We start from the raw sequence: 44,997 nt of genomic DNA, 5'->3' as shown, positions 1-44,997 counted from the left end.
TCCGCTTCCAGCTGTCCACCAACATCGGCGCCATCCTCACCCTGCTCGCCACCGTCCTGGCCGGACTGCCCGCCCCCATGTCCGCGGTACAGCTGCTCTGGGTCAACATCATCATGGACGGACCACCCGCCATGGCCCTGGGCATCGACCCCCCACGGGACGACGTGATGCGCCGCCCGCCCCGCTCTCCCGGCGAGCGCATCCTGAACGCCCGCCGTCTGGCGGCCATCACCCGGTCCGGCGCCGTCATGGCCGCGGGCACCCTGGCCGTCTTCGCCGGCGCCCGCAACCTGACCGACACCGAGACCGCGGCCACCATGGCCTTCACCACCTTCGTCCTCTTCCAGCTGTTCAACGCCCTGGCCGCACGCAGCGAGGACGGCCCCGTCCTCGGCCGCCACCAGCTGCACAACCGCATCCTGTGGAGCTGCCTGGCCGCCGTCCTCACCCTCCAGGTCATCGCCGTACAGGTGCCCTTCGCCCAGGGAGTCTTCGACACCGTCCCCCTGAGCCCCGCCCAGTGGGCGGTCTGCCTCGCCACCGCCTCCACCGTGCTGCTGACGGAACACGCCTGGCGCGCCGGGCGGGCACGGCTGGGCACGCGGCCGGTGTGAGCCGCAGGGGCTGATCGTCCACGGCGCCACCAGGCGCCCATACGCAGGACCGCACGGCCCGGGGACGACACCGTGGCCCCATGGACGGCTACCGGTCGGCCCTCGCGCTCGTCGCCGTGTCGACCGTGCTCAACACGCTGTTCGCCGGCGGCGAGATCGCGCTGGTCCCGCCGCGCGAGAGCCGCCTGCGCCGCCTGCGACGCGGGCCAGGAACCTCCGCGACCCGGCTGGTGCGTCTCTTTCAGGCCAGGACCACGTGTTCCCGGGGGTGCCGGGTGGCTCCGCGAACGCCGGGGCGCCGTCGGTCTGTTCGGGCCTGTGGCGGCGGGTATGAGCCGTCCAGGTTCAGGGATTCGTACCCCCCTGTCCAGCACGTCCGCATCGAGACTTCTGAATGGCTGGGCGGCCGCAGAGCCGCAGAAGGGGGAGCCCGCCGGCGGCCGGTGTGCCGTCCGTGCCGTCTTTGCCGGTATCACTCCTGGGCGCAACGGCAATCGGCCGTCGGCGGCCTCCCCCACTCGATCATTGCATAATGCAAAATTAGATCGCCAGTCATTCCGGCCGCTTTCCGGGAAGTTCTCCCGACGGGTCCGGCCAGGGTCGGACGAACTGATGGTGGCAGCCTGTGGACGGTATGACAGGGGGGCAGACCTTACGAGAATCTGACGTGGTGGTGAAACCCCTCGTGGCCCGTTCGTCCCGTAGGCAACTCTGGTGCTGCACACCGCCGTTCCGTGGTGGCGACGGAGGTCCGAGGAGCAACGCATGAGCAGGCACACCAGGCGCAGGCCGTCGCTGCAGGTCCGGCTGACTGCCGGCGGGGCAGGGATCCTCGCCCCGGTGGCGGCCGTCACCACGGTGAACTTCGCCTCCGCCGGGGAAGCCCAGCGTTCCGGGCGCACGGTCAGGGCCGGTCACGCGGTCTTCGTACAGGGCAACGAACTCGCCGGCAACACCATCCACGCCTTCGTGCGCGGTGACGACGGCGTGCTGAGTGCCGCGGGCCGCTACTCGACCGGTGGCAGAGGAGGGGACCAGGTCGACGCGCCCACCGATTCGCTCGCGTCCCGGGGCTCCCTCGTCGACGACGACCGGTCGGGCTTACTGCAGGCGGTCAACAAGTCGGCCGGCGACGTGCCGTTCGCGGTCACCTTCGACAGGGGCGGCCGGATGCTGGTGGCCGAGGCCGGGAAGCCGACGGTCGGTACGTACAGGGTGAGCGCCGACGGAACCCTGAAGGTCGTCCAGCAGCCCTTGCCCAACGGCCAGAACACGCTGTGCCGGCTGGAACACGCCGGCGATTTCTTCCACGGCGGCAACACCGGCAACTCCACCGTCACCGGTTGTCGCACCGACCGGCACGGAAAGCTCGCGCTCACCAACGAGGTCGGCGTCGCCACCCCGCCGTCGGCCATGTCGCAGGGCGTGATCGACGTGGCGGTGACCGGCGACGACAGGTTCCTGTACGTGCAGAACGCCGTCTCCGGCACGGTCGACGGCTTCCGTGCCGGCGGGAACGGCTCGCTCGCCAAGGTCACCACCGTCACTGGACTGCCCGCCTTCGCCGAGTCCGGCATGGAGGGCATCGTCGCGGTGTAAGAGAAAGCGGCCACCGCGGCCCGACGCCCCGGACATCCTTGTCCGGGGCGTCACGCGGGTGAGCATCCGTGCCGACGGTGTCCGGCGGCGGCGTCGAGGCGGACGAAGGGGACGCCTCGCCCCGCCTCGCGGTACGACGCCTCGCCGCCGTCGACGGGAAGTCCCATGTACCCGCACAGGCGACGGGCCGTCCGGGGATGCCGCCGGGCGTAGTCGGCCATGACCTCGGCGCCCTCGTCGGGTGTGAGGAAACGGGCGGTGACGGCGTAGGGACGGGTGCCGAACTGGAGGAGCGTCTTCGGCTGCTCGCGCAGGTTCACGTACCAGTCGGCCTTCGGTCCGAATCCGGAGGCGACGGTCCAGCTCGCGTCGGCCGGGGAGTGGGACACCACTTCCAGGACCACCATGCGGTCAAGGCCACTGACGCGGCCGACGTGGTGCAGCAGGAGCAGCCGCTTCCCGAAGAGGGGCCCCAGCCCGGCGCGGAAGAGCAGGATCGGCAGCCGCGCGGCCAGGCGTCGCCATCCGGTGGGGAGTTGGGGGCGGCCAGGTGTGGTGTTTCTGCGCGTCATGATCGCCGTCCGTGGGTCGGAAATGTCGGCTTTCGGCCTCGATCAAGTAAAGAACAGGGGGTGAGAGCCGTCTCGCGCGAGTAACTTTTGCATAGTCTAAATGTGGGGGAGGGGTGCCTGCGGAGATTGGGGGCGGCTCTCGGATGCCGCGACACCGTTGGAGTAGGTATGACCGACAAGAAGCCGCCGTCGAGCTGGACGGTGCTGTCCTGGATGCCGGGCGTGATGATGGCGGTGGTCGCGGTTGTGGACGTCGTGGCCGGGCCGGGGGTGGGCTTTCTTCCACTGGTCTCGCTCGGTCCCGCGTTCTCCGGGTTGGTCGGGGGGTGGCGTCGTACGGCGGTGTTCGGGCTTGTGGCGCTGGTGTTGTGCGTGGCGCTCGGCCTGTACGACGGGCTGTTCGAGGGGCGTCGGGGGTTCACCGCGATGGCGTCGGTGGCGGGCGTGACCGGTGTGGGCATCGCGGCGGCCGTGATGCGCTCGCGCCGGGAGGGAGAACTGGCCAGCGTGCGGTCGATCGCGGAGGTCGCCCAGCGGGTGCTGCTGCGGCCGGTGCCGTTGACCGCGGGGCCGCTGCAGGCGGCGGTGTCCTACACCTCGGCGGTCGCGGAGGCGCGCATCGGCGGGGATCTGTACGAGGTGGTGGCCTCGCCGCACGGCATCCGGGTGATCGTGGGTGATGTGCAGGGCAAGGGCCTGGCCGCGGTGGAGACGGCGGCCGTCGTCCTCGGCGCCTTCAGGGAGGCGGCGCACGACGAGCCGGACCTGGTGGGCCTCGGCGAGCGTCTGGAACGGAGCATGGCCCGGGAACTGGAGGGCGAGAAGTTCGTCACCGCGATCCTCGCCGAGATCGGCGCACGCCACGAGGCCGTCTTCCTCAACTACGGTCATCCGGCCCCGCTGGTCGTACGCCAGGACGGAGCCGTCGACTTCCCGCAGCCGCTCGCCTACGCCCTTCCGCTCGGCCTGGGCGTGCACGCGGGGGAGGGGCCGAAGCCGTACCGCGTGGACTTCGCTCCCGGCGAGCAACTGCTGTTGTATACCGACGGTGTCACCGAGGCCCGTGACGAAGACGGCCGCTTCTACCCCGTCGGCGAGCGCGCGCATCTGCTCAAGGACCCCGACGCGCACCGTGCCCTGGAGGCCCTGCGCGCGGATCTTGCCCAGCACGCCGGCGGGCCGCCCCATGACGACGCCGCGATGCTCCTGCTCCGCTATCACGGTCATGAGAAAGGAAAATCTGTTCCCATTGTGTGAGCGGGTCCCCATGCGTGAGTGAGCGGTGACTTCGGGACGGTAGAAAGGACCTATGCCGGAGCGCAAGACCCCTGCCGGGGCGATGGATGATGTCGACGTGGTGACCCGTGCGGTGCTGACCGCGTCCCGTCTGCTGGTGGCGGTCTCCGCCCGCTCCCTCGCAGAGGTCGAGGAGCGGGTGACGCTGCCGCAGTTCCGGATGCTGGTCGTGCTGTCGACGCGCGGGGCCACCAAGCTGGTCACGCTCGCCGACCTGCTCCAGGTGGCGCCGTCCACCGCGATGCGCATGGTCGACCGGCTGATCGCGGCCGGGCTCGCCGACCGGCAGGCCAATCCCGACAATCGCCGCGAGACCCTGCTGCAGCTCACGGACGAGGGACGCCGCACGGTTGCGGACGTCACCGCCCGGCGCCGCGCCGAGATCGCCGCGATCGTGCAGCGGCTCGCCCCTGCGCAGCGGCTGGCACTCGTGGAGGCCCTCGGCGCCTTCAACAAGGCAGGGGGAGAGCCACTCGCGGCGGCGCTGGACGACGCGGAACCGCACCCACTGGGCTGGGCGGTCGACCTGCCTGTGACCCGCGACGCCTGACCCGCACGGGGCCGCAGCCGGATTCGAGCCCGCTCCACCTCACCTCCGGGCGCGTTTTGCATAATGCAAGGGAAGCGTGCGGGGGCGGTCCGGCTGCCTGGTTCCGGCAATGAGGGCCGCGCGTACTCGTCCGGTCGGGAGCAGTGCGGACCGCCTGCTTGTCACGCCAGGATGCGAGGCCGTGGCTGGACACGGAAGGACGCTGGGAGGGGGGTACGCGCATGCGCCGAGGACATCGACCTCCGCCGGAGGTGCACCTGATGGCGCATCTGCGGAGCACGGTGTGGGGGCCGGCCGAGTTCGTCGGCCTCCCGCCGTGGTGGCTGGCCGCAGAGGGGCTCGTTGCCGGGTGCGTGACGGCGGGGGGGATCGTCGGGGTGACGATCGGCGGTGCCTGGTACGGGATTCCCGGGCTGGCGGACGGTGAGGGCGGCCTGGTCTGTGCCGCCGCGCTCGCCCTCTACCTTCGCGTGATGCGGGCCGGACGGGCACTGATCGCCGTCGTCGCCCTGCTCGGGGTCTGCCTTGCGTTGCAGGCGCCCCAGGCGGCTGTGGGCCTGGTGCTGGCAGAGCGGGGGCGCGTGGAGTCCGTGGTGGTGACATCGGTCGAGGGCGGACTGGGAGGCGTCTCCGGCCGTGACCGCTATCTCTGCTCGGTGGCCGACCGTGACGGCGTACCGCTGAAGGTCCGTATCTGGCGGGGGTGCGGGCGGGCCACCCGACCTGGCGACGCGCTCGCCGTCGTGTACGACGTGAAGGGGCGCGTGCCGCCGCGCGGCGTGGAGGCCGGAGCGTCCTGGCCAGGGCACCTTCGTGACCTGGGCGGCTGGGCCGGCACGCTCGTCGCCGCGTGCCTGATCGCGGTCGTACGCTCCTACCGGCTCTCCCACGCCGTGTCCGGCCTCTCTGGCCGGCCGGTCTCCCCGACGGGACAGTGACAGGGCGCGCCGGCCACCGTCTCGCCGATCATTCGGCGGCCGGGCTGGGAGCGGGTGTCGGGGCACTGGTGTTGATGTCCAGGTCCGGGCGCGGTGTGAGGACGACGATGGGGGAGCCGGGCTGGGGTGCGGGCGGGGTGACCTGCTCGATGGGGAGCTTGGGCGGGGCGGTCTGCTGGAAGTTGACCTGTTCGATGTTGACCAGGCCGGTCTTCTCCAGCACGGTCATGTGGTCCAGGACTGTGTCGTTGGCCAGGTCGGCGAGCTGACGGACCAGGGTGTTCTGGGTGCTGGCGCGGATCTTGGCGATGGGTGGGAAGATCTGGCCGTGCGTGACCCGCATGATGCTGACCGCGGTGGAGTCGAACTCCCTGCCGCTCTTGGAGTCCACCGTCGCCACGAACTGCTGCTGCTGAGGGCTCGCCAGGTTCGGCAGGGTGATGTTCAGCTCGGGGGCGATCTTCCGGCACAGGTCGTCGAGCCCGGCGTGACCGACGATCAGGTGTGCGCCGGCCTCCTTCATTTCCGCGGTGGTGCCCCGCTCCATCACCATCTCTCCCAAGGGGTACTCCCACAGTCCGGCAGCGCGGACCTTGACCACGAAGTCGCGGTCGGCCTCGGTCAGTGGCCCGTACTGGGTGTTGGCGATGATCCGGGACGTGTTCGTCGTCGCGTTCTCCACGCCGAGCATGGCGGGATAGGCGAGGGCGGTGAGGGTCAGGCCCAGCGCCCCGAACACGAAGATGCTTCCCAACTTGTTGAGTGAAATGGGCATGGAGACTCCTGACGTGAGCGAGCTGTATGCCAAGGGGTACGGGCGCGCAGAGGAGAACCTTCACTGCAATGGGTATATTTTGCAGAGCGTGACGTGATGTGCGTCACGTGTTGAGTTCTTTGGTGCCGGCGGCGGGGTGAGCGAGCCGTCTCGCGCGAACACCTGGACCCAGACGGCGAGGGGCGCATCGCCTCGCGCTTCGACGGCGAGTTTCGTCTCGATGTTGCCCGACCGTGCCCGGGCAGGGCGGATGGTCGGCCCCGGCCGACCATCCGCGATTCCCGCGTGTGTGGTGCGTGACCACGCGGATGAAGCTGTATGCGCGGCGCGCGGCGCGCTCTGGTGGCTGAGCCGGCCGACTGGTCGTCCGTGCTCGTCGTCGAGTACGGGCACGCCGGTGCCGGCGGCCGAGAGCTGGGTGTGAAGAGCCTGGGCGAGGGACTGGTCCACCGTCACGGGTGCAAAATATGTGAGAGCGAGGGAGATGTGCCCCGCGCACCCGATTTTTGCATGATGCAAAACTCTCGCGAGTGGTGAACGCGGCCGATGACGCTTCCGTACCCCTGAGAGCGTGGTGGCACGGATGTGAGGAAATCCGGCGATGCCCGTTGACATGTCGTGTGGCGCACTGCCGACAGTGGTCTGGCGAGGCGGAGGGAGGGGCGATCATTCAGGACGAGATGGCGACGGCCCTCGACGACCGCCCCGTTCGGCCCGAGGCGAATCGTGCCGCGGCCCGGGTCAGGGCAGGCGTCCTCGCCCTGACCCGGCGCGGTGGTCGCCGCCCCGGGGCATCACGCCGTCGCCGACGGAGCGGTGCCCTGGCGGTTCGTGATGCCGGTGGCGGGAGCACAGTTCGTCGTGATCCGGCCCGTCGTCCGTCGGCGCTCCGCGCTCCCCGCCGCTCTGTGATGCGCCCTCGCCGTACAGGGCGCGATGCATCTGGCACTGGAGATCGCCGACGATACGGACCCCGCCGGGATCGTCCGGGTCGGCCACGCGGCTCATGGCGTGGGCGGTCATGTGGTCATGCCCGTGGGCGGCGGGCATGTCTGGCATCACGCCCCTGTCGTGATGTCCGAACTGCCCGCTGGCGGGCAGGAGCCCGAACAGCTCGCCCCCGTCCTGAGGTTGCGGCCGGGAGGGGCCGCGGCATCGGACACGGCCCCTCCCGGCCGCAGCCCATCCACCGACGCCGCACCCGCACCCGCACCCGCACAGAGCACACCCGCCGGGACGGCGGCCGACGCCCGGACCGCCGGGAATCCCTCCGCCGCACAGGACGGCGGCTCGTCCACCGGTCTGTGCGCCGGCTCCGTGATCGCCGTGCCGCTCGTGGGGGGCGGCGGCGTGTGGCGGTAGGCCGGGCGCCGGGCCTCCTGCGGCATCTGACCCGCCCGTGTGCTGTCCGCGCGGCCGGAGTACGGCCCCGAGGGCAGCACGGCGTCGGATGCGTCCGCACGTGTCCGAACGCCTCCGAGACCCAAGAGCCGACCCGGAGACATGACGTGGAACGACGACAGGCGCAGCAGGGCGGGCGCGTGGGCAGGGCACTGCTGGTGGTGGCCGCCGTGCTGGCCGGTGTCCTGCTCGGCGGCGCGACACCGGCCTCGGCACACGCGGTGCTGACCGGCAGCGACCCGAGCGCGGGCATGGTGCTGAAGACGGCGCCGAAGTGGGTGACGGTCTCCTTCACCGAGTCCGTCGCCCTGGCCGAGGACTCGGTGCGCGTCCTCGACCCGGACAGCCGCCCGGTCACCGCGGGCGACCCCGAGCACGCGGACGGCAAGGCGGACACCGCGCGCGTGCCGCTGACCGGCGACCTGAAGGAAGGCACGTACACCGTCTCCTGGCGAGTGCTGTCAGAGGACAGCCACGCCGTCTCCGGTGCCTTCACCTTCTCCATAGGAGCGCCCTCGCAGACCCGCGCCGAAGCCGCTGCCGAGCCGGCCGTGGATCCGGCCGTCAACACGCTGTACGGCATCGGCCGCTACGTTGCGTACGGGGGCCTGGCCCTGCTGATCGGCGGCGCCGTGTTCGTCCTGGTCTGCCGGCCCGGGGCCACGGCCGTGCGAGTGGTGCGCGGGCCGCTTGCGGCCGGGTGGTGGGCGCTGGTGCTGTCGACGGTCGTGCTGCTGCTGATACGCGGGCCATACGCGAGCGGGGACGGACCGGCCGGGGTGTTCGACCCGCGCCTGCTGCGGAGCACGGTGGACAGCCGGCCGGGCATCGCACTGCTGGTCCGCCTGGCTCTGCTCCTGTTGGTGGCTCTGCTCCTCAGGCGCGGCCGGTCCGAGTGGAAGGCCGGCCGAGGCACGGCGGCGGCGGGCGTCGCCCTCAGTATCGTCCTTGCCGGGACCTGGGCGGCGGCCGAGCACGCCTCCGCGGGGATCCAAGTGCCTGCGGCGATGGTCTCCTCGGTCCTGCACCTGCTCGCCATGGCCGTGTGGCTGGGTGGGCTGACCGCGCTGCTGGCGGTCCTGTTCAGGGCACCGGCCGATGACCCGCTCCCGCCCGCCGCGGTGGCCCGCTTCTCCCGGCTCGCACTCGCCTCGGTGGCCGTACTGGCAGCCACCGGCGTCTACCAGTCCTGGCGCGGACTCGGTTCCTGGGAGGCGTTCACCACCCCTTACGGCAGGACGCTCGCCCTGAAGGTCGCAGCCGTGGCCCTCATGCTGGTGGCGGCGTCGTACTCGCGGAACTGGACAAGAGGGCTACTGCGGGTGCCCCAGGTGAAACCGGCGCTGGTCGCCGTGGGCGGTGGCGACCAGAGCTCTCCGCCCGACCGCACGACGGTGCCTGACGCCGGGTCCGGCACTGCCGAGCCCGGCCCCGAGGCCCAGCGGCGCGGCCTGCGCAGGCCCGTGCTGGCAGAGGTGGGGATCGGCGTCGTGGTGCTCGCGGTCACCACCGTGCTGACGGGCAGCCAGCCGGGGCGGGCCGCCACCGGGTCCGCGGCGGCCTCCACGGCCGTCGGGCAGTCGAACGTAACCCTTGTGGTGGTCCCTTTCGACACGGGTGCCCCCGCCGGGAGCGGCAAGGTACAGGTCACCCTGGAACCGGGCCGGGTCGGCCGCAACGTGGTGGAGGCCGTGGTCTTCGGTGCCGACGGAAGCCTCATCGCCATCCCCGAACTGCGCCTCACCTTCACCCAGACCGCACAGCGCGTCGGCCCGCTCGACGCCGAACTGGTCGACCAACGCGGCTACTGGGGCAGCGACAACCTCAACCTTCCGCTCGCCGGGACCTGGACGATGCGGGCCACCGTGCGCGTCTCCGACATCGACCAGGTCACCGTGTCCAGCACCGTGAAGATCACCCCATGAGATCCGGGCAGGGACGACAGTCCCGGCGCGAAGGCGGTCGCCGGTTGCCGATCGCCGGCCGCTGGCTGTCACGTGCGTAACCGTTCTCGTCCCTGCTCCCGGGCGACTTCGGAGATCGTCTTGGTTTGACGTCAACGCGATCTGGACGGCTTCCTCGCGGAACTCCGGCGAGGAGCTTACCGGGTGGCGCTACTTCTTCCTTGTAAGGTCCCCCGCAGGTCCCCCGCAGGTCCCCCGGCGCATGGCCGAGGACAACGCCGCGGTCAGGGCGCCCTGGCGAAGACCGAATTCGCCGCGGGGGGCGCGTGGCCTCGCTGGCCGTGCGCCCGCGCCACGGCCGAGCTGTCACCCGAACTGGACCGGGGACGTCAGAACTCATAGCGACTCAGCAGATATCACGGCTGCATCGCGCGCGGAGATGGCACCTCATAGCCGACTGTGCTGCGACGTGGGCCATGGGGGAGAGGCATCCAAGCGGTTGGCTCCGGTGGTCCTCTGCGGGGCTGCGGGGCGCCCAGGCGTGCCGGTGTCCGTCGGGGTGGTACGGCGAGGGGGCCGCACCTGCGGTTGGCAGGTACGGCCCCCTTCGGGCTGGGGTGGTGGTCAGGCGGCTGTGCCGGTGCTGCCGGTGTTGCGGCGGCGGACGAGGAAGACGGCGCCGGTGCCGACGGCGACGGCGGCGCCGCCCGCGAGTGCGATGGTCGGGAGCATGGAGCCGGCGCCGGTGTCGGCGAGGTTGCCCTCCGGGTCGATCGGCGTGTTGCCGGTCGGCTTGTTCGGCAGGGGGTTGCTGCCGCCCTGCGGCTCGGAGTCGTCGACGTCGCCGGGCTCGGATCCGGCGGCGAGGATGTCGAACTCGTAGAAGCTGGCGTCGCCGGAGTAGACGCAGTTGCCCTCGTCGTCGGCGTACATGCCGATGGTGATGGCGAAGCCGAGGCCGGAGGGGGCCGTCTTGTCCACGGACAGGCGCAGGTCGACGGAGAAGGACTCGTTGGCCTTGATGTCGGTGTAGCCGAGGTAGCCGGCGCCCTCGTCGTTCTCGTCGAGGGAGATGTCGGTCCACTTCCCCGTGGAGGGGTCCTTGAACTGCAGGGTGAGGTAGCTGGTGTCGATGAAGAAGTCGTCCTCGTCGATCTGGGCGGCGAAGACGCCGAGATCGACGCGCTGGTAGCTGTGGCTGCCGGTGTTCTTGACGTCGAGTTTGAAGCCGTGGAAGCCGCTGCCCGCGACGATCTTCGAGGGCAGGCCGGACAGGCCGGTGTGCAGGTCCTCGTCGATCTTTATGTCCTCGTCGTCCTCGCACTCCACGGGGCCCGGCGCGGGCGGCGTCGTCGCGGAGGCGGAGGGGGAGGCCGACACGGTGGCCGGGGCGCTGGGCGACGCGGAGTCGGAGGCGGCCGGGCTGGACTCCTCCCCGGCCGGGGTCGATTCGTCTGCTGCCGGGGTCGACTCGTCGGTGGCCGGGGTGGATTCGTCGGCGGGCGGCGTGGTGTCGTCCGCCGCGCGTGTGGACTCCTCCTCGGCCGGGGCCGTCTCACTGACCGTCGGCGACGGGCTGCCGTCCGTGGCATACGCGGCCGGAGCCGCGAGGAGGACGGCCGGTGTGATGGCGGCAGTCGCGGCGGCGAGGGCCAGGGAACGGCGAAGCTTCATACGAACCTCAGAGGCAGGAGTGAACGATGTGTGCGCAGACATGACCGGCAGCGAACACAAAGGGTTGCCCAAAACCTCACAACTCCTTTATGTGGCATGCGTCACAGGCTGGCCGCCGGGCTCCGTGGCGCCCTGTGATGCCAGGCCGACGCCTTTCGCGGGCCCCATGGCGGTGGGCGACCGGTGTTGGTGGGTGCGTACCGGACCATCCTCGTGTGTCCGAAACCGCCGTCACCCCTGTCCCGATACCGTCGGGCTCCCTTCCGGCGGGTGCGCCCATCTGGTCGTCCATCGACGCCGCTGACTGGGCTCAGGCGCGCCCGGCGCCCTGGGTGCGGCCCGTGCCGGCGCTGCTGATCACCGTCGTATGGGTGATCGTGGCGTAGCCGGGAACCGCTGCGCAGCGATGTGGCTCCCCGGGCGGGTGAGCAGGTCTTCGGCCGGTACGGGCTCTGTGGTCGCGGGGACGCCGAGGTCGGTTGCCGTGGAGGAATACTCGCCAGAAGCCGTGCGGAACGCTCTCAACCGGACTGCCGCACTCGCCGCCAGGGAGTCGGTCCGGCCTGCGTTGCCGCGATACCGTGCCCACTAGCATGCCCCTGACCAGTAAAAACGCCCTCCCGGAGGGAGGGCGGAAGCGATGCGTGTGCAGAGCGCCCCCGGCAGGACTCGAACCTGCGGCCAAGCGCTTAGAAGGCGCCTGCTCTATCCACTGAGCTACGGGGGCCGGGTGTGGTGGCCTCTGTCGTGGTTGGCCCGGGTGTGGGCTGGTCCTTGACGTTGCCGGGGACAAGGATAGGGCTCCCGTGTCCTTGTCCTGGTTGCTTCGCCTCCGTGGCTCAATGTGGAGGTTCGGTGAAGCGGTCCTGATAATCGCAGGCAGGTACGAATCGTGCACCGCTTTTGCCGTCTCGCGCATCGGGTGTTGTGCACTCGTTATGCCTGGACTATGCCTACGTCCCAGTCATCCCTTCCGTCCCTTGTGTTCCGTCGGCGCGCAGACATGCTCATATGCTTCAGAATTCCCCTAAAATTGGGCATTCTTCACATGTGGTGACCTTGGACGTACGGCCTCAGCTGCTCGACGCACTTTCCGCCCTGCGCGACCGTGTCGCCGCCGCACGCTTTCCGCTGCCCCTGGCGGGGGCTCCACGCGCGCGTGCCAACCGCGACGAACTGCTCGCGCAACTCGACGACTACTTGGTGCCCCGCCTGAGGGAACCTGAAGCGCCCTTGCTCGCCGTTGTGGGCGGGTCCACCGGGGCCGGCAAGTCGACCCTCGTCAACTCCCTTGTGGGACGCCGGGTCAGTGAGGCCGGCGTTTTGCGGCCCACGACCCGGACACCGGTGCTGGTCTGCCATCCCGAGGACCATCACTGGTTCAGCGGGATGCGGGTACTGCCCGACCTCACGCGCGTGTGGGTGCCCCAACAGGAGCCGGGACGGGACCCCGGCGACGAACTGCTGCTCCCCGGCGAGGACGGGACGCGGGTGCTGCGAGTCGAGACCGCCGAGAGTCTGCCGCGCGGGCTCGCCCTCCTCGACGCCCCCGACGTCGACTCCCTCATCGCCGACAACCGTGTCCTCGCCGCCGAACTGATCTGCGCCGCCGACATCTGGATCATGGTGACGACGGCCGCCCGGTACGCCGACGCCGTCCCCTGGCATCTCCTGCGCACCGCCAAGGACTACGACGCCACTCTCGTCACCGTCCTCGACCGGGTGCCCCACCAGGTGGTGTCCGAGGTGTCCCGGCAGTACGGCGCCCTCCTCACCAAGGCCGGCCTCGGTGACGTACCGCGCTTCACCGTGCCCGAACTGCCCGAGTCCGCCTGGGGCGGTGGGCTGCTTCCGGCCACCGCGGTAGCGCCGTTGCGCGCCTGGCTCACCCAGCAGGCGCAGGACCCGGCCGGCCGGCAACACGTCATGGCCCGTACGGCGTACGGGGTCCTCGACTCCCTCAAGTCCCGCATGCCCGAGCTGGCCAGTGCGTCCGCCGCCCAGTACTCTGCCGCCCTGCGGCTCACCGCGGCCGTCGACGGGGCCTACGACAGCGAGCACGCACGCGTACGGGGGCGGTTGCAGGCCGGCGCCGTCCTCGCCGGGGACGCGTTGAAGCGGTGGCGCGCCTTCCCGCTCGACTGCTCCGCCGGTGAACTCCTCGACGCCCTCGTGGAGAGCCTCTGCGCCCTCCTGCTCTGCTCCGTGACCGCCGCCGACGAACGCGTCGACGACGCCTGGCGCCGCGAACCGGCCGCGGACGCCCCGGGCCTGACGGGCCGCGACCCGTCCGAGGAGAGCGTCGAGCACCGCATCGGGATGGCCGTACGACGGTGGCGGCGCGAGCTGGAGGAGTACGCGGAGGAGGAGCTGCGCGACCTCGACCGGAGTGCCGCCCCGGACGTCGAGGCTGTCGCCGCGCTCGTCGCCACCGCACTGCTGGGCGGCAGACGGGCCCGCTCCGCGGGCGAGGGGCTCGCCGAGCGCATCGGCGCCCACGGCGCCCTGCGGCTGCGCGACCGCGGCGGACGGCTGCTCGCCGACCAACTGGACCGGGTCATGCACACCGAACGCGAGCGCCGCCTCGCCCCGCTCGACGCCCTCGACGTCCATCCGGAGCCCCAGGCCGAACTCATCGCCGCGCTGTCCGTACTGCAGAAGGAGAGGTGACCGCGGTGACCGCCGTCACGGACCAGGACCACCACGACGCATCGGCTGAAAACGTGCCTCCACAGGAGGGTCTGTCCGGCGGCGACAAAGCCGAGATGCAGAAGAACGAGGAGAAGAAGGCGGAGAGGCAGGAGAAGAAGGGGGAGCGGAAGCAGGGGGAACGGAAGCAGGAGATGAAGCAGGAAAAGACGGAGGGGGAGGAGGTGAAGGTCGGCGATGGCGGGGCGCCCGACAGCGGCGAAAGCAACGAGAGTGACGCCCCCGGGGAGACCCCTTCCGATGGCGGCCGCCACGCGCGCGTGGCGGCCGATTCCGGCTCCGGCGCCCCTTCCGCCCCCAAGGACCCCCGTACGGAATCCGGGTCCTCCGGCGCCTGGGACGACGGCCTGATCGCGCGCCGTGTCTCCGAAGACGCTCCCCCGCGCGAGACGGTCGTCGAGACCCGAGTCTCCACCAGTGCCGCCCAGCCCGTGATGCCGCTGGCGTACGACGGGCCGCTGCGCTCCCGGCTCGACGCGCTCCGTGAACTCGTGGGGCTGTCCCGTACCCGGCTCGACAGCAGAACGCTCGCCGAGGCCGGCCGCGTCCTGGACGAGGCGGCTGCCCGGCGCAGACTCTCCGGGCAGCACACCGTCGTCGCCATCGCCGGAGCCACCGGCAGCGGCAAGTCCCAGCTCTTCAACGCCCTCGCCGGAGTGGCCATTTCGGAGACCGGGGTACGCCGGCCGACCACCGCCGCGCCCATCGCGTGCAGTTGGAGCGACGGTGCCGCGACCCTCATCGACCGGCTCGGTATCCCGGGACGGCTGCGCCGGCGCCCGCTGCAGAGCGCGGAGGCGGAGGCGCAACTGCGTGGCCTGGTCCTGGTCGACCTGCCCGACCACGACTCGGCGGCCGTCCAGCACCGCGAACAGGTGGACCGTGTACTGGCGCTGGTCGACGCGGTCATCTGGGTCGTCGACCCGGAGAAGTACGCGGACGCAATCCTCCACGAGCGGTATCTGCGGCCCATGGCCGGGCACGCGGAGGTCATGTTCATTGTCCTCAACCAGGTGGACCGGCTCCCCGGAGAGGCCGCCCACCAGGTTCTCGACGACCTCCGGCGACTGCTCGACGAGGACGGCATCGCCCTGGGGGAGTACGGCGAACCAGGCGCCACCGTACTGGCGCTGTCCGCGCTCACCGGGGACGGCATCGGCGAACTGCGCGAGGCGCTCGGGCAGTTCGTGGGTGAGCGCGGGGCCGCGGCCCGCCGGATCTCGGCCGACCTCGACGCCGCCGCGTGGCAGCTGCGGCCCGTCTACGCCACCGGACGGCGAGCCGGGCTGAGCGAACGGGCCCGGGACGAGTTCGCCGACCGGCTCGCCGACGCGGTGGGCGCCACCGCCGCCGGTCAGGCCGCCGAACGCGCCTGGCTGCGCAACGCCAACCGCGCATGCGGCACACCGTGGCTGCGGCTGTGGCGCTGGTACCAGGACAGGCGTGAACCCTCCACCGGCCGCTTCGCCGTACGCGCGCAGCCGGACGAGGAGGCCACGGCCCGTCAGCGTGTCGAACAGGCGGTCCGTACGGTGGCGGAGCGGGCGTCGGCCGGGCTGCCCGCGCCGTGGGCGCTGGCGGTGCGCGAGGCGGCCGTACGCGGGGCGCAGGGCCTGCCCGAGGCGCTGGACGAGCTGGCGGCACGGGCCGGGACGCCCTCGGGACGGCCGACCCGGCCGGGCTGGTGGCCCGTCGCCGTGCTGGCGCAGGCGTCCATGACGATCCTTCAGATCGTCGGCGGGCTGTGGCTGGTGGGCCAGATCGTCGGGGTCATGGCGCCGAACCTGGGCGTGCCGGTGCTGTTGATGTCGTTGGGCATCGTCGGCGGTCCTGGCGTGGAGTGGAGCTGCAGACTGGCGGCTCGCGGACCTGCCCGCCGGTACGGCCTGGAGGCGGAACGGCGGCTGCGGGAAGCGGCGGCCGGCTGCGGCCGGGCCCGGGTACTGGATCCGGTGGCGGCGGAACTGTTGCGGTATCGCGAGGTACGGGAGCAGTACGGGAGGGTCACGGGGGCCCGGGCGGTGGTGGGGTGAGCGTGGGGAGCCGGGTGGGCCTCGGCGGGTCCGTGCTGTGTACGTATGTTCGGCTGAGTGGACGGGGAAACCGCAGGTCGCAGGGGTGGAGCTTTGGAGGAGTGAGGTGAGAGGGGCTTATCGGTCCCTCGGCCGGGTGACGGAGTTTTCCACAACCGGCCGGTAGTCCACAGGTCTCAGCGGGCTCGGCCCGGCGGATGCATTCTGGCTTCGCGGCGATCGCGGCGGACGAGATCGGCGCGCAGCGGTGACCGGAGAAAAGCACGGTCGCCGTGCCAGACACAGCCGTACGGGACGGGCCCGTACGGGTATCCGCCGGCGCGAGAGCGCCGGGGCCTGGAGGGGTGGTTCGCATGAACGAGACGATGGTGTGCGCGGTGGGCAACGTGGCGACACAGCCGGTGTACCGCGACCTGGCGTCGGGGGCGTCGGCGAGGTTCCGGCTCGCGGTGACCTCGCGCTACTGGGACCGTGAGAAGAACACGTGGACGGACGGGCACACCAACTTCTTCACGGTGTGGGCGAACCGGGCACTCGCGACGAACGTCGGAGCGTCACTGACGGTGGGTGAACAGGTCATCGTCCAGGGCCGCTTGAAGGTTCGCACGGAGATGCGCGACGGACAGAGCTGGACGTCGGCCGACATCGACGCCGTGGCGATCGGCCACGACCTCGCACGGGGTACGTCGGCGTTCCGACGCTCCGCCGGCCCGCTCAAGGGCGAGGCCGCGGTGTCGTCCCGTCCCGAACCCAGCTGGGAGACGCCGGTGGCCGGCGAGGGCGGCGTGGGGGCTCAACAGCGGCGGGAGCCGGCGGCGGTGACGTGACGTCAGGCCGGGGCGAGCGCCGGCGCTGACCGAACTGAGGCTTATCGGTGAACTGACCGGCATGCGGATGATCTTGGCGATAACGATTCCGAGTCGGATCGGTTGTCCGATGACAGGACTGGGAAATGCGGTGTGCCCCCGTCCCTAGGATGCCGGGCATAGCTCACGGGGCTTCTGATGCTGCTGGTGGGACCGCACCCCCCACGTCAACGAGTCCTGCTCGAAGGGGAATTCTGTGTTTTCTTCGTTCTCTGCGCCCTCCGGGCGCGGGCGAGCGGCGGCGGCCCGGCTCGCCGCCGCGACGATGGTGTCCGGTCTCGCCGTCACCAGCGTGCTGGTCACCGCCGGCACGGCCGTCGCGGACGGGACTCCGCAGCAGCAGGGCGGGGCGACCGCCACCATAGGCGGGCTGAAGACGTACGGCGAGGCCGTCGTCCACGGGGACGACGGGGACCAGCAGGTGTCCGCGGGCCTTTTCGAGATGTCCGTCGACAACGGCGGCACGCTGCAGACGTACTGCGTCGACCTGCACAACCCGACACAGAAGGACGCCAAGTACCAGGAGACCTCCTGGAGCGGCACCTCCCTGGGCGGCAACAAGGACGCGGGCAGGATTCGCTGGATCCTGCAGAACTCCTACCCACAGGTGAACGACCTCGCGGCGCTGGCCGGCCGGGCGGGTGCGGCCGGTCTCACCGAGCAGGACGCGGCGGCGGGCACCCAGGTGGCCATATGGCGCTACTCGGACGGCGCGGACGTGGACGCCGTGGACCCGCAGGCCGGGAAGCTCGCGGACTACCTGGAGAGGAGCGCGCGGAGTCTCGCGGAGCCCGAGGCCTCGCTGACCCTCGACCCGCCCGCAGTCTCCGGCCACCCCGGTGAGCTGCTCGGCCCGGTCACGGTGCACACCGACGCGGACAGCGTCACGGTGATACCGCCCGCCGACGCCGCGACGAGCGGGGTGAGGGTCGTCGACCAGGACGGCGAGGCCGTCACGTCCGCGGTCGACGGCGGTCAGGTCTTCTTCGAGGTGCCCGAGGACGCGCCGGACGGTTCGGCCGCGCTCAGCGTCCAGGCCTCGACCAGTGTGCCGGTCGGCCGCGCCTTCACCTCCGACAGCAGGAGCCAGACCCAGATCCTCGCCGGCTCCAGCGAGTCCACGGTCTCCGCGACGGCGACTGCGAACTGGGCGGCCACGGGTCCCGTCCCCGCGCTGTCCGCGCAGAAGAACTGCGCCAGGAACGGCGTGGACATCACGGCCGCCAACAAGGGCGACGAGGTGTTCACGTTCCAGCTGATGGGATTCGAGCACACCATCGAGGCCGGGGCGTCGCGGACGGTGACGATTCCCCTGCAGGAGGACCAGCCGTACGACTTCACCATCAGGGGCCCGAACGGCTTCGAGCAGCGGTTCACGGGCGTCCTCGACTGTGAGACGCAGGGCGACGAGGGTGGCGACTCCGCCCAGACGCTCAGGGAACCGAGCCCGGCCCTGGCGGGCGACCTCCCCGCCGAGGGCGTCAACCTGGCCGAGACCGGTGGTTCCAGCGCGACCCCGATGATCGCGGGCATGGCGATCGTCCTGCTGGTGATCGGCGGCGGCGTGGTGCTCCTCGTCGGCAAGAAGGAGCTGCACGGGGCAGGCGGCCGGCAGTGAGCGCGATCGACATCGCACCTTGACAACTCGACAGCGTGTGACCGCACGGTGACCCCACTGAACCACGCGGCCCCGGCCCGCCTTCCACGCGCCCGGGGCCGCTGACGTACTCGTTTCCCCGCAGGGGTGGCGGTACGGCAAGATGGGGTGTATCCCACCACTGCCAGATTTCAAGCTGCCGGACGGTTTCTCTTGGCTGAGTACATTTACACCATGCGCAAGACGCGCAAGGCGCACGGCGACAAGGTCATCCTTGACGACGTGACGCTGAGCTTCCTGCCCGGCGCGAAGATCGGTGTGGTCGGCCCGAACGGTGCCGGTAAGTCCACCGTTCTGAAGATCATGGCGGGCCTTGAGCAGCCTTCCAACGGAGATGCCTTCCTCTCGCCCGGCTACACGGTCGGCATGCTCCTCCAGGAGCCGCCCCTCGACGAGTCCAAGACCGTGCTGGAGAACGTCCAGGACGGCGCCGCCGAGATCATGGGCAAGCTCCGGCGCTTCAACGAGGTCGCCGAACTCATGGCGACCGACTACTCGGACGCGCTCCTGGACGAGATGGGCAAGCTCCAGGAAGACCTCGACCACGCCAACGCGTGGGACCTGGACACCCAGCTGGAGCAGGCCATGGACGCCCTGGGCTGCCCGCCCGGCGACTGGCCCGTCACCAACCTCTCCGGTGGTGAGCGCCGCCGCGTGGCGCTGTGCAAGCTGCTCCTGGAAGCCCCCGACCTGCTGCTCCTCGACGAGCCCACCAACCACCTGGACGCCGAGTCCGTGCAGTGGCTGGAGCAGCACCTCGCCAAGTACCCCGGCACCGTCGTCGCCGTAACCCACGACCGGTACTTCCTGGACAACGTCGCCGGCTGGATCCTGGAGCTCGACCGCGGTCGCGCCATCGGCTACGAGGGCAACTACTCGACGTACCTGGAGAGCAAGTCCTCCCGTCTCAAGGTCGAGGGCCAGAAGGACGCCAAGCGCGCCAAGCGTCTGAAGGAAGAACTCGACTGGGTGCGGTCCAACGCCAAGGGGCGCCAGGCCAAGTCCAAGGCCCGTCTCGCCCGGTACGAGGAGATGGCCGCCGAGGCGGACAAGATGCGGAAGCTGGACTTCGAGGAGATCCAGATCCCGCCGGGCCCGCGTCTGGGCTCGATCGTCGTCGAGGTCAACAACCTCACCAAGGCCTTCGGCGAGAAGGTCCTCATCGACGACTTGTCCTTCACTCTGCCGCGCAACGGCATCGTCGGCGTCATCGGCCCCAACGGCGCCGGCAAGACGACCCTGTTCAAGATGATTCAGGGGCTGGAGACGCCGGACTCCGGTTCGATCAAGGTCGGCGACACCGTCAAGATCTCGTACGTCGACCAGAGCCGCGAGAACATCGACCCGAAGAAGTCGCTGTGGGCCGTGGTCTCGGACGAGCTGGACTACATCAACGTAGGCCAGGTCGAGATGCCGTCCCGCGCATACGTGTCCGCCTTCGGCTTCAAGGGCCCGGACCAGCAGAAGGCGGCCGGCGTCCTCTCCGGCGGTGAGCGCAACCGCCTGAACCTCGCGCTCACCCTCAAGCAGGGCGGCAACCTGCTGCTCCTCGACGAACCGACCAACGACCTCGACGTCGAGACCCTGTCCTCGCTCGAGAACGCGCTGCTCGAGTTCCCGGGTGCCGCGGTGGTCGTCTCCCACGACCGGTGGTTCCTCGACCGGGTGGCGACGCACATCCTCGCCTACGAGGGCGAGTCCAAGTGGTTCTGGTTCGAGGGCAACTTCGAGTCCTACGAGAAGAACAAGATCGAGCGGCTCGGCGCCGACGCCGCCCGCCCGCACCGCGCCACCTACAAGAAGCTGACCCGGGACTGATCTTGCGGCACATCTACCGCTGCCCGCTGCGCTGGGCGGACATGGACGCGTACGGCCACGTCAACAACGTGGTCTTCCTCCGCTACCTGGAGGAAGCCCGTATCGACTTCCTGTTCCGCCCGGACAAGGATTTCCAGCAGGGGTCCGTGGTGGCGCGCCACGAGATCGACTACAAGAGGCAGTTGGTCCACCGGCACGCGCCCGTGGACATCGAGCTCTGGGTCACGCGGATAAGGGCGGCGTCCTTCACGCTCACCTACGAGGTCAAGGACGCGGAGCAGGTGTACGTCCAGGCCTCGACGGTCGTCGTACCGTTCGATTTCGCGACGCAGAGTCCGCGCCGCATCACCTCCGAGGAACGGGAGTTCCTGGAGGAGTACATGGACGATAACCAGGACGAGAACGAGGGCGACGAAGAAGGCAGGGCCGTCGCCGCATGACGGTTCTGCACCTGGCCGACGAGGGGGAGGCGGCCGATGTCGCAGCCTTCCTCGCCCGGCTGCTCCACTACGACCGTGGAGCAGCGGTGCGCCTCCAGGCGGCGGGCACCGCGCTCGCCGTGTTCGGGCGGCCCCCGTCCTTCGAGGTCCTCGCGATCCGAGCGGCCCGGCTCGCCAAGCCGTACGAGAACGGGCTGGACGTCGCCCTCGACTCCACCGTGTCGGCCGGTGAACTCCTGGAGGCGGTGGACGAGTCCGCCGCCACCCTCACCGTCCCCTCCGCGGTGACAGGCCCGCCCTGGGCCGGGGTACTGCCCCCTCGCGGCGGCTGGCGACCGGAGCCCGGGCTGCCCGCACCGGACGCGCTGCGCACGACGGTCGCCGCAGCGGTCGTCGAATTCCGGTCCCGTACCCAGGAGTTGACGCCGGAACTGCGTACCCGGGCCGAACTCGACCGGATCGGGCGGGAGATCTGGACCCGGACGGTCGGCGACACCCACCTGCCGGTACGGGCCGTCCACGCGGCGCAGTCGCTGGGCTTCCTGCGGCCGGCACCGGGCGCCCAGGCATCCGGTGAGGCTCCGCTCGCGCTGGTCTCGTCAGGGGCGTGGCTGCGGCTGCGCACTCCGTACGGATCGATCGTCGTACGCAGGGCGGGACTCGGGGCGCTGGACGTCAGCGTCCGCTGAAGGCCTCGTCAGCCTTCGGTGTTCACCATCGAGGCCGCCGCGTACGTCAGGTAGTTCCACAGGATCCGCTCGTGCTCCTCGGAGAGGCCGAGTTCCTCCACGGCGACCCGCATGTGCTTCAGCCACGCGTCGTGTGCGGCCCGGTCGACGGCGAACGGGGCGTGGCGCATCCGCAGCCGGGGGTGGCCGCGGTTCTCGCTGTACGTCGTGGGGCCGCCCCAGTACTGGATCAGGAACAGCGTGAACCGCTCCTCGGCCGGGCCCAGATCCTCCTCCGGATACATGGGCCGCAGCAGCGGGTCCTCGGCGACACCCTCGTAGAACCGGTGCACGAGGCGCCGGAAGGTCTCCTCGCCGCCGACCTGCTCGTAGAAGGTCTGCTCCTGAAGCGTGCCGCGCGGAATCTCTTTCACCTCACCATGGTCTCAGACGGACCGGCCGAGGACTCAAGGCTTAGGACCACCCCGTTCGGGCCGCACCGAGCCTCCGCTTCCGTTTCGTCCGGTATCGGCGCTCGCATCCCGGCGTCAGGCGCAGGACAGTGTACGTATGAGTGCGCACGCTCTCCACGAGGGCAGGGACAAGGACCTTGACGAGCTCGCCGCCTCGGCGCGGGCGGAGCTCGTGCGCGTGATCGAGGCGAGCGGGGCCTGGGACAGCGACCCGGTCTGGCGGGAGGCTTTCGAGGCGGTGCCGCGGCATCTGTTCGTGCCGTACTACTACGCCGGTGCCGTGACCGGCCGGCAGCGACTGTGGGGTGAGAGCCCCGACCGGCGCACCCGGGAGCGCTGGGTGCGCGGCGCCTACGCGGACGCGCCGCTCGCGACCCGGGTGCGCGACGGCGAGCTGCTCTCCTCCAGCAGCCAGCCCTCGCTCATGGCCGCCATGCTCGCCGGCCTGGAGGTCGAGGACGGGCACAGCGTCCTGGAGATCGGCGCCGGTACGGGGTACAACGCGGCGCTGCTGGCGCATCGTCTCGGCGACGCGCTCGTCACGACGGTGGATCTGGACCCGGAGATCACCGAGTCGGCCCGCCGGCATCTGGCCGCCGCCGGACACCACCCTGCCGTCGTCACCGGCGACGGCGCCCGCGGAGTGCCCGAGCGCGCCCCCTTCGACCGGATCATCGCGACCTGCACGCTCACCTCGGTCCCGCGCGCCTGGCTCGCCCAGTGCCGCCCCGGAGCGCGCATCCTGACGCCGTTCGCCACCGGCCTGGCCGCCCTCACGGTCCACGACGCCGAGCACGCCGAGGGCCGCTTCCTGCACACGTCCGCCTACTTCGTGCCGTTGCGGGGGGAGAGCAGGCCGGAGCCCGGCATCCCGCACCTGGGCGCGCTCCCGGCCCGGACACGCGAGCACGAACTGTTCCGGTTCCTGCTGGAACTCACCCAGGGCAGCCTGGAACCGCAGGAGGCGTACGCGCTGTGGGAGCGCGAGGGTCGACCGGTACGGGAGAGGTACGGGATCACCGTCAGCGGCGACCGGGAGTGGGCCTGGCTGGACGAACCCACAGGTCCGTACGCCTGGCCCCTTCCCGTCTGAAGCCCTATCCCCGGCGAATCGTGATCGTCGTCCACGCGCCCACGTGTACCCGGTCGCCGTCCTGCAGCGGTACGGGGACGAAGGGCTGGATGGGCTCCTCGGAGTTGTTGACCGTCGTACCGTTCGTCGAGTTCTGGTCGACGATCGCCCAGCTGCCGTCGGGCTGCTGGACCAGCACCGCGTGCTGGTGCGAGACGCCCGGGTCCTCCGGCGGCACCGCCAGGTCGATGTCAGGGGACTCGCCCGTGGAGTGGCGGCGGCGGCCGATCGTGATCTGGTTGCCTGTGAGCGCGCGCTGCTGCTCCGGCGAGTACGCGGGCAGGTTCAGGCCCGCGGCCTCGGGGCCGGAGCGCTGCATCATCGCCATGAAGTACTCGCGGTCCGGGCCGATCGTCGCGGACCAGTTCAGCGGCTGCTGCTGGCCGTAGCCGCCGCCGTGTGCGGGCGGGGCCTGCGTCGAGCCGGGCTGCGGATAGCCGTAGCCGCCGCCGGGGCCCGGGGCCGTGCGGGCACCGCCGGGTCCGCCGGAGGGCGGGGAGATCACCCAGTCGTCGTCACCGCCGCCGAAGCCGCCGCCGTGCTGCGGGCCACCGGGCCGGCCCGTCTCCTGCGGGAACGCCGGCGGAGAGGGCGGACCGGACTGCTGGAACGCCTGCGGTGCGCCGCCGGGCTGCTGGTACCCCTGCGGCCCTCCGGAGGTGCCGGGAGGGCCGGGCGGCGGGTATCCCTGCGATCCACCGGGCCCGCTGGGCGGATACGCCTGCGGCCCGCCGGCGGACGTGCCGCCAGGACGGCCGGGGCCACCGGGTGCGGGACCCGGCGGCGGGGGGACCGGGCGCGACGGGTCGCCGCCGAAGGGCGGGATCGGTTCGGCGGGGCGGTTCATCTGCGACGGGCGCGAACTCTGGTAGTCGTAGCCGTCACCACCGCCGCCGTACGACGGGCCGGGCGGCGGAGGCTGGAACCGCTGGCCGGGACCCGCGCCACCGGGACCCGCGTTGTAACCCTGTCCCTGTCCCTGTCCCTGTCCCTGTCCCTGGCCCGGCGCCGGAGGGCGCGGGGCGGCCGGGGTGTACGAGGTCGCCGTGTTCGTCAGGAAGTTCCACCGGCACTCCTCGCAGAACGGAGCGCCCCCCTCACGCGGGGTGCGGCACTGCGGGCACAGCTCCTGCTCGGCGTCCGGCACGGCGGACAGATGCGAGCGGCTGCCGGGCGCCCCGGTGGCGGAACCCGGCGGCGGGTAGCCGTAGCCGGGCGCCGGGGGTGGCGGCGGGGGCGGGGGCACGGCACCGGCCATGCGGTGACCGCAGACCTCGCACCAGTCGTCGGAACCCGACTGGTGTCCGTTCGGGCAGGTCGGCATGTCGGCGCTTCCCCCTCTCCTCTTCGCTACGTTTTGTTCGGTTACTTCTTTACACGAACAGTCTTCGTGGACCGTGTTTCGAGTGTCATCTCGTCGGCCTCTTCGACCTTCGCCTTCAGTCGCACAGTACCTGCCGCGGCGTCGACCACGTCCACCACCTTCGAAAGCAGTTTCGCAGTATCCGCGTTTCCGGAGGCGCTGGCGAGCTGAACGGCCCGTCCCAGCTTGGCGGTTGCCCCATCGACGTCACCCGCTTTGCGGGCATCCAACCCCTGTTGGATGACTTGTGCCAGTTCCGCCTGACCCGTGTAGTGCGCGACCTGTGGATTGATCGACGTCGATGCCGTCATGTCGTCGGTCCACACGGCCCGTACGAGGCCCTGCGCGCCGAGGTTCTGGGCGCTGCCGTCGGGCTGCGGGATCACCAGCGAGACACGGGCGGCCAGCATCTCCTGGCCCAGGCCGGCGGAGGGCACCTCGACGCACACGTGGTAGTCGCGCGACTCGTCTCCCCAGGAACCGGTGGGGTAGTCGCCGGCGCGCGGACCCGCCTCCGTGCGGCGCTCGGTCAACTCCTCGACGGTGGGCGCCACCTGCTTGACGAACTTGATCTCCGTGCCGACCGGGGTCCACAGGCGCAGGGCGACGTCCGCGACCTCCTTGCCCATCGCCGTCTCCATCATCTGCGTGAAGTCGGCGGCGAGGTGGGCCGGGTCGGCGACGATGTCGGCCGTGCCGAGCAGCGCGGAGGCGATCCCGGTGACCTCCTTGACCTCCCAGTCGGTGCCCACACCCCGCGCGTCGCAGGTGAAGCGGCCGGCGCAGGAGTCCAGGGCGGCCTTCAGGTCCTCGGGTGACTCGTGTTCGTTGCGGCCGTCGGTGAGCAGGATGCCGTGCCGGATGGCGACCTCCGCCGAGGACAGCAGCCGGTCGGCGAGACGCAGCCAGGTGCCGATGGCCGTGCCGCCGCCCGCGCTCAGCCGGCGCAGCGCCTGCCTGGCCTGCTCGCGGGTGGTCGCGTCGGCCACCGCGAGCCGCCCGCCGCCCGGATAGACCTCCTTGGCGAGGTGCGTGCCGCCGATCACCGCGAAGTGCACACCGTCGCGCAGCGCGTCGATCGCGGCGGCCGTCGCCTCCCGGGCGCCCCGCATCTTGGTCGGCGGGTAGTCCATGGAGCCGGAGCAGTCGACCATGATCGCCACGGCCGCGTCCGGACCCTGGCCGGGTGAGTAGAGGTGGGGTGCCGCGACGGCGGTGCCGACCGTGCCGCCGCCGGTCGCGGTGACCGTCACGATCGCGTTGACCTCACGGCCGCCGTCGGGCAGGTACTCGTTCTGGTAGACGTCCACCGAGAACTGCGGCACGTTCGACTTCGAGAAATTGGCCATGCGTGCTTCGCTCCCCCTCGAACCCCACATCCGTGGAGCAGTGACTGTATGCGGACCAGTCCCCTCCGGTCCTCCTGAGGGCACCCCCGTGTCAGGGCCTCAGGCCGATCCTGCCCCCTGAGACGGGGCGGGGAACGGCACGACGGCCACTGTTACGTTGTCGTGGCCCCCGCCGTCCAGGGCGTGGCCGACCAGGACCCGGGCGGCGTGCAGCGGGCGCGACACGGCGTCCGGCGGGAGAATTTCGGCCATCTCGTCCGCCGACTCCGCGTAGTTCCACAGTCCGTCCGTGCACACCACCACCACACCCGGCCGGTCCGGCTTGAAGGAAGCGGTGTGCGGCTCCAGTTCGTACGCGTCCGCGCCCAGCCAGCCCGTGATCGCGTGGGCCCGCTCGTCGGCGTACGCCTCCGCCTCGTTCATCAGGCCCGCGGCGACCATCTGCGCCGCCCACGAGTCGTCCTCGGTGAGGCGGGCGGGGGCGGTGGAGCGGTCCAGCGGGACCCAGTAGGCGCGGCTGTCGCCGACCCAGCCGACGACCAGGAGTGTCGGGGTGACGATGGAGCCGACCAGGGTGCAGGCCGGGGAGTTGTGGTGCGGGGAGTGCTCGCGGGCCCCGGCGGGCTCCTCGGCCAGCGCGTTCACGGCGTGCGAGGCGGCGATGATCGCGTCGTGCATCGCCTGTTGCGGATGGGTGCCCTGGGGCAGGGCAGTCATCAGCAGGTTCCCGGCAGCCCGGGACGCGGCGAGCGAGGCCTCGTCGGGGCGGGTCGCCGAGGAGACGCCGTCGCACACGATCGCGACCAGCGCGGGCGCGCGGTCGGGCAGCGTGGTGTGGGAGATCGCGTACGCGTCCTCGTTGCGGTGGTGGCGCAGGCCCCGGTCGGTGACCGCGGCGAGCGGGCCGACCTCGTCCTCCATGTGGTCGCGCTCGCGCGGCTGGGCGTGCCCGCAGTTCTCGCAGTAGCCGTCGAGGTCGACGCGGCCCGCCCGGCAGGCCACGCACACCTTTGTGCCGGCCGGGGGCGTCGAGGTCTCGGCGGCGCGGGGGACCGGCGCCTGGAGCGGGTACTCGTCGGGTTCGCCGCCGCCGGCCCGGTCGAAACGGACGCCCGTGGCGGGGGAGACCCGCGAGCCCGTGGGCGGCAGATCGGGCATCGGCGGCCGGCCCGGAACCGCTGGGAGCGCGGTCTCACCCGAGTCGGTGCCCGGGAGATCGGTCGCGAGGTGCACCGGCGCCGGGGTGCCCGAAGTGCTGGTCTCGGGCGCGTGGGGCCAGTCCACGGAAGCGGCCTCCGGAGGTGGTGGCTGCGCGGACGCGAGGGCGCCGCTCAGGGTGAGCGTGGGGGAGTCGCCGGGGCGCGGCGGCACGGCCGACAGGTCGTACCCGCAAGCGCCGCAGAACCGGTCGCCCGATTCGAGCGGCTCCTCGCAGTTCGGGCACCTGGACAGGGCGGTCGGCTGGGGCATCTGGGACATCAACTACACCCACGTCCGGGGGCGGTAACGATTGGCGCGTTCCACCAGGTCGATCCTCTCCTCGCCGCCCTGCGCGAGCCGGGCCAGCGTCCGGTACGAACGCTCCAGCCCGAAGCGCAGACCACGCTCGTCCAGGTCACTGCCGAGCAGCACCCGCCCCCCGACGGCAGGAGGAGCGGAACCCTGGCCCTGGGAGAGTATCCAGTCCAGCGCGCAGCCGAGGACTTCCGCCGACAGCTGCTCCCGCCGGACCGCGTCCAGACCGTATCCGGCGAGCGCCTCCACCTGCCCGGCGGACGCGATCAGATCGTCCAGGAACGGTGCGTCGGCGGCGACGGCCGTCCGGTGCCGCAGCCGTGCCCGTACGGCGGCCACACGGGCCGCCGTGTAGTGGATCGAGGACTCCGGGACCGACTCCAGCGTCTTCACGGCACTACGGCGGTCGCCCGCCGCCAACTGGACGCGGGCCAGGCCGAACGCGGCGCTCACATAGCTCGGGTCGGTCGTCCACACCAGCCGGTAGTACTCCGCGGCGTTGTCGAGCTGCCCCAGCACCTCCGCGCACAGCCCGAGAGCGAGCTTGGGCGGGCTCTCGCCCGGGAAAGCGTCGTAGATCGCGTCGAACGACAGCGCGGCGCCCTCGTGATCGCCCGTCACCAGCGCGGCCACGCCCTGGTACCAGACCACCCGCCAGTCGTCGGGCCGCTCCTCCTCCAGCGTGACCAGCGACTGCAGGGCGGGCACCGGGTCGCCGTTCTCCAGCTGGGCCCGCACCTGACGCAGCCTTGTCTCGGTCGACTGCGCCGGCACCACCGCGAGGGCGGCGATCAGCTCCCCGGCCGCCGAGGCCAACAGCCCCGCCAGGAAGCCCGCGTTGGGGTCGGACGGGTCGACGCGGGGCACGGGCAGCGCGAGCGCGGCGGCACCGGTGTCGATGGCCCTGACGAGCCGCGGGGCGCCGGTGAGCGCCCTGGTGGTGCCACCGGCGACCTCGGCGGCGGGCGCCGCGGACCTCTTCCCTGGCGTCACCGCGCGCGCCCCGAGCCGCGACACGTCCCCGTCCAGCGTCGCGAACAACTCCGAGTCCGTGACCTTCACCTCGGGCCCGAACAGCGTCGACAGCGCGGGCCTGGCGCGCCCCGTCTGGAGCGACACGACCTCACGCAGTACGCCCGTCAGCTGCTCGGACATCTCCTGTGCGGACGCGAACCGGCGGGCCGGGTCGGGGTCGGTGGCGCGGACCAGAAGCCGGTAGAACGACTCGTACTGGCGGAAGACCTCGATGTGGTCGGGGTCGGGCAGGGAGTCCACGAACACGTTCGTGTAGCCCTGGAAGTCGAACGTCATGACGGCGAGGGTGCGCGCGACCGTGTACAGGTCGGACGCCACCGACGGGCCGACCTCCGCGACCTCCGGCGCCTGGTAGCCGACCGTGCCGTAGATGGCCGACTCGTCGTCGTCCATTCTGCGGACCGCGCCCATGTCGATCAGCTTCAGCTGGTCCTCGGTCTGGATCGCGTTGTCGACCTTGAAGTCGCAGTACAGCAGGTTGCGGCTGTGCAGATGGCCGAGGGCTTCGAGCGCCTCGATGCCGTACGCGCACGCCTGTTCCACCGGCAGCGGGTCCCGCTTGCCGGCCGGGGTGCGCCGGTCGTTGGCGATCTCCTTCAGCGACTTGCCGCCGACGTACTCCATGACGATGTAGCCGTCGAGCGAGCCCGTGCGCTGGTCGAGGTGCTCCACGAAGTTGTAGATCCGCACGATGTTGGCGTGCTCGATCTCCGCGAGGAAGCGCCGCTCGGAGATCGCGGCGGCCATGGCGTCCTGGTCCCCGGTGTCCAGCAGGCCCTTGAGGACCACCCACCGGTCGGACACGGCCCGGTCCACGGCGAGATAGACCCAGCCGAGGCCACCGTGCGCCAGACAGCCCACCACCTCGTACTGGCCGCGCACGATGTCACCGGCGTTCAGCTTGGGCACGAAGGAGTACGGGTGCCCGCACTTCGTGCAGAACCCCTCCGTACGCCCCGGCCGGCCCTCGCCGCGCGCCCGCCCCACCGGCGCCCCGCAGTCGGAGCGCGAGCAGAACCGCTTGCGCTCGGGAACCTCCGGGTTCTCCAGCACCATCGCGCGCGGGTCGGGCCGCGGCACACCCGGCACCTCGACCAGGCCCGCGCCGAGCCGGCCCCGCCCGGAGGACCCGGCGGTCGAACCCGAGCTGCGCACCGACACCGAACGGCCCGTCGCCTTCCCCGACAGGGACCGCGACAGCCGGCCGGAGACCGAGCGGCGGGACTGCGAGGAGCGGGAGGTCCGGGAGGTACGGGAGGAAGGGGAGGACGCCCGGGAACTCGCCGAGGACGAACTTCCGTTCCCCGAGCGCCGTTTGCCGCTCCCCGTGACCCCGGTGGGCGGCGAACCGACCATGCCGGTGGCCGACACGACCGGCGCGAGGCCGCACGTGTCGCAGTACAGCTCGCCGCCGCCCATGTCCTCGTAACTGCCCTCGCAGTCGGGCCGCTGGCACTTCTGCTGCTCTGTCGCGGTCATCAGTACTCCCCCCTCCGGTCACCGGGCCCGGTCTGGCCGGGCACCCGCGGGCCGCCGAAGAACTCGGCGGCGGCCTGCTGGTAGCGCAGCACGGCCTGCTCCGCGACCCGCAGGTCGCAGGGCGCGCTCCACAGCATGCGGCGCGCCGCGTCGTACCGCTCGATCAGCAGCGGGTCCTCCGCGAGTCCGTGCCGGGCGACCTTCGCCCTGTAGGCGTCGAGCCGGCCGCGCAGTTCCGCGCGGACCGCCAGAGGCTGGGTGACCGCCGTCAACGACTCGCGGGCGCGCATCAGTTCGTCCTCCGCCTTCGCCTCCAGGGACTCCAGGAGCGGCGAGAGACGGTGCCACTGGGCGTGTCTGCGGTACTCGGCGGCCATCGACACCTGTTCCTGCAGCGCCGTGGGCGGGCCACTCACGGCAGGCACCTCGGACGCGGCGATCTTCGCCAGCACCTCTCCGCGCGCGCTGCGCGCCTCGGCGAGGGTGCGGTCCGCGCGGGACAACAGGTCACGCAGCTTCACGAGCCGGGCCTCCGCGTCCTGGCGGACCGTCAGCACGGCGTCGATCTCCCGGCGTACGTCCTCCAGGGCGCGCGCCTCACGGTCGTACACCGTGGTGTCCGGACGGCCGCCGCCGGGCGCCGAACTGCCCTGCGCGGGCAGCCAGAACGCCAGCGGGTCGGAGATCACCCGCTCGCGCAGGGCGGTCAGCGTGCGCGTGATGCGCTCCAGGTCGTCGCCCGCCGGGTGCTCGCCGGGGCGTACGCCCACGGAGTGCGCCAGCTGGCGCGTGCGCTGCAGCTCGGCGGCCAGTAGATCTATCCGCGCGGGCAGTGCCGACCAGACCGCGTCGGAGGTGACGACCATGTCCAGTGAGGTCGCGTACAGCTCGTTCATCCGTTCCACCAGGCCGGCCAGAGAGTACTGGTGGCTGAGCCTGCTGGTGCCGTGGAGTGTGGGCGCGCCGGCCGTCGCCGTCGCGCTGCCCGCGACCGTGACGCACTCGCCGCGCAGCAGCTCCGTCAGCTCCGCCAGGTCCTCGCGGCTGGACCAGCGGCGGCGCGAGCGGATGTCCCGGGCGGAGCGCAACGCGTCCGTGTACGCGTCGAAGTACGCCCACAGCAGCGTGATCGAGGCCTCCGCGGACGTCCAGCGCTCCTTCGTCGTGCCGGTGAGCTCGGCGCCTTCGAGGAGTCTGCGGCCCGCGTGGTCCTGGAGGGCGAGGAGAGAGGTCTCGATGGCCTCGTGCTCCGCGCCGAGCCGCGCCAGCGCACGGTCCACCTCGTCCCGGTCCATCACCGGCCCGGGGGCTCCCGTGACGCCCATCGATCACCTCGACTACTCGACTGGTTGGCTCGTTGACTGGTTGTTCGGTTGGTGAACCGTCACTTGTAGCGTGGCACCGGTGGCTTCGCCGACTCCGAGTCGCCGCCCAGGGTCGGCGACAGCCACTTGTCGTACGACGTCTGCCAGCCGCCGTCCTGGCGGTACTGCTCCAGTATGCGATTGACCCGGGCCGCCAGGTCGTTCGCACCCTTCTTCACCGCCACGCCGTAGTACTCCTCGGTGAACGTGTCGCCCTTCAGTTCCACCGTCGGGTCCTGGGCGGCCTGGCTCGCGGCGAGCGCGCCGTCGGTCACCACGGCGTCCACCTGGCCGAGTTGGAGGCGGACGAGGCAGTCGAGCTGGTTGGGGACGGTGGTGCGGATGTCGGCGGTGGCGACCGCGGCCTTCTTCGCGGCCTTGTCCGCCTCCAGCTTCTCGAGCGCCGTGGAGCCCTCCGCCGAGCAGATCCTCTTGCCGTCGAGTGTCTTGTCGTATCCCTTGATCGTGGAGCTCTTGGGCGCGAGGACCTGCTGGCCGGTGAGGAAGTACGGGGCGGAGAACGCCACTTCCTCCAGCCGGTCACAGGCGATCGTCATCGTGCGGACGATCATGTCGACGCGGCCGTTCTTGATCGCCGGGATGCGCTGGTTGGTCGGGATGGCCTTGAACTTGACCGCGTCCTCGTCGCCGAGGATGTCCTTGGCGATCCGGTGGGCCAGGTCGATGTCGAAGCCCTCCAGTGACGCTTCCGGGCCGCCGTTCGGGTCGCGGTAGCCCCAGCGGTAGCTGTTCTGGTCGACGCCGACGATCAGTCGCGGGTCCTTGCGGGCCCTGATCTTCTCGATCGTCTTCCCGTCCAGTGAGGACGGCACCGGGCTCTGGTCCTGCGGGTTCTCGCACTCCGCGGCCCTCGCCTGAATGCCCTCGGCGACCCCCTGGCCCCCGGTCCCGGTGCTGCCGTCGCCCTGCGACTGGGTGAGCGGGAGCAGCAGCGCGAAAGCCACCGCGAGGGCGCAGACGGCCGCCATCGCCCCGACACCGCCCCAGCCGCGCAGTCCGGCCCGCAGGACCTGGAGGCCGGTGCGCAGACTCCGCAGAGGCCGCTGTGCGTTCATCGTCACGCCCCCTCTCATCGCCCGAACTCCTTTGCCGCCGCGCTCCCCTGTACTGCTTCGTATCGCGTCCGCACCGCTTCGTACCGCATCAGCGGTACTCCGACAGCCTGCGCCCGATACCGAGCACCGCGCCCGCCGCGCCCAGCACGGCGAGCGCCGCGGCGCCCACCGGCAGGCCGGTCATCGCGTCCCGCCCGTCCCCGGCCGCCTGCTGGAACTCCGCCTGTTCATGCCCGATCGCCGTCTTCAGCGCCGTGTCCACGTTGTCGAAGCACTCGCCGGTCGGTTTGTCGCTCTTGTCCCCTATGACCCGGGCGAGTGCCAGCTGGAAGTCACCCGACTCGTAGGCCGCCTGCGCCTCCGCGTGACGCGTCTTCCACTCCTCCATGCCACCGACGGCCGATGTGACCGGCTTCCTGCCCGCCTGGTCGTCGGCGAGCCGCGCGGCCTCGGCCAGGCCCTCGTCGAGCGCGCTCATGTCGCCCTCGAAGTCGTGGTCGTACGCGTCGACGATCTTGCCGTCGTCCAGTTCGACCGTCTCCGCGCCGCGCGCCACCAGCGTCAGGTTCTCGTTGCCGCGTGCCTTGAGGGAGGCGATCCGGGCGTCGTGCAGCGCGTTCAGCGAGCGGATGCCGTGGTCGTAGGAGTCGTTGAGGCCCGAGCGGGCGAAGCTCTGGCCGGCGACCAGCCACAGGAGGACGATCGTCGCGGTGGCCGTCGCCGCCACCAGACCGTGGTTCAGCACCCGGTTCGTACGCCGGTAGTTGCGCCGCTGGGCCCAGAGCAGGGCGCCGATCACGACGACGCCGAGACCGATCGCCGCCCAGGGGAACGAGGTCGCGTCCGCGTAGTCGGAGCGCAGCCGCTGGTTCTCCCTCGCGTAGAGCTTCTCCGCCTCCGGGAGCATCTGCTCCTGCATCGTCTCGTTCGCCAGCCGCAGGTACGAGCCGCCGACCGGGAAACCCAGCCGGTTGTTGGCGCGGGCCCGCTCGATGTAGCCCGTGTACTCCGACAGCAGCTTGTTGAGCTCGGCGATGGTGGCCGCGGACGGGGAGCCCGGCTCGGAGTTGGCCGCGGCGTCGGAGAGCTTGGCGGCGGCGTTGCGGATGTCCTTCTGGTAGCGCTCGCGGGAGGCCGCCGTCTCGTCCCCGCCGGCCAGGAAACCGCTGGAGGCGGCGGTGTTGGCGTCCGCGAGGGAGCTGTAGATGTCCGCGGCGGCGGAGCTGAGGGGCTGGCTGTTGTGCAGCACGTCGTCCGCGGCGGACGAACGGTCGGTCATCTGCCAGGCGGTGACGGCACCGAACGCGACGACGAGCGCCGCGAGCAGGGCGCCGATGATCCTGAGGCGCCCGGGCTCGGTGGTCGCGGCGGCCCGCAACTGGTCGACGCCCTCGGCGAAGGCGGTGCGGCGCGGGGGCTGGGGGACGCCGGGCGCCGGACCCACGCCCGCCTGCGACGGAATGGCGGGCAGGCCCGAGGCGACGGCCGTGCCGGACGCGCCTGACGTGCCGGGTCCGTCCGGCGAGTTGGGCGCCGGTGGTGCCGCACTGCTCGTAGATGTCACTGTGACCTCCCCCATGGTCATCCGTCACCGCCAGTATCGCCCCCGGCACCGACAATCCGCACCGGCCTTGACTGGATCTTGATCGGATCGCAGTGCGGCGCGTTGTGTTGCAGTGCGGTGGTGTGGTGTTGGGTCGCGCTGTCCCGCATTCGGACACACACGCGCTCCCCGCACCACCCCCCTGCCCATGAATACGCCGGAGGAATCTGTTCGGTTCCCGTACGAAGCCGGTCAGACCTCGTAGAAGCGCCGTACGCGCGCGTGCACCTCCGCCGGGGCGTTCGTGTGATCCAGCCCCAGCAGCGCCGCCCCCAGCACCGGCCGTGCCGTCACCACCCGGGCGACGGCCTTGGGGGCCCGCGCGGCCAGCAGCTCGGTGACGCGGTCCGTCAACCGGACGTGCTGGGCCGCCAGTACACCGCCGCCCAGCAGAACCGGCGTCTCCTCTTCGAGGAGACCGAGGCGGCCGAGCGCGACCGTGGCCATGGCCACCACCTCGTCGGCCAGCCGGTCCACCAGCGCACACGCCACCGGGTCTCCGTCCGCAGCCGTGGCGAAGAGCACCGGCGTCAGCTCGTGCCGCCGGGCGTTGTCGACGCTTCCCAGATGCAGGGCCTCGATCAGCGCGTACACGGAGGTGAGCCCGAAGTGGGCGGGCAGGGCGGTGGCCAGTGCCGTCGGACCACCCCGCCCGTCCTCCGCCCGCGCCGCGTGCCACATGGCCTCCTCCGCCAGGCCCCAGCCGCCGCCCCAGTCCCCGGAGACACGCCCGAGGGCGGGGAACCGGGCGGTGCGGCCGTCCGGAGTCATCCCGACGCAGTTGATGCCGGCGCCACAGACGACGGCGACCCCGCGCGGCTCGGTGATCCCGGCCCGCAGGATCGCGAAGGTGTCGTTGCGTACGTCGACACCGGCGCCCCACGCGCGCGCGTGCAGCGCGGCGGTGAACCGCCGTTCCTCCACGGGGAAGTCGGCGTTCGCCAGACAGGCCGAGACCCGGTCGACGGACGAGACCCCGGCGGCGCCGAAGGCTTCGGCGACGGCGTCGGACAGTCCGGAGACCGCGGTTTCGAGCCCGTCGGCCGGCGGCCGGAACCCCCCGCCCCGCGCCGTGGCCAGCACCTCTCCGTCGGCCGCGACCACCGCCACGTCGGTCTTGCTGTTGCCCGCGTCGATGGCGAGGACGTGTGCGGTCATGCCCACGCGAGATGCTCCCGGTTGTGCGAGATCAGGGTGTCGGTCAGGGTGTCGGCGTAGTCGTACTGGCCGACGAGCGGGTGCGCGAGCAGAGCCCGGAAGACCAGGTTCCGCCCGCCGTGCAGTGCGGCCTCCAGGGCCAGTTCCTCGTAGGCGGTGACGTTGGCGATCAGCCCCGCGTAGAGCGGGTCGACCGGTTCGACGGCAAGGGGAATCGCCCCCTTCGGCCCCACCGCCGCCTGTGTCTCGATCACCGCGTCGTCCGGCAGGAAAGGCAGTGTCCCCTTGTTGTACGTGTTCACCACCTGGTAGGAACTGCCGCCCCCGCCGAGCAGCGACGCGGCCAGATCCACCGCCGCCTCCGAGTAGAAGGCGCCGCCGCGCTTCGCCAGCAGCTCCGGTTTCTCGTCCAGGGCCGGATCGCCGTACATCCGCAGCAGTTCCTCCTCCATCGCCGCGACCTCGGCCGCCCGGGAGGGCTTGGTGCGCAGTTCCCGTACGACGTTGTCGTGGGCGTAGTAGTAGCGCAGGTAGTAGGACGGCACCGTCTCCAGGCGGTCGAGGACCGTACGCGGAAGACGGAGGTCGTCGGCGATCCGGCCGCCGTGTTCCGTGAGGAGCCGGGGGAGGACGTCCTCGCCCTCGGGGCCGCCCAGGCGGACGCCCGTCTCCCAGGTGAGGTGGTTGAGGCCCACGTGGTCCAGGTGGATGTCGGCGGGGGTCACCCCCAGCAGGGCGGCGAACTTCCGCTGGAAGCCGATCGCCACGTTGCACAGGCCCACCGCCTTGTGTCCGGCCTGGAGGAGGGCGCGGGTGACGATGCCCACCGGGTTGGTGAAGTCGATGATCCAGGCGTCCGGGTTGGTCCGTCGGACGCGCTTAGCGATGTCCAGGACCACCGGCACCGTGCGCAGCGCCTTGGCGAGGCCGCCCGCGCCGGTCGTCTCCTGGCCGACGCAGCCGCACTCCAGCGGCCACGTCTCGTCCCGGTGTCGCGCTGCCTGGCCGCCGACGCGCAGTTGGAGCAGGACGGCGTCGGCGCCCTCGACGCCCTTGTCCAGGTCGTCGGTCGTGACGATCCGCCCGGGGTGCCCCTGTTTGGCGAAGATGCGCCGGGCCAGCCCGCCGACCAGCTCCAGGCGTTCGGCGGCGGGGTCGACGAGCACCAGTTCCTCTATGGGCAGGGTGTTCCGCAACCGCGCGAAACCGTCGATGAGTTCGGGGGTGTAGGTCGAACCGCCGCCGACCACGGTGAGTTTCACAGCAGGATCAACCCTTTACGCCGGTGAGAGTGACGCCCTCGACGAACGCCTTCTGGGTGAGGAACGGTGGCCGTCATGGTGAGGTTCGCGTCGGTGTGGTGGGCACCCTTGAAGGACTCCGGGCCGTGGGTGGTAAAGAGGCCGCTGACGCCGGCGCGCAGGGCGGCGTACGCGTGTTCGCCGGAGTCGAAGGTGGGAGCGGGAACGGGGGGCTGAGCGGGGTGCTCAGCGGGAGGTGTCGAAGACCTCGTCGCGAGTCGTCGCGAGGGCGCTCTCCAGCGCGCCCCGCAGCACGGGGTGTTCGCGTACGTCGCCCACGACCAGCCGGGGCCGGGCCGCGGCCAGTTCCTCCAGCTCGGCCTGGACCAGACCGCGCAGGGGTTCGCCGCCCGCGGTGAGGCAGGCGCCGCTGAGGACGACGAGTTCGGGGTCGAGGACGGAGACGAGTGAGGCCAGACCGGTGGCCAGGCCGGTCGCGTACGTTTCGAGGAGCCGGCGGTAGGGGCCGGCGTTGATGTCGGCGGCCTGGGCGACGAGGGCGGCGGCGACCTCGGCGTACGGGCCGCTCGGGACGGGGCTGATGTGCAGCTCGCGGGCGAGTCCGGGGATGACCTGGGAACCGGCCAGCTGCTGGTATCCGCCGCTGCCGGCCCTGCTGACCTGCCGGACGAGGGGTGTGCCCGGCACGGGCAGGAAGCCGACCTCGCCGGCGCCGCCGGTCCAGCCGCGGTGCAGCCGGCCGCCGAGGACGAGCGCGGCGCCGAGACCGCCCTCGTTCCACAGGAGCACGAAGTCGCCGTGTCCTCTGGCCGCACCGAGCCGCTGCTCGGCGATGGCGACGAGGTTCACGTCGTTCTCGTACTCCACCGGCATCGGCAGCGCGGCGGCGAGTTCGTCGAGGAGGGCCGGGGAGTGCCAGCCCGGGAGGTGGGAGGCGTAGCGCAGCCGGCCGGTGCCCGGGTCGAAGGCGCCCGGCGTCCCGATGACGAGCCGCCGGAGATCGTCCCGGGCCAGCCCCGCCGCCTTGACGGCGCCGTCCAGGGCCTCGGTGACCTGCTGGACGACGGGTTGGACCGGCCGTCTGCCGGGGGTGGGCAGTTCGTACTCGCCGACGGTGCGACCGGTGATGTCGGCGACCGCGGCGAGGACGCGTTCGGGGGTGACGTCGAGCCCGGCGGCATAAGCGGCGGTCGGGTTGACCTCGTAGAGCTGGGCGTTGGGGCCGGGTCGGCCCTCGCTGGTGCCGGTCGCCAGTACGAGTCCCGCCGCTTCCAGGCGGGCGAGGAGCTGTGAGGCGGTCGGCTTGGAGAGGCCGGTGAGCTTGCCGATCCGGGTGCGGGACAGGGGTCCGTGCTCCAGGAGGAGATCCAGGGCGGCCCGGTCGTTCATGGCGCGCAGGACGCGGGGGGTGCCTGGCGTGCCTGCGGTTCCTGCCATGGGGGTCTGCACCCGCCTTTCCGTCGCCTGGTTTTTCACGGTCACTGTCGGTGGCTTTCGGCAGCGAGCTGTTAGGAAGGTTTCCTGTCAGATGGAAGGAAGGTAGGGCTGGACCAAGGTGGGCGTCAAGAGGGGAACCGGAAGGGCAACGTCACGGCGACGGAGTCGTCACCTGCGGGGCATGCCAGGAGGCGGCGCCCCGGAATCCGGGACGCCGCCGCTGTGCGTACGGCTTCTGCTGTGCCCGCCGGCTGCTTCGGCTACTTCGGCGCGCCCGGCTGGGCGGCCAGCGGGGTGGCCGCCTGGGCCTGCGGGGAGCCGGTGTTCGAGTACACCGAGGGGGCCGCCATACCGGCCGTCGGGTCCAGGGGCTCCTCCTCCGGGATGACGGTGGTGCCGCCCACGATGCGGATGCCCGCCGCGTCCAGGGCCCGCTTGACGCGCCAGCGCAGTTCGCGCTCCACCGTCAGGGACTTGCCCGGCATCGTCTTCGCCGTGAGGCGGATGACCATCGAGTCCAGGAGCACACTGTCCAGGCCCAGGCTCTCGATCGGGCCCCACAGCAGCTCGTTCCAGGGCTCTTCCCTGCCCATCTTCTCGCTGACCTCGTCGAGCGTCGCCTTCAGCCGGTCCAGGTCCTCGTCCGAGCGCACGGTCACATCGACGCCGGCCGTGGCCCAGCCCTGCGAGAGGTTGCCGATGCGCTTGACCTCGCCGTTCCGGACGTACCAGATCTCGCCCTGGTCGCCGCGCAGCTTCGTCACGCGCAGGCCCACCTCTATCACCTCGCCCGACGCCACCCCCGCGTCGATCGTGTCCCCGACGCCGTACTGGTCCTCAAGGATCATGAACACGCCGGAGAGGAAGTCGGTCACCAGGTTGCGGGCGCCGAAACCGATCGCCACGCCCGCGACACCGGCGGAGGCGAGCAGCGGGGCGAGGTTGATCTGGAACGCGGAGAGGACCATGAGGGCCGCGGTGCTCAGGATGATGAAGCTCGCCGCCGAGCGCAGCACGGAGCCGATCGCCTGGGAACGCTGGCGGCGGCGCTCGACATTGACCAGCAGGCCGCCGAGGCCCGGGCCGTCGGTCGCCTGGACCGTGCGGTTCATGCGGTCTATCAGCTTGGTGATCGCCCGCCGCACCGCCGCTCTCAGCACTACCGCTATCACCATGATCAGCAGGACCTTGAGGCCGATCGCGAGCCAGGTGGACCAGTTCTGCTCGACCCAGCTGGCGGCGTTCGTCGCGCTCTCCTGGGCGTCCTGGAGAGACGGGACCGAAACGGTCGGTGACTCCGAGGGAGTCGGCGACGGCGACGAATCGGCGGCCAGCAGGACGACGGGCAAGGACACGGCGGGTACCTCCAGTGCGGCCTGCCCCCGGTACGGATGGTTACGTCGGTCGGCTCGCTGTCGAGCTCGTCGTTCAGGTCACGGAAAGGTCACCGGAAGGGCAGAACCACCACACTAACGGGGCAACGCGTGCGGATCGGCGCCATGTTCGAGGGAGAGACCGTGCTCACCTGGGGATGAAGTGGGTGTGGTCCCGGGGTACGTACACAAGGTGTGGTCGAAAACACTCCCAGCCCGTTACCGGGACGTGGTGGCGCTGCCGCCGGGCGAGAGGGGAGACTGACTACAGATCGTCCCGGCGCGAGCCACGTGCCGCCGACGCCCAAGGAGGCATCCGTGCCGCATGTCCTGGTACTCAACGCGTCGTACGAGCCACTCGGCGTCGTACCGCTCCGACGCGCGCTCGTCCTCGTCCTGGAGAACAAGGCTGTCTCCCTGGAGGAGTCGGGCGCCTTCATGCACAGCGCGACCGTTACTGTCCCCGCACCCAGCGTGGTCCGGCTGAAGAGGTTCGTACGGGTCCCTTACCGGGGGCCCGTTCCACTGACCCGTAGGGCGCTGTTCGCCCGCGACGGCGGCCGGTGCATGTACTGCGGCGCCGCCGCGACCAGCGTCGACCACGTCATCCCGCGTTCCCGTGGCGGTCAGCACCGCTGGGACAACGTGGTGGCGTCGTGCCGTCGCTGCAACCACACCAAGGCCGACCGCCATCTCTTCGAGATCGGCTGGCGGCTGCGCCACAAACCCGCCCCGCCCACCGGTCTCGCCTGGCGCATCATCGGAACCGGGCACAGGGACCCGCGCTGGCTGCCATACCTGCAGCCGTACGGCGCGGACGACGCGATGGCCCGGATCGACGGCATCCCAGCCTGACATCCGGGCTTTCGTATACCCACATGCCCGTACGGCTGTCCGTACGGTACGGATGCGATCCGGCCCCGGGAACCCCCGTTCCCCGGGGCCGGATCACTCATGCCCGGCCGCTCACACGTACCGGAGCTCCGCCGGATGCACCGAGCGGCGCAGCAGCGGCAGTGATGTGGCCGCGGCGAGCAGACAGCACAGGTACACCGCGGGCGGGACCAGCAGCGCCGTGTACGGCACCGAGCGGCTGCCGTCGTGGGCGACTCCCGCGAACCAGCCACCGATCACCAGGCCCCCGGCACCCGCCAGCAGCACCGCCGGCGCCAGCGGCAGGGCCGTCTCAAGGAGCAGCGCCCGGCCGAGCACCGCGCGCGGCACTCCGGCGGCGGCCTGCGCGGCCAGACCCCGGCGGCGCGTCGCCACCGACTCGGCGGTGCCGACGCCGAGTCCACAGAGCGTGATCACCAGGGCGACCAGGACGGCGGCGCCGGTCAGGTCGACGCCGGTGGTGTAGAAGGACATGGGCACGGCCAGCATGTTCTCGCCGCGGTCGCGGAGCGAGGTCAGCAGCACCTCCCGGATGCCGATGAACCCGGTGCCCACGGTGGTCACCAGCAGCACCGCCGCATGGGTGCGGGCGGCGGCCCACGGGTCGTCGCGCAGCCGTTCCGCCGCGATCAGCGTCGCCGGATCGGCGGTACGGGCCGCGAGTATCCGCCCCGTGAACCGGGAGGTGGCGCCGGTCAGCCACAGGGCGCCCACACCGGTGACGATCACCACGGAGAATACCAGCAGCGGCGCGGTCTCGTACCCGCCGAACGTGTCCGGCGCCAGCAGCACCCCCACGAACAGCAGGCCCATGGCCGCTGCCGGGACCGGCATCCCCGGACCGCGCCCCTCGCGCGGGGGCACCCGCCGTACCCGGCCCAGCGGTGAGGCGACCACATGGCGCAGCGCCAGTACGCCCACCAGCGCGCCCAGCACCGGCACGGCCGCCGCGACCAGCGCGATCCCGAGCCAGAGCAGTACCGGTGGCTGCGACCACTCGCGCACCAGGAACAGCACGGAGAACACGGTGGCGAGCGCCGCGCCGAGCAGACAGGCGAGCCCCGTCTCCAGCGCCGCGATCCGCCGTACCTGCGCCGCGCCGGCTCCCGCGAGCCGCAGCGCGGCCAGCCGCCGGTCCCGGTGCACGGCCCCGACCCGCGCGCACTGCCCGAGGAACCCGAGTACGGGCACGAGCAGCAGCACGAGGGTGAGGACCACGCCGGAGCGTTCCCCCTGGCGGTCCAGCAGCCCGGAGCCGAAGGACGTGGAGTGGTGCCCGCGCATCGAGGCGACGGCCACGGCGGCCAGCGCGAACCCGGTCGCGAGGGCGGCCCCGATCGCCGTGAGCGTGACCCGCCACCACTCCCGCCGGTCGGAACCCCGGGTGAGCAGCAGGGCGAGCCGCAGATCGGCGCGCAGGGAGCCCCTGCGGGAAATCCTGCCGGATGCCGATGTCATGAGGTCACCTCCTGGGAAGCCGCGGCCATGTCGCGCGGCCGGACCTGGCCGCGGTCGTGCGGGGCACGGGAGCGGCTGGGCCGCCGGGGCGGGCGCGGGCCTGACCTCGTGGGTCCGTGGCCGGGAGTGCCGTTCGGTGTCATGAGGTCACCTGCGCCGATGTCTCGGCCCCGTCGGCTGTCACCGCGCCGTCGCTGAGCCTGAGTTCGCGGTCCGCGTACGCCGCCACCTGGGCGTCGTGCGTGATCAGCAGGACCGCCGTGCCGGACTCGCGGGCCGTGTGGGTGAGCGCCGCCATCACCTGCTCGCCCGCGAGGGAGTCGAGCGCGCCGGTCGGCTCGTCGGCGAAGACCACCTTCGGGCCGGTGACCAGGGCCCGGGCCAGCGAGACGCGCTGCGTCTGGCCGCCGCTCAGCTCGCCCGGCCGCGACGTCTGCTGCCCGAGCACCCCGAACCGCTCCAGCCACTCGCCCGCCCGCTCGTGCGCTGCCTCGCGCGCGGTGCCGGCGAGCAGCAGCGGCAGCGCCACGTTGTCGAGCACGGTCAGCTCGGGTATCAGCTGGCCGAACTGGAAGACGATCCCGAACTCCGTGCGCCGCAGCTCGCTCAGCCGCCGCTCGGGCAGCGTGTCGAGCCGCTCCCCGGCGTACTCGACGGTGCCCGTGTCCGGCCGCACGATTCCCGCGAGGCAGTGCAGCAGCGTCGACTTCCCGCTGCCGCTGGTCCCCGTGACGGCCAGGATCTCGCCGGCCCGCAGCGCGACCGAGGCGCCGCGCAGCGCGGGCGTCCTGCCGTGCGTCTTGGAGAGACGGCGGGCCGCGAGCAGCGGTGGTGAGGTGTCTCCCCTGGACGTGTCCCCGTTGGTGGTGGTCATGCCGTGTCGACCTCCGCGGTCAGTGTGGTGAGCCGGGCCGCCGTGGTGGTCATCCAACGGAGGTCGGCGTCAAGGTGGTTGAGGGCGTAGTCCGCCGAGAGCACGGTCGAGAGGTCCGAGCCCGGCACGGACTTGACCGCCGTCAGTTCCCGCATCCGCTCCATGTGTGCGGCGCGCTGGTCCAACAGATACGCGGCCGGGTCCCCGCCGGCCAGGATCGCGACGACGACCTTGGCGAAGATCTCGTTGACGACGTGCGGCGCGGGCGCGCTGATCGCCCGTACCCAGTCGGCGAGTTCGCTCGCTCCCTTGCCCGTCGCCCGGTACCTGGTCCGCTCCGGGCCGCCGTCCGCGTCCGTGCCGTCGACCTCCGCGAGCCCGTCGCGCACCAGGCGCTGCAGGGTCGTGTAGACCTGCCCGTAGGCCAGCGGGCGGGCCTGCGGGAAGCGTTCGTCGTGCCGTCGCTTGAGGTCATAGCCATGGCTCGGCCCTCCGGCGAGCAGCCCCAGCAGGATGTGGCGGGTGCTCATGCCCATCATTATGCACTCGCTACATGTACTGAGTGAATAGTGAAGACGGGAAAAGCTCGCCGACCTCTTCGAGAGATCCGGGTGAGCGGTCAGTCCGCCACCGCGTACGCCTCCACCGACCACAGCGAATACCCGTACGGCGTAGCCCTCTTGTCCCCCTGTACGCGTACGAACCGGACGTCCCGCTCGTCCGTCCGCACCGACTCGTGCCCGCCCCGCCCGTCCGGGACCAGGGCCGCCGTACGCCAGTCGTGCCCGTCCGGCGACACCTGTACGCGGTACCCGGCGGCGTACGCGTCCTGCCAGTGCAGCTCGACCCGGCCCAGCCGTGCCGGCCGCGCGAGCCGCACCTGCCACCAGGCGTCGTCCTCGGCCGGGGACGACCAACGCGTCCCGGACGCACCGTCGTTGGCGGCCGACGCCGGGAAGTCCGCCGTCTCGTCGCCCGACGAACTCGCGGTACCGCCCCGCGCGAGATCCGGGCCCGCCGTACGCGGAAACACCCGCACGGTGAGCGTGCGCGTCACGTCCCCGACGGTGAGCGGGACGGCGTACGTGCCCGCCGGCGTCCCCCGCTCCACGGCGACCTCGGCCACCGTGTCCACCGGGACACCGCGCGGCAACGTCAACGGGCGCCCGGGGAGACGGACCTGGATGCCCCGGGGCGCCTTGACCGTCACCTTCGTGCCCCGCACGTCGGCAGGGCGCGACGAGGTCAGCCGGACCGGCACCCGCACCGCCGCACCGCCGATCTCCGCGTCCACTCCCGCATCGGGCTCCTGGCCGCGCCCCAACTCCACTTCCACCGATGGGGAGTCGGCGAACCAGGGGACGAGATGCCGTACTCCGGAGGGCGCCGCCCCGCTCACCCGTACGGCGTTCACGCGTGCCCGGACGGGGAGTTGGGTCGCACCGGTGCCGGACAGCGCCCCGAGGGCACGCCAGCCTTCGCCGGGGACGCGGGCTTCGAGGGTGCCCTCGGTGCCGGGAACGCTCAGCACGGTGACGGCGGCCAGGGAGCGGGCGCGCGGGAAGCGGACGGTGCGGCCGTCCGGCGCGGAGGGTGCGCGGTCGAGGCCGGCCCACTGGGTGAACGCCTGCTGCGCCCGGGCGAGGAACGGGTCCAGCACGCCCTTGCCGACGGTCACCCGGGAGCCGGTGAGCGCCTGCCTCTGGCGGGCGAGGGTGAGGTACGCCTGCCAGGCCGTCGCGGTGTCGCCCGTGCGCTGGGCCCGCAGCATGCCGACCGCTGTCTCGCCTGCCTGGCCGTAGCGCGCCAACTGCCGTACCCAGGGCGCCACTTCGTCGGCCAGAGCGGAGAGTGCGGGCGCCAGTCGGTCCGGTGTCCCGCTCATCACCGTGAACGCCGACCGCAGTTCGTCCTCCGCCGTCTCGTTCGCCGTCCGGTTCACGGCGCCGTCCGTCGCCGTACGGGCCCGCCAGAGCGCCTCGATCAGCGGGCGGAGATACGCCGACTCGGGGGCGCCCAGGACCGAGGACGCGTCGTTTCCGGCGAGGGCGTGCAGGGCCTCCTCGCCGCGCGGGTCACCGGCGGCGAGGTCGGTGACCGCGGCACGCCAGGACGCGCCGGGGCGGTAACCGCGCGGGTTCCAGGCGTAGTCGGCGGCGGTGAACAGGGGGATGCGGGAGGCCTGGGGCTGGGCCATCGCGTTGGCGAGCAGGGCCGCCGACTGGGCGGCGACCGCCGGTTCGCGGCCGGTGTAGGGGCCGAGGAAGATCCGGCCCTGCGCGTAGTCGTTGACCGGGTAGTTGTCCATGGTGACCAACGGATGCCTGAACACGGCCTTCGCCTCTGCCAGTTGGCGGCCCGTGATGGTCCGGGGGACGACACCCACGCCCGTCCAAGCGACCTCGACCTCCGGGTCCAGCGCGTCCGCCAGCGCCTCGCGGTATGCCGTCGTACCGTCCTGGAAGTACTCCGTCGGCATCAACGACAGGGCGGGGGCGGAGGAGTGGCGTTTCGCCAGATGCCGGGCCATGACGTTCGCGACCCGGGCCTGGGCCCCGGCCGCCGCCTCGGGGCCGGAGCCGTACCGCTCCTGGTCCGCCCCGCAGTGCCACTCGCTGTAACTGACGTCCTGGAACTG

The 44,997-nt window shown here is 71.6% G+C and carries 37 protein-coding genes, 1 tRNA gene and 1 pseudogene (1 of these 39 cut by a window edge); 17 read left to right on the top strand and 22 right to left on the bottom strand.

Annotation, left to right across the window (positions count from 1 at the left end; translation table 11 throughout):
• Both RB628_RS11205 and RB628_RS11200 read left to right on the top strand, forming a co-directional pair.
• Positions 1 to 614: cation-translocating P-type ATPase C-terminal domain-containing protein (locus RB628_RS11205; RefSeq protein WP_318320189.1), on the top strand; the 614-nt coding region annotated here is incomplete at its 5' end.
• A gap of 765 nt (positions 615 to 1,379) precedes the next feature.
• Entirely contained in the window at positions 1,380 to 2,213 is an 834-nt protein-coding gene (locus RB628_RS11200) for a hypothetical protein (RefSeq protein ID WP_318320188.1), read from the top strand.
• Between the two features lie 50 nt (positions 2,214 to 2,263).
• On the opposite strand, the gene RB628_RS11195 is transcribed toward RB628_RS11200, so the two are convergent.
• Entirely contained in the window at positions 2,264 to 2,785 is a 522-nt protein-coding gene (locus RB628_RS11195; RefSeq protein ID WP_318320187.1) for a nitroreductase family deazaflavin-dependent oxidoreductase, read from the bottom strand.
• Positions 2,786 to 2,953: 168 nt separating this feature from the next.
• On the opposite strand from RB628_RS11195, the gene RB628_RS11190 reads away from it, so the two are divergent.
• From RB628_RS11190 to RB628_RS11180, 3 genes are all read left to right on the top strand, one after another.
• Positions 2,954 to 4,042, top strand: a complete 1,089-nt coding sequence (locus RB628_RS11190) for a PP2C family protein-serine/threonine phosphatase (protein WP_318320186.1) — start codon at positions 2,954 to 2,956, stop codon at positions 4,040 to 4,042.
• 52 nt (positions 4,043 to 4,094) lie between these two features.
• Positions 4,095 to 4,631, top strand: a complete 537-nt coding sequence (locus RB628_RS11185) for a MarR family transcriptional regulator (RefSeq protein ID WP_318320185.1) — start codon at positions 4,095 to 4,097, stop codon at positions 4,629 to 4,631.
• A 260-nt stretch (positions 4,632 to 4,891) separates the two neighbouring features.
• Positions 4,892 to 5,569 (top strand): hypothetical protein, encoded by a 678-nt coding sequence (locus RB628_RS11180; RefSeq protein ID WP_318320184.1) that lies wholly within the window; start codon positions 4,892 to 4,894, stop codon positions 5,567 to 5,569.
• 28 nt (positions 5,570 to 5,597) lie between these two features.
• On the opposite strand, the gene RB628_RS11175 is transcribed toward RB628_RS11180, so the two are convergent.
• Together RB628_RS11175 and RB628_RS11170 are read right to left on the bottom strand one after the other, a co-directional pair.
• Positions 5,598 to 6,344: a DUF4142 domain-containing protein gene (locus RB628_RS11175; protein ID WP_318320183.1), complete on the bottom strand. Its 747-nt coding sequence runs from the start codon at positions 6,342 to 6,344 to the stop codon at positions 5,598 to 5,600.
• Between the two features lie 741 nt (positions 6,345 to 7,085).
• Positions 7,086 to 7,403, bottom strand: a complete 318-nt coding sequence (locus RB628_RS11170; protein ID WP_318320182.1) for a hypothetical protein — start codon at positions 7,401 to 7,403, stop codon at positions 7,086 to 7,088.
• A 15-nt stretch (positions 7,404 to 7,418) separates the two neighbouring features.
• Here RB628_RS11170 and RB628_RS11165 point away from each other — a divergent pair, with 15 nt between their 5' ends.
• Both RB628_RS11165 and RB628_RS11160 read left to right on the top strand, forming a co-directional pair.
• Complete coding sequence (locus RB628_RS11165) at positions 7,419 to 7,706, top strand: hypothetical protein (protein WP_318320181.1); 288 nt, start codon at positions 7,419 to 7,421, stop codon at positions 7,704 to 7,706.
• Between the two features lie 194 nt (positions 7,707 to 7,900).
• A complete protein-coding gene (locus RB628_RS11160; protein ID WP_412180634.1) occupies positions 7,901 to 9,670 on the top strand; it encodes a copper resistance CopC/CopD family protein in 1,770 nt (589 codons plus the stop codon).
• 603 nt (positions 9,671 to 10,273) lie between these two features.
• Here RB628_RS11160 and RB628_RS11155 read toward each other — a convergent pair.
• Complete coding sequence (locus RB628_RS11155; protein ID WP_318320179.1) at positions 10,274 to 11,323, bottom strand: LPXTG cell wall anchor domain-containing protein; 1,050 nt, start codon at positions 11,321 to 11,323, stop codon at positions 10,274 to 10,276.
• A 215-nt stretch (positions 11,324 to 11,538) separates the two neighbouring features.
• Here RB628_RS11155 and RB628_RS11150 point away from each other — a divergent pair, with 215 nt between their 5' ends.
• A complete protein-coding gene (locus tag RB628_RS11150; RefSeq protein WP_318320178.1) occupies positions 11,539 to 11,709 on the top strand; it encodes a hypothetical protein in 171 nt (56 codons plus the stop codon).
• Positions 11,710 to 11,977: 268 nt separating this feature from the next.
• On the opposite strand, the gene RB628_RS11145 is transcribed toward RB628_RS11150, so the two are convergent.
• Positions 11,978 to 12,050, bottom strand: a tRNA-Arg gene (locus tag RB628_RS11145).
• A gap of 323 nt (positions 12,051 to 12,373) precedes the next feature.
• Here RB628_RS11145 and RB628_RS11140 point away from each other — a divergent pair.
• From RB628_RS11140 to RB628_RS11110, 7 genes are all read left to right on the top strand, one after another.
• The gene (locus tag RB628_RS11140) at positions 12,374 to 13,993 is read left to right on the top strand and encodes a dynamin family protein (RefSeq protein ID WP_318320177.1); all 1,620 of its coding nucleotides are present in this window, start codon (positions 12,374 to 12,376) and stop codon (positions 13,991 to 13,993) included.
• Positions 13,994 to 13,998: 5 nt separating this feature from the next.
• Positions 13,999 to 16,065: a YfjP family GTPase gene (locus RB628_RS11135; protein WP_318320176.1), complete on the top strand. Its 2,067-nt coding sequence runs from the start codon at positions 13,999 to 14,001 to the stop codon at positions 16,063 to 16,065.
• Between the two features lie 353 nt (positions 16,066 to 16,418).
• The gene (locus RB628_RS11130) at positions 16,419 to 16,892 is read left to right on the top strand and encodes a single-stranded DNA-binding protein (RefSeq protein ID WP_318320175.1); all 474 of its coding nucleotides are present in this window, start codon (positions 16,419 to 16,421) and stop codon (positions 16,890 to 16,892) included.
• A gap of 235 nt (positions 16,893 to 17,127) precedes the next feature.
• On the top strand, positions 17,128 to 18,549 hold the full coding sequence (locus RB628_RS11125; RefSeq protein ID WP_318320174.1) for a TQXA domain-containing protein: 1,422 nt from the start codon (positions 17,128 to 17,130) through the stop codon (positions 18,547 to 18,549).
• A gap of 192 nt (positions 18,550 to 18,741) precedes the next feature.
• Entirely contained in the window at positions 18,742 to 20,406 is a 1,665-nt protein-coding gene (gene ettA, locus RB628_RS11120) for an energy-dependent translational throttle protein EttA (RefSeq protein ID WP_318320173.1), read from the top strand.
• Positions 20,407 to 20,408: 2 nt separating this feature from the next.
• Complete coding sequence (locus RB628_RS11115; RefSeq protein WP_318320172.1) at positions 20,409 to 20,846, top strand: thioesterase family protein; 438 nt, start codon at positions 20,409 to 20,411, stop codon at positions 20,844 to 20,846.
• Complete coding sequence (locus tag RB628_RS11110) at positions 20,843 to 21,535, top strand: hypothetical protein (protein WP_318320171.1); 693 nt, start codon at positions 20,843 to 20,845, stop codon at positions 21,533 to 21,535. Before RB628_RS11115 ends, RB628_RS11110 begins: the two co-directional genes overlap by 4 nt.
• An 8-nt stretch (positions 21,536 to 21,543) precedes the next feature.
• Here the strand turns inward: RB628_RS11110 and RB628_RS11105 are convergent, their stop codons facing one another.
• Complete coding sequence (locus RB628_RS11105) at positions 21,544 to 21,948, bottom strand: globin (RefSeq protein WP_318320170.1); 405 nt, start codon at positions 21,946 to 21,948, stop codon at positions 21,544 to 21,546.
• Positions 21,949 to 22,084: 136 nt separating this feature from the next.
• Between RB628_RS11105 and RB628_RS11100 the strand changes: the two genes are divergently transcribed.
• On the top strand, positions 22,085 to 23,080 hold the full coding sequence (locus RB628_RS11100) for a methyltransferase domain-containing protein (protein WP_318320169.1): 996 nt from the start codon (positions 22,085 to 22,087) through the stop codon (positions 23,078 to 23,080).
• 4 nt (positions 23,081 to 23,084) lie between these two features.
• Here the strand turns inward: RB628_RS11100 and RB628_RS11095 are convergent, their stop codons facing one another.
• The 12 genes and pseudogenes from RB628_RS11095 to RB628_RS11040 form a co-directional block, all read right to left on the bottom strand.
• Positions 23,085 to 24,443 (bottom strand): FHA domain-containing protein, encoded by a 1,359-nt coding sequence (locus tag RB628_RS11095; RefSeq protein ID WP_318320168.1) that lies wholly within the window; start codon positions 24,441 to 24,443, stop codon positions 23,085 to 23,087.
• A gap of 41 nt (positions 24,444 to 24,484) precedes the next feature.
• Positions 24,485 to 25,831, bottom strand: coding sequence for a VWA domain-containing protein (locus RB628_RS11090; RefSeq protein ID WP_318320167.1), 1,347 nt, complete (start codon positions 25,829 to 25,831; stop codon positions 24,485 to 24,487).
• A gap of 99 nt (positions 25,832 to 25,930) precedes the next feature.
• Positions 25,931 to 27,313 (bottom strand): protein phosphatase 2C domain-containing protein, encoded by a 1,383-nt coding sequence (locus tag RB628_RS11085; RefSeq protein WP_318320166.1) that lies wholly within the window; start codon positions 27,311 to 27,313, stop codon positions 25,931 to 25,933.
• Positions 27,314 to 29,860 (bottom strand): serine/threonine-protein kinase, encoded by a 2,547-nt coding sequence (locus RB628_RS11080; RefSeq protein WP_318320165.1) that lies wholly within the window; start codon positions 29,858 to 29,860, stop codon positions 27,314 to 27,316.
• Positions 29,860 to 31,185: a hypothetical protein gene (locus RB628_RS11075; RefSeq protein WP_318320164.1), complete on the bottom strand. Its 1,326-nt coding sequence runs from the start codon at positions 31,183 to 31,185 to the stop codon at positions 29,860 to 29,862. The genes RB628_RS11080 and RB628_RS11075 overlap by 1 nt, the downstream gene beginning before the upstream one ends.
• Before the next feature lie 59 nt (positions 31,186 to 31,244).
• Positions 31,245 to 32,300: a glutamate ABC transporter substrate-binding protein gene (locus tag RB628_RS11070; protein ID WP_318320190.1), complete on the bottom strand. Its 1,056-nt coding sequence runs from the start codon at positions 32,298 to 32,300 to the stop codon at positions 31,245 to 31,247.
• A gap of 88 nt (positions 32,301 to 32,388) precedes the next feature.
• A complete protein-coding gene (locus tag RB628_RS11065) occupies positions 32,389 to 33,879 on the bottom strand; it encodes a hypothetical protein (RefSeq protein WP_318320163.1) in 1,491 nt (496 codons plus the stop codon).
• A gap of 216 nt (positions 33,880 to 34,095) precedes the next feature.
• Positions 34,096 to 35,067, bottom strand: a complete 972-nt coding sequence (locus RB628_RS11060; protein WP_318320162.1) for an N-acetylglucosamine kinase — start codon at positions 35,065 to 35,067, stop codon at positions 34,096 to 34,098.
• Complete coding sequence (locus tag RB628_RS11055; RefSeq protein WP_318320161.1) at positions 35,058 to 36,323, bottom strand: 6-phospho-beta-glucosidase; 1,266 nt, start codon at positions 36,321 to 36,323, stop codon at positions 35,058 to 35,060. Before RB628_RS11055 ends, RB628_RS11060 begins: the two co-directional genes overlap by 10 nt.
• 7 nt (positions 36,324 to 36,330) lie before the next feature.
• Positions 36,331 to 36,505: pseudogene (locus RB628_RS11050) on the bottom strand (carbohydrate ABC transporter permease); the annotation flags it as partial.
• A 43-nt stretch (positions 36,506 to 36,548) separates the two neighbouring features.
• Complete coding sequence (locus tag RB628_RS11045; RefSeq protein WP_318320160.1) at positions 36,549 to 37,760, bottom strand: ROK family transcriptional regulator; 1,212 nt, start codon at positions 37,758 to 37,760, stop codon at positions 36,549 to 36,551.
• 260 nt (positions 37,761 to 38,020) lie between these two features.
• Positions 38,021 to 39,115 carry a mechanosensitive ion channel family protein gene (locus RB628_RS11040; RefSeq protein WP_318320159.1) on the bottom strand — a complete coding sequence of 365 codons (1,095 nt, stop codon included), beginning with the start codon at positions 39,113 to 39,115 and terminating at the stop codon, positions 38,021 to 38,023.
• 336 nt (positions 39,116 to 39,451) lie between these two features.
• Between RB628_RS11040 and RB628_RS11035 the strand changes: the two genes are divergently transcribed.
• Positions 39,452 to 39,988, top strand: a complete 537-nt coding sequence (locus RB628_RS11035; RefSeq protein WP_318320158.1) for an HNH endonuclease — start codon at positions 39,452 to 39,454, stop codon at positions 39,986 to 39,988.
• A gap of 111 nt (positions 39,989 to 40,099) precedes the next feature.
• Here RB628_RS11035 and RB628_RS11030 read toward each other — a convergent pair whose 3' ends face one another.
• The 4 genes from RB628_RS11030 to RB628_RS11015 form a co-directional block, all read right to left on the bottom strand.
• A complete protein-coding gene (locus tag RB628_RS11030; RefSeq protein WP_318320157.1) occupies positions 40,100 to 41,485 on the bottom strand; it encodes an FtsX-like permease family protein in 1,386 nt (461 codons plus the stop codon).
• A 139-nt stretch (positions 41,486 to 41,624) separates the two neighbouring features.
• Positions 41,625 to 42,359 carry an ABC transporter ATP-binding protein gene (locus tag RB628_RS11025; protein WP_318320156.1) on the bottom strand — a complete coding sequence of 245 codons (735 nt, stop codon included), beginning with the start codon at positions 42,357 to 42,359 and terminating at the stop codon, positions 41,625 to 41,627.
• Complete coding sequence (locus tag RB628_RS11020; RefSeq protein ID WP_318320155.1) at positions 42,356 to 42,889, bottom strand: PadR family transcriptional regulator; 534 nt, start codon at positions 42,887 to 42,889, stop codon at positions 42,356 to 42,358. The genes RB628_RS11025 and RB628_RS11020 overlap by 4 nt, the downstream gene beginning before the upstream one ends.
• An 89-nt stretch (positions 42,890 to 42,978) precedes the next feature.
• Positions 42,979 to 44,997, bottom strand: the 3' portion of a protein-coding gene (locus tag RB628_RS11015; protein ID WP_318320154.1) for a beta-N-acetylglucosaminidase domain-containing protein. The gene runs 903 nt beyond the window's last position; the window shows 2,019 of its 2,922 coding nt (coding positions 904-2,922); its start codon lies beyond the right edge, outside the window; the stop codon is at positions 42,979 to 42,981.

The organism is Streptomyces sp. ADMS (assembly GCF_033441795.1).
Lineage (GTDB): Bacteria > Actinomycetota > Actinomycetes > Streptomycetales > Streptomycetaceae > Streptomyces.
Note: the sequence above shows the minus strand (reverse complement) of the source record. Positions and strands in the feature narration are given on the sequence as shown.

What these genes read in the sequence shown, in the direction of transcription:
- RB628_RS11110 (WP_318320171.1), top strand. Translation starts at nt 20,843, where the DNA reads ATGACGGTTCTGCACCTGGCCGACGAGGGGGAGGCGGCCGATGTCGCA.
- RB628_RS11200 (WP_318320188.1), top strand. Translation starts at nt 1,380, where the DNA reads ATGAGCAGGCACACCAGGCGCAGGCCGTCGCTGCAGGTCCGGCTGACT.
- RB628_RS11045 (WP_318320160.1), bottom strand. Translation starts at nt 37,760, where the DNA reads ATGGCAGGAACCGCAGGCACGCCAGGCACCCCCCGCGTCCTGCGCGCC.
- RB628_RS11020 (WP_318320155.1), bottom strand. Translation starts at nt 42,889, where the DNA reads ATGAGCACCCGCCACATCCTGCTGGGGCTGCTCGCCGGAGGGCCGAGC.
- RB628_RS11075 (WP_318320164.1), bottom strand. Translation starts at nt 31,185, where the DNA reads ATGGGCGTCACGGGAGCCCCCGGGCCGGTGATGGACCGGGACGAGGTG.
- RB628_RS11185 (WP_318320185.1), top strand. Translation starts at nt 4,095, where the DNA reads ATGCCGGAGCGCAAGACCCCTGCCGGGGCGATGGATGATGTCGACGTG.
- RB628_RS11025 (WP_318320156.1), bottom strand. Translation starts at nt 42,359, where the DNA reads ATGACCACCACCAACGGGGACACGTCCAGGGGAGACACCTCACCACCG.
- RB628_RS11130 (WP_318320175.1), top strand. Translation starts at nt 16,419, where the DNA reads ATGAACGAGACGATGGTGTGCGCGGTGGGCAACGTGGCGACACAGCCG.
- RB628_RS11030 (WP_318320157.1), bottom strand. Translation starts at nt 41,485, where the DNA reads ATGACATCGGCATCCGGCAGGATTTCCCGCAGGGGCTCCCTGCGCGCC.
- RB628_RS11080 (WP_318320165.1), bottom strand. Translation starts at nt 29,860, where the DNA reads ATGACCGCGACAGAGCAGCAGAAGTGCCAGCGGCCCGACTGCGAGGGC.
- RB628_RS11070 (WP_318320190.1), bottom strand. Translation starts at nt 32,300, where the DNA reads ATGAACGCACAGCGGCCTCTGCGGAGTCTGCGCACCGGCCTCCAGGTC.
- RB628_RS11155 (WP_318320179.1), bottom strand. Translation starts at nt 11,323, where the DNA reads ATGAAGCTTCGCCGTTCCCTGGCCCTCGCCGCCGCGACTGCCGCCATC.
- RB628_RS11090 (WP_318320167.1), bottom strand. Translation starts at nt 25,831, where the DNA reads ATGGCCAATTTCTCGAAGTCGAACGTGCCGCAGTTCTCGGTGGACGTC.
- RB628_RS11195 (WP_318320187.1), bottom strand. Translation starts at nt 2,785, where the DNA reads ATGACGCGCAGAAACACCACACCTGGCCGCCCCCAACTCCCCACCGGA.
- RB628_RS11065 (WP_318320163.1), bottom strand. Translation starts at nt 33,879, where the DNA reads ATGGGGGAGGTCACAGTGACATCTACGAGCAGTGCGGCACCACCGGCG.
- RB628_RS11175 (WP_318320183.1), bottom strand. Translation starts at nt 6,344, where the DNA reads ATGCCCATTTCACTCAACAAGTTGGGAAGCATCTTCGTGTTCGGGGCG.
- RB628_RS11170 (WP_318320182.1), bottom strand. Translation starts at nt 7,403, where the DNA reads ATGCCAGACATGCCCGCCGCCCACGGGCATGACCACATGACCGCCCAC.
- RB628_RS11180 (WP_318320184.1), top strand. Translation starts at nt 4,892, where the DNA reads ATGGCGCATCTGCGGAGCACGGTGTGGGGGCCGGCCGAGTTCGTCGGC.
- RB628_RS11165 (WP_318320181.1), top strand. Translation starts at nt 7,419, where the DNA reads ATGTCCGAACTGCCCGCTGGCGGGCAGGAGCCCGAACAGCTCGCCCCC.
- RB628_RS11100 (WP_318320169.1), top strand. Translation starts at nt 22,085, where the DNA reads ATGAGTGCGCACGCTCTCCACGAGGGCAGGGACAAGGACCTTGACGAG.
- RB628_RS11190 (WP_318320186.1), top strand. Translation starts at nt 2,954, where the DNA reads ATGACCGACAAGAAGCCGCCGTCGAGCTGGACGGTGCTGTCCTGGATG.
- RB628_RS11095 (WP_318320168.1), bottom strand. Translation starts at nt 24,443, where the DNA reads ATGCCGACCTGCCCGAACGGACACCAGTCGGGTTCCGACGACTGGTGC.